The sequence below is a fragment of the Lentzea xinjiangensis genome (assembly GCF_900110955.1).
Classification (GTDB): domain Bacteria; phylum Actinomycetota; class Actinomycetes; order Mycobacteriales; family Pseudonocardiaceae; genus Lentzea; species Lentzea xinjiangensis.
The window spans coordinates 57,672-115,342 of sequence record NZ_FOFR01000023.1 but is presented as its reverse complement, the minus strand read 5'-3'; the positions used below and the strand labels follow the sequence as shown (position 1 = coordinate 115,342).

The window sequence follows — 57,671 nt, the reverse complement described above, 5'->3', positions numbered from 1 at the left end:
GCCAGAGCAGGAAAACCCGGTCACTCATCCGAATCGCTCCGTCAGTTTCGCCCGAAGTACTTCTTGATCGAATTGTATTCGGAGCCGGCCCCGTGCCGGACTTGCCGTCGGCGAACCTACGACGCATCACGCCGTCCGCTTTCTGGGCCGGGGTGTTGCCCGACGCGTTCCGCACGTGCTCGGCGTGTGATCGATGCTCGACCGGTTACGACCGGACGCCCCGGCACCTCGCGGCGCGCCTCGTGGCGGTTCATACTGGATGCTTCCGGGCTGGGCTCATCGAGGCTGGTGGATCACATGCGGATTCCGAGGCGTCGCCCGCGGCGAGGCGCGAACGTGGCACCTGAGCAGGATTCCACTGCCGCGCATCTGATCGCGCTGCGGTCGCTGCTGGAGGTGGCCACCCGTGCCGTCGCTCTCCAGCCCGCCGCCGAGCAGATCATCGGCGCCTGCGCACAGCCTGGCGACGTCCCGGCGCACGTGGCCCGCCGGGGCGGCCGAGTCGCGTCCGACTACTGCCGGCTGCACGGGTGGGCGATGGACCTCATCGGCGACGCCGACCGCGCGTCACTGGAGTTCCGGGTGACCCAGCTGCTGCACTACCACGCCGAGATGATCGACACGTGCCTCAAGCTCGCCTTTCCGAAGTTCCGGAGCCCCAGGCTCGAACAGCGGCGGCTGGCGTTGCGCGGACTCGGCGAGCCGGCACGCACCCTGCAGGACGCGCAGGCGGCCCTCGCCCTGTGGATCTCCGATCTCGAACAGACCGATGGCGTCATGCCGCCACCGTGAACCGCCTGCGCAATGCCCTGCACGGGCCGCGAAATCGACGACCCGATCGAGACGCGCCCAACGCCGCCGAGTTTGAACCGGCCACGCCCGTGGTATCGACCAGGACCATTTCTGTCCCGTTTCGGAGGGTGCTCATGCAGATCCAGGTCAACACCGACCACAACATCCACGGTGGCGAAGGACTGGCCACCTACGTGACCACCGACCTGGAAAGCAGCCTGTCCCGGTTCAGCGGATGGTTGACCCGAGTGGAAGTGCACCTCAGCGAGGACGGGGGCAGCAAGCCGGAGGACAAGAAGTGCGTCATCGAGGCGCGACCGGGAGGCAAACAGCCGGTCGCGGTCACCCACCACGCGACCACGGTGGACGACGCGTACGCCGGGGCGGCGAGCAAGCTGGGGAGGGTGCTGGATTCCCGGTACAGCCGCGCCCACGACCACAAGGGCAGCGACAGCATCCGTCACATGCCTGCTCCGGAAGACCCGGAGCTGGTCGGCGTGATCGAGGACGAGCCTCGGGACTGACCAAGGCGACACGGCGCTGTACGCATCATTGGCCGAACCTCTGGTCGTGTGCGCTGATCGCCAAGTTGTCGTTGCACGGACGCAATCCTCGGCAGGTGCAGCGTTAACCCCCGCCCAACTGCGCAGTGGGCGGGGCTCCGCCGGATCGGTGGAGCCCCGCTCCCGGTTCAGCCCCTGCGGCGCTCAGCCGGGTCGCTCGCGAGAAGGAACTCCCGCAACCCTGCGAGGTCGTCGGTGTTGATGTGGTCGACGCCGGCCGCGAGCAGCTCGCGCCACACCGCGGTCCGCGCCTCACCCGTCACGTCCGGGGTGGCCCAGAACCGCACCCGGTAGCCGGCGGCGTGTGCCTGCGACACGATGCTGTGGAGCTTCTCCCGCTCGGCCGCGGGCATGGTGCCGACTCCCTGCCACGTGAAGTTCTTCGTCCAGTTGTCGCTGACGAGCGGCATGAACGTGGCGGGGGTGCCACTGCCGAGATCGCTCAGCCGCCCGTCGTAGCCGGCTCGCCGGATCCGCTGGGCGAGCATGTCCTCACGCGGCCGGTTCCCGCTGATGACCACCTCGACCGCGCCACGTCGTTCGTGGCCGTTGACCCATTGGGTGAGCATGGGGCGGAACTCGCGCAGCGCCTCGTCCACGGCCTTGTAGGTCGCCGGACCGTCGCTCTTGATGTCGACCAGCAACTGGAAGGAACCGCGCCAGTGCGGGTAGACGCGTCCCCCGTTCGCGCGCACGGCCTGGGCGAGCGGCTGGAGGTAGAGGCTGCGCAGCGTGCGGCCCGGTTGCGTGTCCACCAGGTCGTGCGCCACGCGAAGTTCGCCGTCCACCAGCCACACGTCCGCCTCCACCGAGGTGAACCCGCGGTCGCGGGCGTCGGCCAGCGGGCGGTCGTGCTCGTAGTCGTTGTGCGCGTGGGCCCGTTCGAGCGGCTGCACTCGGCCCGGCGCGGCAACGGCGCCCGGCAACGGGCTCGCCACGACGGTCACGAGCAGAGCCAGCAGGACGGACAACGTCGATCGCTTCATCGAATTCCCTTCTCCGCGTCCACACGCGAACCCGCGCCGGCGCGGGCGGTGGGCACGCCCAGTGTTTAGCCGTCGCTGGTGGAAAGGTCGCTTCTTCCGGGCGAACACCACTCGACGCGGCGGCAACCAGCTCGCGCGCGTCAGAGGTGGAGGCCCGGATCAGCTGGGCGTTCCCGCCTGCGGATCGGTACGGCAGCGTCACGCCTGAACCAAAAAGCAGTCGCGACTGAGATCTCGCCTACAACGCCGCCTCGACCAGGCTCAGAGCCCCGGCGGTGGTCAGGTGTCCGTTCTAGGGTGGACGGATGAAGGTTCTGTCCATCCAGTCGGTCGTCGCCCACGGCCACGTCGGCAACTCCGCCGCCGTGTTCCCGCTGCAACGCCTCGGGGTCGAGGTCGTCCCGATCCCCACGGTGAACTTCTCCAACCACACCGGGTACGGCGCGTGGCGCGGTCCGCTGCTGCCGCCGTCGGACGTGGCCGAGATCCTGCTGGGGGTGGAGGAACGCGGGGTGTTCCCGCAGGTCGACGCCGTGCTGTCCGGCTACCAGGGAGGCACGGGCATCGCCGACGTGATCATCGACGCGGTGCGCAGGGTGAAGGCCGCGAACCCGGCGGCGCTGTATGCGTGCGATCCGGTGATGGGCAACGCCAAGTCCGGGTGCTTCGTCGCGCCCGAGATCCCCGTGCTGCTGCGCGACCGGGTCGTGCCGGTGGCCGACATCATCACCCCGAACCAGTTCGAGCTGGGCTTCCTCACCGGCACCGAGCCGGCGAGCGTCGAGGAGACGCTGGCGTCGGCCGACCTCGCCCGCGCGATGGGCCCGTCGACCGTGCTGGTCACGAGCGTCGAGCGGCCCGACCGGGAGGAGGGCACGATCGAGATGCTCGTCGTGGACACCACCGGGTCGTGGCTCGTGAGCACCCCGCACCTGCCGTTCAAGGCGAACGGGTCCGGCGACGTCACGGCCGCGCTGTTCACCGCCCACTACGTGCGGACGAAGGACGCGGCGCTGGCGCTGGAGCGCACCGCGTCGAGCGTCTTCGACCTGATCGACCTGACCTACCGCTCCGGTGAGCGCGAGCTGCGGCTCGTGCAGGCCCAGGAGTTCTACGCGACGCCGCGGATGCAGTTCAAGGCCGAGCAGGTGCGCTGAGCCCGAGTCACGCAACGTCGTCGTGGCAATCGGACGACTCGCACGTCCCGCGCGGCTACCACCGCGCGGGCCACAACCCAATCTTCTACTTCAGGCGTTCGCGATCATCGCGGACGTGACATCCGCCCACAACTTCTCACTGCTCGGACTCTTCTCCATCATTTCGATCACCGCTCCGCCGACGTCCGGACCGTCGAGGTAGACCCAACGCAGCGGATCTTGCGGCTCGTTCGTGCCCGCGAGTTTCGCCATGCCGAGCTCTGCGAGCCGAGCGGTTTGCTCATCGAGGTCGGACACCAGAAACCCCAGGTGGTGGAGGCCTTCGCCGTGTTCTGCGAGGAACTTCCCATGGGGCGACTGGTCGTCCAGTGGTTCCAAGATCTCCAGCAGCGTTCCGCCGAGCGACACGAAGCCGACGCGGAGGTTCTGCTGACGCTTGCCCCACCGCATGGGCACGTCGGGCGTTTGGAACTCGAACCGAGAGGTGCCGGCGCCGCCGAGCAACGCCGAGTACGTGGACAGGGCGCGATCGACGTCCTTGACGACCAAGCCCACGTGGTGGATGTCGCCGAGTCCTAAACCGCGGATCTCATCAGATTCCGTGTTGTGCATACCAGCCTCCATTTCGACCCGACCCTGCCGACAGTCGCCGTCGAGTCGCGCACTTCATGATCCGTCTTGAGCACAGATCATATGCTCAACAGATGGTCTGTACAGCCAACAGAGCTGTACGCTGGGTCACATGGCCACGCCTACCTGCGCTCACCCGGCCGGTCGTTCCGTGGCGCTCGCCTGGGCGCGGTTGTTCAGCACGGGGTAGAAGACCAACGCCACCAGGACCAGGAAACGCCGGCGGCGATGTACGAGACCCACCAGCCTGCTCGAGGAAAGCACCCCTTCCCAAGAGCTCAGCGGGCACCATCTGCTGACGATGAGTACCCCGACAACACCGTCAACGTCTCAAGCACTCGCGAACCTCGTCGGCACGCGGGTCTCCGGTCTCGTCCAAGATGGACAGTGCTGCCGTCCAGTGGCTTCTGGCCACCTCCGGGCGATGGGTGTGGTCGTAGAGGTTGCCCAGGTACATCAGGGCGTGTGCCTCGCCGTGCCGGTCCGCGGTGTTGCGGCTGAGGTCGAGGGCCTGGGTGAGGTAGTCGAGCGCGTCGTCGTACTGACGCAGTCCCAGGCACGCCTCGCCCAGGTGGAGCAGCGTGGTGCCCTCGCCGTGCCGGTGGCCGATCCGCCGGCACAGCTCCAGCACTCGGAGGAAGTTGTTCCGCGCCTTGTCGTAGCGGCGCAGGCCGAGGTGCGCCTCGCTGAGCGTGCCCAGGGCGATGCCTTCGAGGTACGGGTTGTCCAGCGCCTCGACGAGGGGCAGCGCGAGCTCGGCGTGGCCGAGCGCCTCCTCGTGGCGGCGGTGGCCGAGGCAGGTGTTCGCCAGGTTGACCAGGACAGCGGCCTCGCCCCACCGGTCGCCGCTGTCGCGGAACAGCGGCCGGGCTCGGTGGAAGTGCTCGATCGCGTCGTCGAACCGCCCGGCGTCCGCCAGTGCCCCGGCGAGGCCGTTGAGCATTCTGGCCTGACCGTTGAGATCGCCGGAACGGCGCGCGCACGCCAGACCGATCTCGTGAGCCGTGATGCGGTCCGACCAGTGCTTGCGCAGGTAGTAGAAGCTCCACAGGTTGTTGGCGAGCTGCCAGGCCGCGGTGTCCAGGCCCGCCTCGGCGGCGGCGGCGATGACGGCGACCAGGGTGGCCCTCTCGGTCTCGCACCAGACCAGTGCCTCGTCGAACGTGGTCAGGGCACCGGGGTGGCGCGGCGGTGGCGTCGCGCCGGTCAACGCCCGGTGGCGTCCGGGATGCAGGAGCTGGTCCGCGGCCGCCGCGGTGTGCAGGTAGAAGCCGGTCAACCGGAGAAGAGCCTGGCGCCGTGCTGCCGGAGGCTCCTCGGCCTCGACCCGTTCGCGGGCGTAGGCGCGGAGCAGGTCGTGCGGTGCGAACCGGTCGCGGCCGGTGTGCTCGATCAGATGGGTGTCGGTGAGGCCGTCCAGGAGGCGCCTCGCCTCCGTGGCACCGACATCGGCGAGAGCCGCGACGGCGGCCACGCCGATGTCCGGACCGACGTGCAGACCGAGCAGCCGGAACAGCCGCGCCCCACCGGCGGGCAGCGCGTGGTACGACCAGGAGAAGACCGGCCGGACCGCGGTGTACTCGTCGGTCCCGGTGCTGAGCAGGTGCAGTCGCCGCTCCTCGTCGGCCAGTTCCCCGGCCACGTCGGCGAGCCCGGTGTGCGGGCGGGTGACCGCGCGCTGGCCGGCCACCTGCAACGCCAGCGGCAGCCGGGCGCACAACCGCACCAGCTCCGCGACAGCGGCCGGTTCCCGGCGGGCCCGGTCCGGCCCCACGACCGCGCGCAGCAGGGAGGTGGCCTCCGCGTCCGGGAGACGGTCCAGGTTGATCCGGACCGCGCCGGCGCTGACGGCCAGCCCGGCGAGGTTCACCCGGCTGGTCACCAGCACCATGCAGGAGCCGGACCCGGGCAGCAGCGGCCGCACCTGTTCCGCGTCGCCGGCGTTGTCCAGCACCATGAGCACCCGCCTGCCGTCCACCAGCGAGCGGAACAGGGCCGCCCGCTCGGCGACGGTGGGCGGTAGCTCGGTGATCGGCACGCCCAGCGCTCGGAGGAACCCGTCCAGCACCGCGTCGGCCGTGACCGGCGGGCCCAGGTCGTAGCCGTGCAGGTTGACGTACATCTGGCCGTCCGGGAAGAGCTCGCGCACCTGGTGCGCCCACGCGACGGCCAGCGTGGTCTTGCCGACGCCCGCGGTGCCGTCGATCACGGCGATCGCCACCGCCCCCGGCCGCGTCCCATCCTCGGCCCCGGCGGCCGGGGGCAACAGCGCGGTCAGCCGGCTCAGGTCGCCGGCCCGCCCGGTGAAGTGCCGCGGCACGGCAGGGAGCTGGCGCGGCACGGGAACCGGCGGTGCTCCCGGTTGCCGGTCACGACGCGGCACGAGTGCCTGCAACCGCCGCAGTTCCTCATCGTCGAGCCCGAGTGCCTCCGCGAGCGCACGCACCGTGCTCGGGTACGGGCGGCGACGCTCACCGCGTTCCAAAGCGCTGACAGCGTTGACACTCAGGCCTGCTTTTTCGGCCAGTTGTTCCTGCGTCAGGCGCGCACGCTCACGCAACCGGCGCAACGCCGGTCCGAACAACTCGGAATTCATGGTCCGTCCCCCCGAAACCCACCCGACCCATTCAAGCCCACACACACTGCGACTGTGTAGGTGCGCGTGGGTGGTCTGCGGGGCGGATGGATTAGACGCTTCGGGTGTCCGCTCCGCCGTGGGGCGGCACGAAGAGCCGGGAGAAAAGATGCACCACATCAGGAGGTTCCTCGTCACCGGCGCGTTGACCGCGGGCCTCGCACTCGCGGCTGCTTCCGGCGCGGCGGGGTCCGCGACGGCCGCACCCGCGCAGCCGGACACCACCGGTGTCACCGCGTCGCCGGACGGCGCTCTGGCATGGAGCTGTGGCGCCTGGGGTGAGGTGCTCCCACCCGCGGTGTGGGGGAGGTCCTGCCGCAACTCGGTTCCCACCCAGGGCGCCGGAGAGGCCTTCAACGGCCGGTCGTACGACGTCCGCCTGCGGATCACGGTCAAGAGCCGGGCGCCGTGGGGCGACGTCTACCTCGGTGCCTGCGACCAGTGGGTCGCGCCGGGGACCTACTTCCGGTGCGGCGACTTCACCCTGGGCGCCGTCAGCCAGTACCCGGTCGTCGCCTTCCTGCAGCAACTCCAACCGTGAGCCTCACACACTCGGAGTGTGTAGGTGCCTGTGGGTGGTCCGTCGGGCATATGGATCGCACTCTGTTGTTGCGCACGCGTTGAAGACGGCGCCACAAATCACGGAAAGGCAATGGAATGTCTGCTGTTCTCAAGAAGTCCGCGGCGACGGCGGTGCTCGCCGTCACGATGACCACCGGCTCGGTCCTGGCCGCAGCTCCCGCGCAGGCCCTGCCGGCGCCGGTGACCAGTTGCGGGCCTTCCGTGAAGGCCGGCGCGACCGGGCTGCACCTGCAGACCTGCGTGACCCGTGACGGCATCTCGGTGACCGGGAGAACCAGGGTGACCAACGCGGGGCCGGCCGCCCACTACGTCGCCGAGATGCAGACCAAGATCAACTGGGGTGCCGGCGGGTACTCCGTGTGCCCGGTCAACAGCTGGATCCAGCCGGGCATTAGCGGCTCCTGCACCGATCCCGTCGTCTCCGTCACCAACCAGCCGTCCCACTACATCGGCTGGGCGAGGTACTGGGACGGTGTCGCGTACGTCTGGGTGAACGCCAACTCCCCCAGCATCTGAGCCGTCGGGAGGAAGGCGGCCGCATAGCGGTGGCGGTCGGCCTGCACTCCGCGATCGGGAGTTGCGCCACTCATCGAGCACAGCACGGCCTTCTCGCGGGTGCGCGCGAAGGCCGTGCTTTTTCCGGATCGATCGGGAAGACCTTCGGAGCAGAGACGTTTATTTTCAGTCTACACTGAAGCTATAGGGAATGCCGTCCACTGCTCTGCCGGGCTCATGCGAACCGAGACTGAGTGCCTCACACCTGCAACCCGGCCGGTGTCTTCGTGCGCTCTTCCTGCCGCGTGTCAGCCGAGTAGTGGGCGACGGCGATCGCCCCGGCGATCGCCAGGACGAACCCGGTGGTCGCGGCGGTCACGTAACCATCGCGGACGTGATCGCCGAGGTAGACCAGTCCGACGAACGACGACAGCGCCGTGTTGGTGGTGAACATGATCGCGGTGACCCCGGTCGGACCGCCCTTCTGCAACGCCATCGCGAACAGCACCGCCGCGACGAGTCCGTTGCAGACGATCGACCAGGCCGCCGGTTCCAGGACGAGCCGCCACGCCTCGTCCGGGAGGTGGAGCGTCCGTGCCGAGATGCCGACGACGCCGTAGGCGACACCGGAGCCGAACGCCAGTGCCACCGTCGCCCGGACGTGGTGGTGGCGTCGGGCGTAAACGGCGATCGCCGCCACCGGGATCGCCGAGGCGACGAGGATCCACCGCCACTGCGGTGGCAGGGCCTGTGCGGGACCTGGCTCCGCGGACACGCCCAGCAGCACCAGGCCGGTTGCGCCGACGCCCAGCGCGCCCCACCCCGGTGCACGCAGGTGGGAGCCCATGAGCGCGCTGATCATGGCGGTCACGCCGACGCTGAACGCGAGCATCGACTGGACGAGGAACAGCGGCAGGCGGTGCAGTGCCGCGGAGGCGCAGGCGAACCCCAGCAGGTTCACGCCGAGACCGAGGAAGTACAGCCACTGGCGCCGGAGAGCGATGAGATCGAGAGACCTTCCGCCGTACGCACCCGCACGCCGGACACCCACGGACTCCAGGATCGAACCACTGCCTGACGCCAGGGTCGCCAGCACGGCGAGGAGGTAACCCAGAGCCATTCGTCCATTGTGGCAGCCGGTGGTCGTGGCGCTTTCAACGTCCCCGTCGAGGACGGCTGGTCCGGCACCTGCTGTGACAGGCAGCACTCCCCCACCCAGCGAGGTAGGCGGCGAGGCGCCCCGGGATCGCCCGGGAGGACCGAGCCGCCACGCTCGGCACGGCGTCGACGGGACCTTGCCGGGCACGACGGTCTCCGCTTTGCGACGTGGGTGCGCGGTCGTGCCCGGCCGGGGCGAGAAAATGGCGGCGGTGCGCCGCCGCGTGACCTGCTCCAGAAATACGACCGCCTTCTTCGGCACGCGAAGTCAAGCAGGTGCTGACTGACTGCCGGCTGTAGCGAAACACTGTGTTGTGCGGTGATCACGCGGTGCTGGAGATTTGTCCACGGCACTGAAACCGAGGCACGAAATCCACCAGTCTCCCCTGCTACTGAGCGGCCGAGCGAAGCGACTGCAGCAAGTCACGTGCGAGCTGGGTGTCGAGCGCCATGTGCAGGCGGGCACGAGCGAGATCGCCCACCATGTCCACCATGTCCTCCTGCTCCGGATCCAGGTGGCGGAAGAACTCGTCGACCGTCTGGCAGAAGATCAGGTAGCAGGCCGCTTCGGCGCGCAGTTCCTCGGCGTAGCTGAGCGGTGCCTTGTCGTCCGGCCAGATGCGGTCCGCGATCTCGGTCAGTCGCGAGGGATCGGTGACCGCGGTCTGCAGCTCCTTGACGAGCTTCTGCAACTCGGCCGACTCACCTGTCTCCGCCCGTCGGGTCACACGCGCGGCATGAGCGAACGCGCGGACCTTCAGACCGAGGTCCTGCCGCACCAGTTCGCGCGTGACGTCGGCCAGATGCGGGCAGTCCGCCTGCAGGTCGTGCAGCGCGATCGCGACCCGGCCCAGGTCGCGAGGTAGCCCGCCGGACATCGCGTGGCACAACCAGACGAACGGTTCCGGGATTCCCAGTGCTCGTCGCTTCAGCCAGTCCCTCGACTCCACGAGGGTGAACGGCTGGACGTGGATCATCGTCGTAAAGGAGCTGTCGAACGCGTCGCGAGCAGGGATGCCGCGCCTTTCGAACGCGGTCAGCGCGTCGTCGGACATCGACACGAGGAAGAGGCAGTGCGGTACGCCGAAAACTCCCTTGATCTCGTTGAGGAACCGCTGTGCCTCCTCTGGATCGGAGATCTTGTCCAGCTCGTCGATCGCGATGATGATGCCGCTCAGCCTCTCCGGTCCCTTGCCCAGGACCTCGACCACCAGTTCCATGAAGTCGCGGAAGCGGTCGACGACCTCGGGATGTGTCCACGGTTGCTCGGCACGGGCCAGCGACCGGTTGAGGCCCAGGTCGGAGCCCAGCGGCGCGCTCACCTTGCCGGACCAGCCGGAGGTGCGGGTCTGGAGGAAGCGGATGCGATGCATGTGCTGTTCGGCGACGGCGCGCAGGGCGGCGTGCGCCGGGTCTCGTGGCTCCTGCGACGACAGCCGTTCCGAGAGGCGGTAGGCGGCGACCGGCAGACCCACGAGCAGGCGCAGCACCACGGAGAACACCAGGTCCAGCACGGCTTCCAGGGCGTACAACGCCGCCAGAACCGCCGGGACGATGCGCACGTGCCAGTCGAGCACGAAACCGGGCAGGTCCGACCAGGCTTGCGCGGCGGTGGACACGGCCCCACGCCACAGGACGGCCGGATCACCCGTCCAGCCCCACACGAACTCCGCGTACCCCAGCGCGGCCGCGGCCGAGACCGACGACCCGACCAGGGCGCGGGTCCAGGTGCTCAGGGTGCGGCGAACGACCCAGCGTCCGCGCAGCCTCGTCCACAGCCGCTTGGTCTCGGAACCGGTCGTGCGCTCCGACACCGACAGGAAGTCCAGGACGGCACGACACACGTGCGCGTGGAGGTGCAGAACGAAGTCACGGGCGTCGTAGCGCACCGGAGCGCTTGCCAGCACTCCGAGCATGGGACCTTTCCTGGTGAACTCGCCGGCCACCGCGCGCTCGATGATCGTCGTCTTCCCCGCCCCGCGTGGACCCGCGAGCCCGACGGCGCCGGGCATCGACCGGTTGACCTCTCGTTCGCAGGCCTCGACGGCGGCGGTGTGGACCAGGGGGCCCTGTCCCGCGGGGAGGGTGAGCCCGTCGGCGTCGCGCAACCGGATCTCGAGCTCGAGCGATGGCGTCTCCTTCTCGCTCAGCCACTGCCGGACGCGGTCGGACAGGGCGTCATTGCGCAACTCCCGCTCCCCGACCCACTTCTCGGCGGGGATGATGGCCATCAGCGGCAGCACACCCATGAGCCAGCGGATCCAGACCAGGGTTTCCAACGGCAGCAGCCACCACCCACACGCCGCGGTGGTGACGAGGGCCACGATCGTCAGCATCACGATGACGGTCGAGGACAACGACTGCCCGAACAACAGCACGATCGCGAACCAGAGCGCTGCCGGCAGCGCGACAACCGTCACGGGCAGCAGCTCCCGCAGCGGACGAGCCGACGGCTTCGGCCAGGCCCTCGGGCGGCTCTTCAGCTTGTCGTCGAACTCCCCCAGGAGGTACTCGACGTGCTCGTAGGTCTGCTGGCCCGCGATGTGGACTTCAGGATCGTTCAGCAGTTCCTTCACCGCGTTGGCGGGCGTGATCTTCAGGCGCTTGATCTGCTCGTCGAACTCACCGCGCTTGAGCACCCGTTCCAGGGCCTTCTCCAACACCAGCCGAGAGGGACCGCTGGCGTGCTTGACCATGAAGCCTCCGATGCAAGATCCGCAGCGGGGAGCATTGTGGCGCGGGCCGAACGCCGGATCCCGCCGTTCGGCCGAGCACCACTCGTCTGGCCCATTTCTCGCGGCGGACCTCGTAGCTCGCCACGCGATGGCGTCGACTCAGACCGTTTGATGACCCAGCGCGTCACCGACCTCCCGCGCCGCAGGCGGGGCAGGCGGGTGGCCTCGATGCCGGCGGTGTGAGGCGCACCGCGGACATCACGCCGGGTGGATGAGGCGGCTCTCGTAGGCGAAGATCACGGCCTGGATCCGGTCGCGCAGTTCGAGCTTGTGCAGGATCCGGCCCAGGTGCGACTTCACCGTCGCCTCCGCGAGGTGCAGGGTGGCGGCGATCTCGGCGTTGGACAGGCCGGAGCCCACCTGGACGAGCACCTCGCGCTCGCGGGCGCTGAGCCTGGTCAGCCGCTCGTCGCGGGCGGTGGTGACGGCGTCGGGGAGGTGCGGGCGGAACCTCTCCAGCAGGCGCCGGGTGACGCGCGGGGAGACCACCGCGTTGCCCGCGGCCACGGTGCGGATGGCGGTGAGCAGTTCGTCGGGCCTGGTGTTCTTCAGCAGGAAGCCCGAGGCGCCGGCTTTGAGCCCGGCGAAGGCGTACTCGTCCAGGTCGAACGTGGTGAGGACCAACACCTTGGTGTGGGGGCACTTCCGGACGACCTGCCGGGTCGCCTCGATGCCGTCGGTGCCCGGCATGCGGACGTCCATGAGGACGACGTCGGGGCGCAGGTCGGTGGCGAGGCGGAGGGCGGTGGCGCCGTCCTCGGCTTCGCCGACCGGTGCCAGGTCCGGCTGCGCCTCCAGGATCATGCTGAACGCCATGCGCAGCAGCGCTTCGTCGTCGGCGATCAGGACGCGGATCGTCATGCGGACGCCGCTGGAGCGCCGAAGACGAGGCGGGTGTGCACTCCCCAGCCGCCACCGGGGAGCGGGCCGGCCAGCAGCGTTCCCCCGTAGTCGGCCGAACGCTCGCGCATGCCGGTGATGCCGTGGCCGGAGGTGGTGGCGGAGGCGGTCGGCGGGCCGGTGTCCGTGACGTCCACTGTGACGGTCTCGGCAGCGCACTCGATCCGGACTTCGGCGCGTGTGCCGGTGGGTGTGTGCTTGAGGGTGTTGGTCAAGGCTTCCTGCACCAGGCGGTAGACGGTCAGTTGCGCGGTCGCGGGTACGTGCGCGCAGCCGCCGACGATGTCGAGGCCGGTCGGCAGGCCGGCGGCGCGCATCTGGTCCGCGAGGGCCTCCAGTTGCGCGATGCCGGGCAACGGGTGGCGCGCCGCGTCCGGTTCGTCGGTGCGCAGGACGCCGAGTGAGCGCCGCATGTCGGTCAGGGCCTGCCTGCCCGTTTCGGAGACCTGGAGCATCGCGGCGGTGGCTTTGCCGGGCGAGCGGTGCTGCGCGTGGACGGCCGCGTCGGTGAGCGCGACCATGACGGACAGGTTGTGGGTGACGATGTCGTGCATCTCCCTGGTGATCCTGGCCCGTTCCTCGGCGACGGCCCGTTCCTGCACGGCTTCCAGGTAGGCGCGGCTGGCCCGGGCGTTCACGCCGAGGACGGCCGCGGCGACGACCATCGCGGTGAGCGCGGCGAACGGGGCCAGGAACGCGCCGTCCGTCGCCCAGCGCAGGCAGGCGAGAACGGCCCCGATCTCCACGACGGCGACGGCGCCGAGTGTGACGCGCCTGCCCGAGTTCGCGGCCACCGTGTGGAGAGCCACCAGCAGGGCGATGTCCGCGGGCAGTTGGACGTCCACCAGCCACTGCACGAAGGCCGCGGCCGCCACCGCGCCGAACACCGCGAGCGGGGCCCGGCGCCGCCACACCAGGGGCAGCGCGAGCGCGGCGGTGAGCGCGGCGGCCACCGGCAGCTCCGCGGGCGGCCACATGGTCAGGACGTTCAGCAGGAGCAGTGCCGCCGGCACCGCGTCCCACACCGCCGGCGGCAGCCGGGACGCCCAGCGCCGCTCGGTCATCACAGGGCGATGGTAGGCCGACGGCCCGCCGCGCACATGAGCCCGCCGTCTGACGGCGGCGAGCCGGATTGCGACCGTGGTAGGAGTCCCGGCACCTCCCGTGGTCGTAGCCGGGCCGGTGATCCGGGTGCTCGACTGCCACTGGAGACGGCACTGAGATCGCGCCCTGGGAGCGATGTGGCGGCGTGGGTCCGGCACCGAACATGGCCGGGTGACCGAGATCATCACGGGACTGCACCTGTCCCCGCTGGAAGTCCTGACGGTGCTCAGTGCCGTCGCGCTGGTGGTGGCGCGCTGGCTGCCCGCCGCTGCCCGCCCGCGCGTCACCATCGCGGCGGGGGCGGTGTTCCTGCTGTCCGCGATCTCGCTCTGCGCCACGGGGATCCGCTGGCAACTGCTGCCGGTGCTGGCGGGGGCGGCCGTCGCGGCGACGTTCGCCTTCTCCCCGCTGGTGCGGGGCCGTGCCCGGCGGGTCCGCCGGTGGCTGGCGTTGCCGGGATCGCTGGCCTGCGCAGGCCTGATCACCGCAGGTCCCGTGACGGCGTGGGCCTTTCCCGTCCCCGTCTTCCCTGAGCCCTCCGGCGGCTTCGCGGTCGGCACCCGCGTGCTGGAGTGGACCGACCCGGACCGCCCCGAGACCTTCACCGCCGATCCGCGGGACCGGCGCACGGTCGTGGCGCAGCTCTGGTACCCCGCGCGGAACAGCGCGGCGGACGCACCACGCGCCCAGTACCTCGGACGCACCGAGGACGAAGCGCGCACCGTCTCCGCAGCATTCGCCCGCGGGGTCGGCCTGCCGGGTTTCCTCCTGGACGGTGTTCCGCACGCCCGCTCCCACGCGGTTCCGGATGCCCCGGTGGCCGATGAGGGAGGACGGTTCCCGGTCGTGCTGTTCTCGCCGGGGTCCAGCGGAGTGCGCGGCCAGAACACCGCGTGGGCGGAGCAGCTCGCCGGCCACGGGTACGTGGTGGCGGCGCTCGACCACCCGTACGACTCCGCCGCCGTCGTGCTCGCCGACGGCCGGACGATCACCACCGCGACCGTCTCCACCGGCGACCGGGACGAGGACGACCTGCTCGCCGCCGGCTGGACGGCGATCCGGGCCGCCGACCTCGGCTTCGTGCTGACCCGGCTGGAGGGCCTCGACCGCGGCGACGGCACGGACCCGCTTGCCAGGCGCCTGGACACCGGCCGGGTCGCCGCGACCGGTCACTCCATGGGTGGTGCCGCCGCACTGCAGGCGGCCAGGCAGGACCACCGGTTCGACGCCGTCATCGATCTGGACGGCTACCCCCGCGGTCCCCTGTCGCCCGACCTCGCCCGGCCGACGCTCGCGCTCACCCAGGCCATCACCCCGGCCACCGATCCGCGCTACCTGCCCCGGCTCACCGAGGTGCTCACGCGCGGCACGGCGACGAACTACCGGCTCACCGTCCCCGGCGCCGCGCACCTCACCTTCACCGACGGCCCCCTGTACCTGCCGCCGGTGCCCTCGGTAGTCGGCTCATTGGGCCGCACCGAGAGCCCGCGCGTCGTCGCCGCAGCCACCCTCGCGTTCCTGGATTCCGTCCTGCGCAACGGAACCGGTGATCTGACGGGTGTTCTCCCGGCCTACGGTGAACTCAGCGTGTTCCACCCTCGCAACGGCCGCTGACCGGTTCCTGTTCCAGCGCGGACGTGATGAACGCCGCCGCGGTCGCCCGAGCACCGTCTCACTTCGGCCGCGTGTTCTCAGGGACACCTTTGCCGACCCCGGAAGACATTATTTCGCACCATTTCGGCCCGTAGAGTTTTCCGTTCACAGAGGGGAAACCACGTGCGAAGAATCCTTGCGGGGGCGGTGGCGCTCGCCCTTGTCATCGGGAGCGCGGCGGCACCGGCGATCGCAACGCCGGCCGCCGCATCCGCGCCCGCGCAGCAGAAGCAGAAGCACCGTCCGGACGACCAGCCGCACGAACTGGAGCTGAAACGCCGGGCGCTGAAGCAGCAGGTGCTGACCGGCGAGGTGACCGCGGAGAAGCGCGGCACCTTGAAGGCCCGCTACGACATCGAGGCCGGCTGGGACCACCTCTACGTCGAAGCGTCCAACCTGGACGGGAGCTGGACGAAGCTCGACGGCACCGCGAACGGCGCTGCCTTCCAGCGCGACGCGGAGAACGCTCCGGCGATCAGCTCGTCGTCGAACGACCAGTGGGTCGACGTCACCGTTCCCCCTGGACTCCCACGCCGGCCAGAACACCCAGCTGCGCTTCGCCTACCGGACCGATGGCGCCGCGGCACCGCCGGGCTTCTTCGCCGACTCGATCACGGTCACCGCCGACGGCGCACCTGTGCTGACCGACGGCGCCGAAACCACCTCGCCCTGGACCACCCGTGGGTTCCGCACCACGACGGGCAAGGAAACCCGGACGCACGAACAGTTCTACATCGCGTCCAACCGCACCTACGAGTCGTACGGGAAGTACCTCCAGAGCGGACCGTACTGGTTCAGCTTCCCGGACAAGCCGAACCTGGTGGAGCACTTCCCGTACCAGGACGGCCTGGTGGTGTCCCTGTGGAACACCGCTTTCGCGGACAACAACACCAGCCGGCACCCCGGTGAAGGCCTGATCCTGCCGGTCGACGCCCATCCGGCGCCGCTGCACAACCCGGCAGGCGGGCAGTGGTCGTCCCGCATCAGCGGCTACGACGCACCGTTCTCGTTGCAGAAGCCGGACTCCTTCACCTTGAGCTTCAACGGCACGCCGGCCACGATCCGGGGCGGCGGTCCCCAGCCCGTCTTCGACGACACCGAGAAGTACTGGTACGCCGAACAACCCTCGGCCGGGGTGAAGCTCCCCGCGGTGGGCGTCGGGTTGCGGGTCGTTCGCCAGAGCGGCACGTCGATGACGGTGAAGCTGTTCAAGACCAAGTGATGCGGTAGCAGGTCAAGTCCCGACGTCCCGCACTGCGCGCCCGGCCACCCGCCGGGCGCGCAGTGCTACAGCGCCAACCTCATTGGGAACCCATCAATGCGTGTTCTGTTCACGACCGTGCCCGCTGTCGGGCACCTGTACCCGACTCTGCCACTCGCCCGCGCCCTCCGCGGCCGCGACGACGTGGTCGCCTACGCCGGACCGCCGTCCCTCGGTCAGCTCATGACCGGCGAGGACGTCGAGGTGCTCACCGCCGGCTGCGACATCCCCGAACTGGCCGCGGAGCTGGCCAGGAGAGTCGACCTCCCGTCCGCGCCCGGCGAGATGCCGCCCGCCACCGAGGCGGAGCTGTTCGCCGGGGTCCGGGTCGACCTGGCCTTCGACGACACGCTGGCCGCCGCCCGGCGGTGGCGGCCGGACCTGGTCGTCGGCGACACGTGCGACTACGTCGGACCGATGGTCGCGGCTGCGCTGGGCGTGCCTTACGGCAACGTCACCCTGGGCCAGCAGTTCGAGCCCGCACGCCGCGAAGCACATCGAGCGAGGGCCGCCTCCCAGTACCGGCAACGCGGCCTGTCCCAGCGTGCTCCAGCGTTCTCCGCCGACATCTGCCCGCCGGCGCTGCAGTCCGACGACTGGCAGCAGCCCGAGCGGTGGTTGCCGATGCGACCCGAAGCGCATCGGGTGCCCGGAGCACCGGTGGTACCCGCCACGACCGGCCGGAGCACTCCGGAACGCCCGCGGGTGCTGCTGACCTTCGGCACGCTGTACGGGGCCGTGGAGGTGCTCTCACCGCTGATCGAGGAGATCGTGGCGCTCGACGTCGACCTGCACGTGACCCTCGGGCTCGCGGCCACCGCGGAGGACTTCGGCGTCGACCGGAACCGGGTCACCTTCGAGCCGTTCGCACCGATCGCGGAACTGCTGTCCGGAGTGGACCTCGTCGTCAGCCACGCCGGAGCCGGCACCACCTACGCGGCGTTGGCCGCCGGTATCCCCCTCGTCCTGCTGCCGCAGGGCGCGGACCAGTTCTCCGTCGCCGACCGGGCCGTCACGGCGGGAGCCGCGTTGCGGCTGCTGCCAGGGGAAGCGACGCCGGCCGGAGTCCGGCGGCTGATCACCGCCGCCCTGACCGAGCCCCGGTACCGCGCTGCCGCGGCCGAGGTGGCCCACCAGATCGCGGACATGCCACCGGCCACGTCGGTCGCCGAGAGCATCGCCCTGATCATGCGCTGACGCGATGTCGTCACCGGCTTCGCCGGCCTGCCGACGAAACGGCAGGCCGGCGGGTCCTCGTCGCAGGACGAACCCGCGCGGCCTCAGTTGGCCGTCGTCTCGCGCATCGCTTGCACCTCGGCCCGGAGCATCCGGATCTCGGCGAGGACGTCCATCGTCACTTCCATCTCCTCGCGGTCGCGCTCCGCGCGCTCTTCGCCCACCTGGTTCTCCATCGCGCTCACCGCGACGGCGATGAACAGGTTCAGCACCGTGAAGGACGTGACGACGAGGAACCCGATGAAGAACACCCACGCGTAGGGCTGCTGCTCCATGACCGCCCGCGAGACGTCGGACCAGGCATCACCCGTCATCACCTGGAACAGCGTGAACAGCGAGTCGCCGAGGTCCCCGAAGTGCTTCGGCGCCACGTCGCTGAAGAGCTTCGTGGCGATGATCCCCGACACGTACAGCACCAGCGTGAGCAGCGCGGTGATGGAAGCCATGCCGGGCAACGCGCTCAGCAACGCCGCCACGACGCGCCGCATGCTGGGCACCACGGACACGAGCCGCAGCACCCGGATGACCCTCAGCGCCCGCATCACCGAGAACGCACCCGATCCCGCGGGCACCAGCGTGATGGCGACGACGACGGTGTCGAACCAGTTCCACGGATCGCGGAAGAAGCTCGTGCCGTACGCCCCGAACCGGAGGATCAGCTCCACGACGAACACGACCAGTGCCACCCGGTCGACCGCGTGCAGCACGGGACCGAACGAGGCGACCAGCTCCGGTGACGTCTCCGCTCCCAGCACCAGCGCGTTGATCACGATCAGCGTGGTGATCACCTTGGTGAACCACGGGTCGGTGACCAGGACGCGCAGCCTCGCATTGGGGAACAACTACCAGCTCCTTGCCCGCGGCGACATCTCGTTGTGCCGCTACCACCGATTCGCATTGGCGGGAGCTCAGCGCCACGTCCGGGTGCTCGAACAGCCCCAGGTCGCTCGCTTCCGCCGCCCCGCGACCGAATCCGGAGATCCAGCGCTTGATCATTCTGCCGGGCGGCCGGCCGGTGGCTGACCACGATGTGCGGACGCGCCGTGTTCAGGGCACTTCCCGGCCCTTGCGGGCACCGGGATGTTGACTCCCGGGCCCACGTCGCCCTCGCGGGCAGCACCGGCCGAGCGGATCTCAGAGACCTCCGAGATCCGCTCTCCAGCTTCGACGGGAGCACGTCCGCGCCAGCTCAGGAGGGATTCGGCGAGAGTGGTGTTCAGGATCGCCAGATCGGTGCTCGTCCCGAGGGCCAGTTCGCCTGGATCGAGGGCAGCCGGGTGCTCACCGACGTGACCTACGTCGACAACGCCGTGGAAGGCCTGGTCCTGGGCTGGCTGCACGGCCGGCCCGGCGAGGCGTACTTCATCACCGACCGCGAGCCGGTGGAGCTGAGGTCGTTCCTCGAGGCGCAGTTCCGGCTCTACGGCGTGGAACCGTCGGTACCGGACCTCGGCCTCCCCGCAGCGCTGGCGAACGTGCCGGTGCCGTTGCTCCGGTTCTGCTCGCAGCAGTGCACTTTGGACACGGGCAAAGCGGTGGCGGAGCTGGGATACCAGCCCGTGATCACTCGTGCTCGGGCGCTCGGCGCCACCGCGGCGAGCAGGTGACGCGCTGACCGGCGGCGCCCGCCGTCACGGCGGGCGCCGCCGGTGCCGTTTCCTGGCTCCGGGGTGGGGAGGGAGGACGTCGGTGAGCTCACCGGCCGGGTGGTCGATTACCACCGGCGGCATCGGGAGCTGGTCCGCTGCTGTTGTGGGAGGCCTTGAGCCAGGAGCAGCCGGTGGAAGGGGCCGGTCGCGGTGTGCGCTACCGGGGCAAGGCCGACCAGTACGCCGGAGCGCAACGGCGGGGCGTGCTCTGCTCGTCGCACGCAGTACGGCTGGCTCGCGGCCGCTCACCGTCACCGCAGGGCGATGTCGGTGCAGTCGACCTTGTTGTCCGGCAGCCGGCCGGTGGTCAGGAACGTCACCGTCGCCTCGTCCACGCACGTGGAGCCCTGGCGGTAGACGTAGTGCCCGCCGTTGTCCGCGCCGACGAACGCCGCTCGCTTGCCGAGGACCTCGTGGAGCCCGAGGCCGTCCTCCCACGGTGTGGCGTTGTCCCTGCGGTTCTGCAGGATCAGGGTGTTGCGCGGTCCCTCGTCCGTCACGCGGACGGGCTCTTCGACCGGCTTCGGCCAGAACGCGCACGCCCAGATGTTGGCGGGCATCCCCGCCGAGAGCGGCCAAGCCGCACGGTCCTGGGCGGTGCGGCGGGCGTACTCGTCGACGTCGCCGGACCACTGCGCGTCACCGCAGGTCAGTGCCAGGAACATGGTGGCCTGGTTGTCGGCCGGTACGCCCGGAACCGGTGGCGCAGCGGCGAACACCTGCCGCAGCACCTGCCCGTCGGCCTCGGTGAGCTTGCCGTCGGCCAGCGCGGCGGCGGCCTTCCAGAACTGCGCGAGCACCGGGAGGGACTTGTTGTCGAGCAGGAGGCTGTAGGTGACGGTGCGCAGCATCGACCCCGTCAGGGCCTGCTGGGTGCCGGGGACGGGCGCGGGGGTGCGGTCGAGGCGGTCGGCGAGTGCGAGGTACCCGCGGGTCACCTCGTCGACGGTGCCGCCCAAGCCGAGCGTGGCGTGCTGCGCCGCGGCGACCTTCGCCGCGTCGGGGAAGCGTTCCGACATGGCCTTGCCCCAGTTGTCCTTCGCGTGGGCCCAGACCTTCCTGGGGTCGACGTTGCCTTCGAGGACCACCCGGTCGGCGCGCTCCGGGAACAGTGACCCGTAGACGGTGCCGAGGTAGGTGCCGTAGGACTGGCCCCAGTAGGAGATCTTCTCCTCACCGAGCGCCGCGCGGATGCGGTCCACGTCGCGAGCCGTGTTGGCGGTGGTGAAGTGCTTGAGCTTCTCGCCGGCGTTCGTCGCGCACCGCTCGGCATGGGCGCGGGCCTGCTTGACGTTGGCGGTGATGGAGCCGTCCGCGGCCGGGTACGGGAAGAGACCGGCCAGGGACGGGTCGTCGAGGCGGCAGCTCTGCGGGGTGCTGCGCCCGACCCCACGCGGGTCGAAGCCGATCAGGTCGTAGGCCGCCAGCACCGACGGCGGCAGGGTCGGTGCCACGACACCCGGTGTGTCCAGGCCGGGCAACGCCGGGCCGCCCGGGTTCAGCAGCAGGACACCGCGGCGATCATCAGACTTCGCCGCCGGCAGCTTCGAGACGGCCACCTCGATCTTCTCGCCACCGGGGTTGCGGTGGTCGAGCGGAACCTGCACCGTCGCGCAGGTGAGCCGGGGGTCGCGACTGGCGCCCTCGGCCGACGCCGGGCACGTGCCCCAGATGATGGGCGGCATGGCGGCCGCCTCGGAGGCGGCCGGTGGTGTGTCCTCCCCCAGCGCTTCCTCCGTGGCGTCACAGGCCGCCACCGAGGCGACGGTGAGCGCCACCGCGACCGCCACCCCGGCGAACCTCCCGGGGATACCGGCTCCCGCTGACCGTTGCATCGTCTTCAACGTCCTCGCCCTCCAGGTCTCGGCGTGCCGCGACGCACTGACGGCGTCGCCAGCGAAACCTACGAAGAGACCGCGGGGTCACGAATCCCCTTGGTGTGGACACTCTTCTGTAGTCCTCACGAGGGACAGCGCTTCCGGCGGGCGACTGGACATCGACCGCCATCCCCGCCACCGTCGAAGCCGTACTCACCGCCTACGGGCCGGCTCGTCGAGGGTTCGGGCTGATCCCGCGGTGCGAGCAGGAAGGATTTCCATGGGGGTCTCACTCGACGCCGCCGACGTCCTCCCCCGGGACGCGGCGGACGCCACACTTGTCGCGCGGGTCTTCGACCCGGCTGCCGGCGGTCCTTCGGTCGTGACGATCCGCGGTCAAGAGGTGGTCGACCTGTCGCCGCCGGCGTCGACCGTGTCGGCCCTGCTCGAGCGGCCGGACGCGGTGGAGATCGTCAGGAACCACCCCGGCGGCAGGTCGTGGCCGCTCGCGGAGGTGCTGGCCGCCACGGCGGACCGGGCCGGTGCGGTCCCCCGGTTCCTGGCACCGGTCGACCTGCAGGTGCTCAAGGCCGCCGGCGTGACCTTCGTCCGCAGCATGCTCGAGCGGGTCATCGAAGAGCGCGCCGACGGCGATCCCAGCCGGGCCGAGGAAGTGCGCGCGAAGGTGGGCGCGATCGTCCAGGGCCACATCTCCCACCTGAGGCCGGGATCGGCGGAGGCCGCGGAGGTGAAGAGGGTGCTGCAGGCCGAGGGCCTGTGGTCGCAGTACCTCGAGGTCGGCATCGGCCCGGACCCGGAGATCTTCACCAAGGCTCCGGTGCTCTCGGCGGTGGGGCTGGGCGCCGACGTCGGCGTTCTCGCCCGCTCGGCGTGGAACAACCCCGAGCCCGAGCTCGTCCTGGTGGTGGACTCGCGCGGCAACCCGGTGAGCGCGACGCTCGGCAACGACGTCAACCTGCGCGACTTCGAGGGCCGCAGCGCTCTCCTGCTCACCGAGGCGAAGGACAACAACGCTTCCTGCGCCATCGGACCGTTCCTCCGGCTGTTCGACGACGGGTTCACCCTGGCGGACGCCAAAGCCACCGAGATCGCCCTGGACATCACCGGCCCCGACGGTTTCGAGCTGCACGGCGTGAACCCGGTCTCCGAGATCAGCCGGGAGCTCGAGGACCTCGTGGCCCACGCCTTCGGCGCCCACCACCGCTATCCCGACGGCTTCGCGCTGTTCACCGGCACGATGTTCGCTCCGACCGAGGACCGGGACCTGCCCGGCGAAGGGTTCACCCACAAGGTCGGGGATGTCGTCCGCATCTCCTCGCCGCGATTGGGCGCACTGACGAACGTCGTGAACACGGCCGAGGACGCGGAAGACTGGACGTTCGGCATCAGCGCGTTGATGGAGAACCTCGCGGCCCGCGGCCTGCTGGGAACGCGCCCGTGACCGAGGAGGCCGCCCGCCTTGGCGCGGCCCGGTTCACGCCCCCAGGCGTGGACCGGGCCGCATGCCCAGGATCAGCGCGACCGCGTCCTCCGTGCACACCCCCGGCGTCAGGACCTCCTGCAACAGCAGGCCGCGGATCGCGGCGACGGTGACGGTGGCCCTGGTCAGCGCTTCCCCGGCGGTGAGCCCTTCGCGCTCGGCCAGCGAGGCCAGCATCCCGGTGAGGTCGTCCAGCGACGAGATGAACTCGCCGAAGTCGTCCGGGCGGTACGCGGCCAGCCCCACGACGTGGAAGAACCCTCGGGTGCGCGACATCTGGTCCTGGCTGGTGTAGGCCCGCCAGATCGCCAGGACGAGGTCGGCGAAGGTGCCCTGCCCGGCGTCCCGGAACAGCGCCTCGTTGTCGCGAGCCCGCTGTGCCCCGAGCACGGCCGCCAGGACGCCCGCGAGCGACCCGAAGTGGTACCGCAGGAGCGCGTGGCTGGTCCCGGTCCGCGCCGCGATCTCGCGGAGTGAGGTCTCCGGCGGCGGAAGGCCGTCGTCGAAGACGTCGAGGAGACGCGCCAGGAGGCGCTCGCGGGCATCGCCGTTGCGTGCCGTGCTTGACAGGACCACCCCCGTAGTTTATCCATTGGAAAAGAGATTATCCAGTGGAAAAACGTCGGCCGCGCCCGACGCGTTGCTAAGGATCTTCAATGAGCACCATGTGGCACGGCTGCCTCGCCGACACCGACTACTTCGAGATGCGTTCCAGCGGCGGGCACGACTACGGCGTCTGGGTCACCACGCCGCCCGGCTACGACCCCGCCGTGGCGCAGGCGCCCGCCGTGTACGTGCTCGACGGCAACTGGGCGGTGGGCCTGACGGCCCCGCTCATCGTCACCCAGCAGGAACCCATGCAGAAGATCAAGCCGTACCTCCAGGTCAGCGTGGGCTACGCGGGCGAGGAAGCGGAGCACTGGGCGAGGCTGCGCAACAGGGACCTCGTGCCACCGGGCGAGCCCGTCGCCCAGGAGTTCCTCGACGCCGTGGAGATGGGAGTCGAGACGGGTGCGATGACCCGTGCGCAAGCCGACGCCTATGTCGACGAACTGCGGGACACCCGCGGCGACGCGTTCCTGAGCTTCCTCACCTCGGAGCTGCACCCCCGGATCGAACGCGACTACGGCGCGGCCACGAGCGGTCACGGCCTTTTCGGCTACTCGTACGGCGGACTCTTCAGCCTCTACGCCTGGCTCACCGGCACCACGCTCTTCGAGAGCGTCGGAGCGGGCAGCCCCGGTGTCGCCAGCGAGGGCAGCCGGATCTTCGAACAGCTCGAGGAACTGGGCGACCAGCCGGCCCGACTCCACCTGACGTTCAACGACCGGGAGATCCTGGGGAACATCCCCGTCTACCAGAACCTCACCAAGAACGCGGCCACTGTCCTGCACCGGCTCACGTCTCGCGGCGCGGCCGTCACCAGCGAGGTGCTGCGCGAAACGCACGTGACCGGCCTGCAGGCCTCGTTCCTCAGCTACCTCAGGACCTGCCGCGCCCTGTGACCACCGGACCGGCGGCGGTCACCCCAGCACGGCGACCGTGGCGCAGCACCCCGCCAAGATCAGGCACAACGGCGAGTAGAACCGCCGGTCCAGCCGGGCGAACTCGGTGTCGTGCCTCGACGAGACCACCAGTCCGCCCGCACCGCGCAGCAGCAGGACCGCCGCAACACCGGCGGTGCCGGTGATCGCCAGCCAACCGGGACCGGGCAGCGGCAACAGGCCTACGCGGCTCACGACGAGGTACGCGGCCATCCCGAGCAGCAGCGCCACCCCACCGGTCATCGGCGCGGACGGCAGCTTCTCCACCGGCGCTCCCACCACCCGGCTGGCGAACTCCTCGCGAGTACGCAGTGGCCACGGCGAGCGCATCCACACCACGTGCAGCGCGCCGACCAGGAACAACACCGTCGCCGTGCTCACTGCCAGTGCCGCCATGACGATCTCCTCCACAGTTCCGTACACCCCTGTACGGATGGACCGTACAGTACTGTACGGAACGTGGCTCGGTTGTCGAAGCAGGACTGGCTCACCGCGGCCCTCGCCGCTCTCGCCGAGGGCGGGGTGGGCGCGGTGGCCGTGGTGCCGCTCGCCCAGCGCCTCGGCGTGACACGGGGCAGCTTCTACTGGCACTTCGCCGATCGGCAGGCGCTGCTGCGGGAGGCTCTGGAGTGGTGGGAACAACAGGGCACCCTCGCGGTCATCGACCGCGTCGCGGCCCTGACCGATCCGCGGGCGAAACTGCGGTCGTTGTTCGAGATCGCGATCACCGAGGATCCCGCCGGCGGGCTCGAACCCGCACTGGTGGCGCACGCCGATGATCCGACGGTGGCACCGGTTCTGCGGCGCGTCACCGAACGACGGGTCGCGTTCCTCACCGATCTGTACGCCGGGATCGGGCTGCCCGCCGCCCACGCCCGCCACCAGGCCGCTGTCGCGTACGCGACCTACGTGGGCTGGGTCCAGCTGCGCCGGGCCGTGCCCGGCACCCTGCCGGAAGTCGCCGGCGACGAGGACGCCTTGGCCTACCTGGTGGAAAGCCTCGCCAACCCACGGCTGATCGAGCCGTGACAGGGTTCCAGCCGGCGTCGTGGCGCTACTGGGCGACCATCAGTGCCGGAGTGTTGGTGCTGAGCCAGGACAGCGACTCGTACAACTGCCACGCCCGGTCGGGGACGGCACTTCGGCCTGGTCCCGCGGTCGCTCCTCAGTGGACAGGCGGGAACCGGTCCTGCTTGAGCAGCCGCGCCAGGTGCGCGGCGTTGCTCGCCAGCTTCTTGTTGGTCGAGGCGACCGGATCGGGGGTCTGCTCCAGCTCGATGTAGTCCTTCGGGTTCATCGCCTCGTTGTTCCAGTACGTGCCACCGCTGGCCGGGATGGTGAACCCGACGTCGTTGAGGGCCTGGAAGCAGTCCGCGATGATCTTGTGCGCGCCGTCCTCGTTGCCGACCACCGCGACCACCGCGACCTTGCCGTAGGTCAGCAGGCGGCCCTCGTCGTCGGTTTCGGACAGTTCGGCGTCCAGCCGCTCCATCACCCGCTGGGCCACGCTGGACGGGTGCCCCACCCAGGTGGGCGTGGCCAGCACCAGGATGTCGGCGGCCAGGACCCGCTCCCGGATCATCGGCCACTCGTCGCCCTCGCCCATGTCCTTCTCCACGCCGGGGCGCACGTCGTGGTCCACGACCCGGATCAGCTCGCCCGCCACACCGTGCGCGGCGAGCTCGTCGAGCACCTGGCGGGCGAGCTTGTCGGTGCTCGACGGCGCGGGCGAGGGCTTGAGGGAACAGGTCAGCGCGAGCGCGGTCAACGTCGTGGGAGCCATCCACAGGACCTACCCGCTCACCCCGGCCCGAACCACCGCGGCACCGGGATCCCCGGCGCGCACCCGATCGTGGACCACTTGCCGGTCGGCTCTGTCCGGTTTGAACTTCATGGAGGGTGTCATGTGGCCGTCGGCGAAGAACAGGTGCGGGCCGCCCAGTCCGGCGTTCACCGCCCTCGCCGCAACACCTTCCACAGCAGCAGGACGACCGCCGCCGCGCCGGCCGCGACCACCGCGGGGTGCCGGCGGGCCTGGTGAACACCCTGCTCGACGCGCTGCTGCACGGGCTCGGGCAGCGCCTCGACCGCCTCGATGGCGGTCACGCCGACCTGCGTGGCCACGACGCCCGCCTTCTCGCTCACCTGACCGGCGACCGCGCCGGCCTTCTGGCCGACCTGTTCCGCGATGACGGTCGCCTTCTCGCTCACCTGACCGGCCACCGCGGTCGCCTTCTGGCGAGCCGCACTCGCCTTCTCGGCGACGACACCGGCACCGGCCTCGCCGGCCTTGCCCACGGCGGCGTCCGCGGTGTTGTTCTTGTCGCTCATCGGTGTGCCCTCTCGCGCTCGACAGCTTGGGTGCGGTGGTCACGGTCGGTGGCGACGCAACTGATGGCCGTCTCCGTCCTCGACTCGATCCACCTCTACCCGAAGATCGACTGCTTGAACCCAGGAACCGTCGAGTGACCTGCTGCGGCGCTGACGCCTGGGGCGATGTGGTTCACGATCCCGGGCAGCGGTCCAGAGGTCAGGCGATGCGGTCGTCGGGCAGCTCCAGCAGCTCTTCGATCACGCGGCAGGCGGGACCGGTGCGCTGCCACGAGTACCGCGTCGGCACGAGGACGTTGACCTCGTCCGCGGGCATCCTCGTCGCGATAGCGTCGTTCTCGTCGTGCAGGCGGACGATGTCGATGACGTTGTCATGGGCGCGGACGCCCACGACAGCGGCGAGCTCACCTCTGTGGTCCCGCGGGTAGAGGAACTGGAAACCGCGCAGGATCAGGGCGTTGAGCCGGACGGTGGCGCGGGCCGTGGCGTCATGCGACGAAGTCATCGAACTCACCCTCCTTCGCGCCGGCCAGGAAGGCCGCGATCTCGGCGCTGGTGAGCACCAGCGCGGGGCCGTCGGGGAAACGGGAGTTCCGCACGGCGATGTGACCACCGTCGAGCCGGGCGAGCTCCACGCAGTTGCCGGTCGCGCCGCTGTGCCTGCTCTTGCGCCACGTCGCCGCGGGCAGCAGCGCAGCCGACATCCCACTGTGGATCGCGTCTCTGGTGGTCACGGCGCCTCCCCGGGACAGTGCATCTGCACGTGCATTCGACCGTGCACGCACGGTAGCAGAGGCGCCTCGCACGGGTAAATGCACGTGCAGATGCACACTCGATCGGGTGACGGAGGAACTAGAGCTCCGCGAGACGCTTGATCAACACCTGACGCGTGCGATCCGGGGTGTGGGCGTCGACGGTCAGCCGGTCGAACATCCGGCCGTAGAGCTCGAGCTCCTTGCTGCGGTCCAGGTACAGGGCACCGCCGCCGTGCTCGATGTAGACGATGTCCGGCAGCTCCGGCTCGTCGAACCGCAGCATGGCGAACGAGCCCTCGGCCGCGTAGCCGCTCAGGGAGTACGGCAAGACCTGCAAGGTGATGTGCTTCTGCTTGGTGACGCTGAGCAGGTGTTCGAGCTGACCGCGCAACACCGCCACGCCACCGATCGGCCGGTACAGCACCGATTCGTCGATGACCGCCCACAGGCGAGGAGCGCCGGGCCGGGCCAGGATCTGCTGCCTCCGCATGCGCAGCGTGACGCGCTGCTCGACCGCCTTGTCCGCGACCTCGGGGCGGCCACGGCTCGAGATGGCCCTCGCGTAGTCCTCCGTCTGCAACAGGCCGGGCACGAACTGCAGCTCGTAGGTGAGGATCCTCGACGCGGCTTCTTCCAGACCGACGTAGTCCTGGAACCAGTCCGGCATCAGGTCGCTGTAGCGGTGCCACCAGCCCGGCTGGTTCGAGCGGGCGACCATCTCAAGGAACAGGTCCCGCTCGGCTTGCTCGGTGATCCCGTACATGGTGAGCAGATCGGCGACGTCGCGGTCCTTCAGCCCGACGCGGCCGAGCTCCAGCCTGCTGATCTTCGACTCGGACCCGCGGATCGCGAAGCCCGCCTCAGCGCGCGAGATGTCCGCGGCCTCGCGGAGCCTGCGCAGCTGAGCGCCGAGCACGATGCGCAGCGCCGTCGGGCCACCGGGCCGCACGTTCGCCGAGGAGTGGGAGTCAGCAGTCGCCATCAGGGCTCCTCCTTAGCGTTTCGGCCTCGCGGGCGCCAGTGCGGGCGGGACAATCCACTCGAAGAGCGGTTGCCGGGAAACGGCGGCGCCGAGTTGATCACTGTACGTGGACCACGCCAACATTCACGCGATCGGGCCTTGTCCGCCCGCTGAGCGCCGTGTGATCTGATGCACAGGCGTCGTGCCCCTGTCTACGCATGTGAGGATCGTGATGACCAACACCGATGTGCCCGTCTACATCGACACGACCAAGGCGAGCATCGCCAGGGTTTACGACGCCTTCCTCAACGGCAAGGACAACTACGAGATCGACCGCGAGGTGCTGCGGCGGGTGCAGCAGGTCGCGCCGGAAGCGCAGACCCTCGCGTTCGACAACCGCAACTTCCTGATCCGCGCCACCCGCTTCCTCGCCAGCCAGACGGGCATCACCCAGTACCTCGACTGCGGATCGGGCCTGCCCACGGCGGAGAACACGCATCAGGTGGTGCAACGGCTCCAGCCGGAAGCGCGCGTGGTCTACGTCGACAACGACCCCGTGGTGCTCGCGCACGGCCGGGCGTTGCTCGAGGAGAACGACCAGACGCACTTCTCGGCGGCGAACATCTTCCGCCCCCGGGAGATCCTCGAGGACCCGATCGTGCGCAAGCACATCGACTTCACCGAGCCGATCGCGTTCCTCCAGCTCGGGACGCTGCACCACTACGACGGCGAGATCAGCCCGCAGGAGATCATGCGCGAGTACATCGACGCGCTGCCGTCCGGTTCCTACGTGGCACTCAGCCACTTCCTCGACCCGCAGACCGAGGAGCACAGCGAGCTCGCCCGCCGCATGGAGGACACGTTCCTGCACAGCCCGATGGGCACCGGCCGCTTCCGCACCCGTGACGAGATCCTGGGCATGATGGCCGGGCTCGAGCTGGTCGACCCCGGCCTGACGCTGTGCGCGGACTGGTGGCCGGACGGTCCGCGCATCACGCCTCTTCCGCCCGTGTCGTACTGCATCGCGGGAGCGGTGGGCCGCAAGCCCTGACCCGAACAGCCGGTCCGCACCGCACTGGAACGGACGGCGTACCGCTCGGAGATGTCAGCAGGTGACCTTGACGGTCGCGGCCGCCTGGAACGACACGTGCACGTGATCCATGTGGTTGGCCGTGGGACTGCCCCGGTCCTCCATCATCGACCAGCCGCTGCCGTCGTTGTAGCGCTGGCGCCAGATCACGTAGGTGACGCCGAACGCGCGGCGGTTGGCGAGCACGTACTCGGCCAGCGCGTTGCCGGTGGCGGTGTCGACCATGAAGTCCAGCGCCAGACCGGTGGGGTGGTCACCGGAGCCGCCCCGGCCGGCGGCGCCACCGATGTCCTCGACGCCGAACTTGCCCGCGACGTGATGGCCCACCTGCGCCACGTGCGGCTTGACGCCGTCCAGGGTGGTCGGGCAGGGCGGCGGCGCCGGAGGAGGCGGCGGAGGGGGTGGCGTGGTGGTCTGCGGCGGTGTCGTGGTCACCGGAGGCACCGTCGTGGTCACCGGAGGTTCCGAGGACGGCGGTGCGGTGCTCGACGTCGCGACGGGCTGCGAGCTCGGGCTGACGGAGCTCGACGGCGCGGTCAGGAGGGCGGCCGCTCCGGTCGGGTCGACCTCCTGATCGGACGCGCGGACCACCCAGAAGGTCGCGACGAGGCCCGCGGTGAGGGTGGTGGCGACGGCGATGGGGAGCTTCTTGCTGGCTGTCGGTTTCGTTCTATGTCGGCCCGGCATTCGGGAACACCTTGCGTCGGGGACAGGGGCGTGTTCACACGGCGGGCCATGTTACGAAATGAACACGAGAACGTCACAGACAGGTGTTGATGCTCACATTTCCGCTGCCGCGCGTCCCAGCGGGAGGCGGCGGACCTGCGGGTTTCGAACGACCACGCCGCACTCCCCGTCGAGGCCGCCGGTCCACGACGTCACCGCGGCCGGTCCGATCCGACCGCGGTGACCGGTCGATCAGAGGTTCTTCATGATGTCGTCGATGGCCTTGCCCAGCTTCGCGTACTTCTGCGTGTAGAGCACCGGGAACACGCCGGGCGGGTCGGCCGGGCGGTCGGCGTCGACGTAGTCGGTGCCGAGGTTGCAGAACACGACCACGACGTACCTGCGGTTGTCCTTGCCGCGGAACGACTTCACGATGCCCGCGTCGGAACCGGTGGTGTCGACCCAGCCGGTCTTGTGCGCGAAGGTCACCTCGGCGGCCTCGTTGCACGGGCGCACGTCGCGGTCGTAGACCGCGTCGCCGACCTTGACGGTGCCGTCCGGCTGGATCCAGCGCGCCGGCACCTGCTGCGGGATGCCCTGCACCGGGTAGTCGCGCCCGCACCAGTTCGGCGTGGACAGCATCTCGTTGTGGCCCTGGTCCGCGAGCGCCTGCTGGAAGACCCGCCGCGACGAGGCCGACAGCTCGTTGCGGGTGACCTGCTTGCCGGCGTCCGTCGTCCACAGCACGCCCAGGCCGCCGTTGACCAGCAGCAGGAGCTTCGCGGTGTCGAGACCGCTCATGTTCGAGCCGATCCAGCGCCCGCCGTTGCCGGGGATGGTCCCGGTGACCATCAGGGTCGGCATGCCGAGGTCGGCGAACGACTTGTTCACCGCGTCCCACGAGCCGAGGTCGTGGATCAGCTTGATCAGCGCGCAGGTGGACTCGTTCTGCGACTTCGTGATCATCTCGTCGAAGTGCTGCCGGACCCTCTTCACCGACGGCCCGCCGCACGCCTCGCGCACCGGGTTCGGGTCGTAGGCGTAGTCGGCGTCGAGGTCGATCTTGCCCTGGTCGGCCAGGCGCAGCACGCCGAAGCCGACCATCAGCTTCAGCACCGACGCCGGGTACGGCGAGGAGAAGTCGATCGGCGCGTTCTCCCGGCCCGCCAGCACGTCACGCGTGCCTTTGCCGCCGTTGACGTCCCACTCGGTGTCGTCCCACCAGCGGTAGCGCACCTGGTCCGTGGCGAGGCTCTTGTCCTCGACCGGCACGACCACGCCGTTCGGGTACTGCGGGCTGAGCAGGACGTTCGCGACGGATTCCGGTTGCCCCGCCGGGTTGAGCTCGATGATCGCCGCGTCCATGTTCGGCGTCTGGTGCAGCGGTTTTCCCGCTTGGGCCGCGAGGACGCGCGCCTTGCCCGCCAGCTCCGCCGGGCTCGGGTCGTACTTCTCCCGCTGCCCCGCCGCCCGCGCGGTGCCGCTCTCCGGCGGCGTCAGGTCGATGACGTCCTTGAAGTTCTGCGCCACGATCGCCTCGCGCAGGCGCTCGGCCAGCGGGTGGTGCTCTTCTCCGGCACCGGCCGCCGGTGCCAGCGCGGCACCCGTGATCGTGAGCGCCGTGCACAGCGCGGTGAACCGCTTGAAATCCATCCACTCCCCCAGTGAGTGCGTCCGGCTGCTGCCGGGCACCGATCTTTCCACACCAGGTGGACCAGGCGGTCAACCGTGCGCCTCCTCGAAGTCGTCGATGACCCGAGCCGGGATCCGGCCGCGATCGGCCAGCTCGTACCCGTTCTCGCGCGCCCACTCCCGGATGAGCTGGGTCTGCTTCCTCGTGCGCGGCCCACCGGGGGTGGTGCGGGTGGCGGTGCTCCGGCCGGCCCGGCCACCGGTCCGGCGGGCGTTGGCGATGAAGTCGCGCAGGGCGGTCCGCAGGCTGTCCGCGTTCCGCGCGTTGAGGTCGATGAGGTACGTCACGCCGTCGAGTCCGAACTGGACGGTCTCGACGTCCTCCGCCGCCGTGCCGTCCAGGTCGTCGACGAACTGGACCAGAAATCTCTGTGCCATTCCACCGCCCCCAGTGTTCCGTGAACGATTGACCGGACCGTCGAAGTCACCGGACAGAGGTGTGCGCACACCTATTCCACTCCTTTGTCCCGGGAGAACCGGCGCAGAGTGGGGTTCACGGTGGCGAAGACGGCCAACAACCCGCTGCCCGCGGCGCAGGTGAGGATGGCTTGCGCGGGCGTCAGGAAGTCCACCAGCAGACCGCCGGCGGCGGGGCCGGCTATCGCCGCGATGCCCAGCGCCACGCCCATCACGCTGCTCAGCCTGCCGCGCAGCTCGTCCGGGGTGAGCAGGAGCTGGTAGGTGGTGATGGTGGTGTTCGCGGTGGGGGCCAGGAACGCGGCGGCCGCGAACAGCACGCCGGTGGGGATCCCCGGATCGACGAACAACGCCATCGGGATCAGGGCGGTGATGACCCAGAACACGCCGACGATCGCCCGGTGCGGGCGCAGCGCCCGGTGCAGCCGCGGCGCCACCAGCGCGCCGAGGATGCCGCCCGCGCCGAGCATCGCCCCCATGACCCCGATCTGCCCGGCCGGGACGCCCTCCTGGTGCGCGATGGCGATCATCAGCAGGTAGAAGGCCTGGAAGAACAGGTTGAGGCCGACCGCGCAGAAGGCGACCACCCGCACCACCGGCTGGGTCCACACCCAGCGCAGGCCTTCGCCGACCTCGCGGTGGAAGCGGCTGAACGGCGCCGGTTCCCGCTCCCGCTCGGGCACGCGGATGAACAGCAGCGCGAGGAACGTCGCCGCGTGCGTCACCGCCTCCACCGCGAACGGCAGCCACCGGCCCAGGCCGAACAACAGCCCGCCGAGCGCCGTGCCGGAGAGCTGGCCGACGTAGCCGCGTGCGGCGTTCATCGCGACCGCGTCCGGGAGCTGCCGCTCGGGCACGATGGCGGGCAGCACGGCGTCCTCCGCGGGCTCCGACAGCGCGCGGCAGACACCGAGCACGATGACGGCCAGCACCACGTGCTCCACGCCGACGGCGTGCCACCACAGGCCGACCACCAGGAAGGCCACCGCCAGCGCCTGCACGGCTTCGCAGACCAGCATCACCGTCCGGCGGTTCCAGCGGTCCACCAGCGCCCCCGCGGGCAGCCCGACGACCAGCTGCGCGGCGGCGGCGGCACCCAGCACGAGGCCCGACGTCGCCGCCGAGCCGGTGAGGGTGAGGACCAGCAGGGGCAGCGCGATGAGCGACGCGCTCGCCCCCGCCTCGGACAGGGCCTGCCCGGCCCACAGCAGCCGGTAGTCGCGGTTGCGCGACAGCGACGTGGTCATCGGTCGCTCCGGCAGTCCGCCGCGATCTCGCGCAGGGCGTCGCGGAAGTCCTCCGCGACCCGCCGCACCGTGGCCTCCTCGTGCCGGTCGGGCTGGTAGTGCCAGGTGAAGCGGAGCTCACCGGCCGACACGCCGCCGACGACCTCCAGCAGGTGCGGACCCCGGTCGGCCGGGTCGCCGTCCTGCCCGATGGGGTCGAGGACCCTCCGGAAGAGCCCGCCGTCGGCGTGGTCGGCGGTGCTGCCGGACTGGCCGAGGTAGTTGAACACCACCTGCGGTCCCTGGCCGTGCAGGCGCTCCCGCACGTCCGGCGCGCCCAAGTGCTTCAACGCGCCGAAGCCGAACCCGTTGCCCGGCACCGTGCGCAGCTGCCTGCGCACCGCCTTGACCAGGTCGCGCCACGAGGCCCCGTCGCCGGGCAGCGTCAGCCCGACCGGGTAGAGGGTGGTGAACCAGCCGACCGTGCGGGAGAGGTCCGCGCCGAGAACGTCCTCGCGCCCGTGGCCCTCCATGTCGAGTGCCACCGTCCGCTGCCCGGTGAACCGGGACAGAGCGCAGGCCAGCGCGGCGAGCAGGACGTCGTTGATCCTCGTGCGGTAGGCGGTGGGTGCGTCGTGCAGCAACGCGTCGGTGTCGTCGGCGTCGAGCACCACGTGCACCTCGGCCGCCGGCGTGCCCGGCGCCGGCTCCTCGTGGTCGACGGGCAGCGGAGCCGCGTCGAGCGCCGACTCCCAGTGGTCCAGCTCGTGGTCCAGCGCTCCCCCGGCGACGTGCCGGGCCAGGCCGTCCGCCCAGTCGCGGAACGACGTCGACTTCGCCCCCAGGTCCACCGCCTCGCCACCGGCGGCCTGCCGGTAGGCGGTGTCGAGGTCGTCGAGCAGGATCCGCCAGGACACGCCGTCCACGACGAGGTGGTGCACGGTGAGGAACAGCAGCGGCGACGGCATGTCGTCGGCGTGGAACAGCACGAACCGGTACAACGGACCCGCGGCGAGGTCGAAGCCCGCGTGTGCGTCGTCGGCGACCTTCACCATGTGCGCCTGCCGTTCCGGCTCACCGATCGAGCTGAGGTCGCACCGTTCCAGCACATCGCCCTGCTCCACCGGGGCGTTGTGCTGACGCCACTCCCCGTCGACGTGCTCGAAGCGCATGCGCAGCGCGTCGTGGTGCGCCACCACGGCCGCCAAGCCGCTCTCCAGCGCGGTCCGGTCGAGGTCCGGCGTCAGCTCCAGCAGCATGGACTGGGCGAAGTGGTGGGGCGCGACGGTGTGCGTGTCGAAGAACCAGCGCTGGATCGGCGTCAGCGGAACGTCGCCGACGACCGCGGCGGTGTTCACCGGTTCGGGCTCGACCTCGGTCACGAACGGCGCGAGCGCCTCGATGGTCTGGTTGCGGAACAACGACTTGGTGGTCAGGGCCAGCCCGGCCTTCCTGGCCCGCGACACCACCTGGATCACCAGGATGGAGTCACCGCCCAGCTCGAAGAAGTTGTCCCGCACCCCGACGCGGTCGGTGCCCAGCACGGCCGCCCAGATCTCGGCGAGCGCGTTCTCCACGGGCGTGCGCGGCGGTACGTGCTCGCCCTCGTCTCCGGCGGTCGGTTCCGGAGCGGGCAGCGCCGCCCGGTCGAGCTTGCCGTTGGGCGTCACCGGCAGGACGGACAGCGCGACGAAAGCGGACGGCACCATGTAGGCGGGCAGTCGTTCGGCCAGGAACGCGCGGAGCTCGGCCGTGCCCACCTCGCTGTCGGCGACGAAGTACGCGACCAGGCGAGCATGACCCTGGGCGTTGTCCGCGGCCACCACGGCGGCCTCGGCCACCCGCGGGTGGCGGAGCAGCGCGGACTCGACCTCGCCCGGCTCGACGCGGTGACCGCGGATCTTGACCTGGTCGTCGATGCGGCCCAGGTACTCGACCACCCCGTCGGCACGTCGGCGGACCAGGTCGCCGGAGCGGTACATCCGCTCCCCCGGCTCGCCGAACGGGCACGCCACGAACAGCGCCGCGGTGAGGCCCGGCCGGTTGAGGTAGCCCCGCGCGAGGCCGCCGCCCGCGATGCACAGTTCGCCGGGCACCCCGGCCGGCACCGGCCGCAGCAGGTCGTCCACCACGTAGAGCCTGTGGTTCCAGGCCGGGTGGCCGATCGGCACCGGGCCGGGGGCGAGCGGCGCGCCGGGTTCGACGCGGTGCTCCATGCAGCCCACGGTCGTCTCGGTCGGGCCGTACTCGTTGATCACGACCGCCGACGGGTTCGCCCGCCGCCACTCGTCCACCACCGCGCCCAGCAACTGCTCCCCGCCGACGACGAGGTCGCCGGTCGGTGAGAGCTGCGCCGGGACCGCCCCCAGCAAGGACAGGTGGCTCGGCGTGGCCTTGAGGAACGCCGTCTGCTCCACCGGGGCCGCGTCCTCGTCCAGGTCGCTCACCACGATGCGGCCGCCGGCCAGCAGCGGACCGAACAGCGTCGTGACGGTGAGGTCGAACGAGACCGGCGAGTGCAGGACCGCCGCGCCGCGCAGGCCCTGGTAGACCTCGGTGGCCCAGGCCAGGTAGTTGACCACTGAGCGGTGTTCGACGACGACGCCCTTGGGGCGGCCGGTCGACCCGGACGTGTAGATGACGTACGCCGGGTCGCTGGTCGTCAGCAGCGCGGTCCGGTCGTGGTCGGCGGGGTTGTCGTCGCGGCCGCCGGTGGTGCGCACGAGGTCCGGGTCGTCGAGCACCAGGACCGGCCGGGCGTCGTCGAGGACGAACGCGACCCGGTCGGCGGGCTGGTCCGGCTCGATCGGCACGTACGCGGCGCCCGCCTTGAGCACCGCCAGCACCGCCACCAGCAGGTCCGCGGAGCGCGGCAGGGAGATCGCGACGTACCGGCCGGGGCCGACGCCCCGCGCGATCAGGCTGTGCGCCAGGCGGTTGGCACGGGCGTTGAGCTCGGCGTACGTCCACACCGCACCGCCGTCCACCACCGCGGTGGCGTCCGGCGTCCGTGCCACCTGGGCCTCGACCAGGTGCGTGATGGTCGCGTCGGGCACGGGGTGAGCCGTGTCGTTCCACGCGTGCAGCACATCGCGCTGTTCCTCCTGGTCCATCAGCGGAAGGTCGGCCAGCGACCGGTCGGGGTCGGCGACCACGGCCGTCAGCAGCACGCGCAGGTGTCCGGCCATCCGCTCGACGGTCGAGGCGTCGAACAGGTCGGTGTTGTAGTTGACCGCGGCGTGCAGGGCGTCCTCGTCCTGCTGGAACTCCCACGTGAGGTCGAAGTTGGCCGCCACCACCGGCAGCGGCAGGTCCTCGACGTGCAGGCCCGGCAGGTCCGGAGCGGCGTCGGGGGTGTTCTGCAGGATGACCATCGTCTGGAACAGCGGGGTGCGGCTGGTGTCGCGGTCGGGCCGCAGCTCGTCCACCACGCGCTCGAACGGCACGTCCTGGTGGGCGAACGCGTCCAGCACGGTGCCCCGCACCTCGCCGAGGAACTCGCGGAACGTGGCGCTGCCGTCCACAGTGGACCTGAGCACGAGGGTGTTGACGAAGAACCCGACCAGGTTCTCGAGCTCCGCGCGGTCCCGGCCGGAGGCCACCGTGCCCACGGCGACGTCGTCCTGCCGCGACCAGCGGGCGAACAGCACCTGGCACGCGGCGACCAGGGCCATGAACAGGGTGCCGTCCTGCCGGCGCGCCAGGGCCCTGAGCCCGTCGCCGACTTCGGCGGGCAGGGTGAACATGTGCACCGCGCCGTGGTTGGTGCGGACCGCGGGCCTGGGCCGGTCGGTCGGCAGCTCCAGCGGGGCGACGCCGGCCAGCCTCTCCCGCCAGAAGGAGAGCTGCTCGTCGGCCAGGTGTCCGGTCAGCCGTTGCCGTTGCCACGCCGCGTAGTCCGCGTACTGGATCGGCAGATCGGGCAGCGGGTCCCCGCGGTAGAGCAGGTTCAGCTCGGTGGTCAGCACGCCGTTCGACCAGCCGTCGGTGATGATGTGGTGCGCCAGCAGGAGGAGCACGTGATCGTCCTCGGCGACGCGCAGCAGCAGCGGACGCAGCAATGGCCCGCGGGCGAGGTCGAACGGCCGGGTGCTCTCCCGCGCCAGCACGGCGGCGAGACCGTCCTCGCCGCCGAGGACGTCGAGCACCGGCACCTCGACGCGGTGGGGCGGGTGCACGACCTGCACACCGCGGCCGTCCACGCTGTCGAAGGTGGTGCGCAGCGACTCGTGCCGTGCGACCAGCGCGGTCAGCGCCGCCGTCAGGGCGTCGACGTCGAGGTGGCCGCGCAGCCGCAGGATCGACGGCGAGAGGTAGTCGGTGCTCTCCGGCTCGAACTGGTCGAGGAACCACAACCGCTGCTGCGCGAACGACAACGGCAAGGCGCTGTCGCGCGGCACCCGCGGGATGACGTCGCCGGACGCCCCCGTCCCGGCGCCGATCGCCTCGACCAGCCGGGCGACCGTGGGCGAGCTGAACAGCTCTCGCGGCGACACGGGCGCGTCGAGTTCGGCGCGCAGCCGGGACACGACGCGGATGCTGAGGATGGAGTCGCCGCCCAGCTCGAAGAAGTTGTCGTCGAGCCCGACCTCCGGCACCCCCAGCACGTCGGCCCAGATGCGGCAGACCTGCTCCTCGGCCGGGGTGCGCGGGGCGCGGTAGGCCGAGGCGCCGGCCCGCAGGTCCGGTGCGGGCAGGGCGCGGCGGTCCACCTTGCCGTTGGCGTTGAGCGGGATCGCGTCCAGTTCGACGAACGCCGACGGCACCATGTGTTCAGGCAGCCGTTCGCCCAACCAGGCTCGCAGGTCGGCTTTCCCGGCACCGGTGACGTAGGCGACGAGCCGCTGGTGGCCCTCGTCCTGCCGGGCGATCACCACGGCTTCGCGGACCTCGGGGTGCTGGGTCAGCACCGCCTCGATCTCGCCCGGTTCGATCCGGAATCCACGGATCTTCACCTGGTCGTCGGTCCGGCCCAGGTAGTCCAGGGTGCCGTCGGCCAGCCACCGCACCCGATCACCGGTGCGGTACATCCGCTCACCCGGCCCACCGAACGGATCCGCCACGAAACGATCCGCGGTCAGACCCGGCCGACCGAGGTAACCACGGGCGAGCTGCACACCGGCCAAGTGCAACTCCCCTGGCACACCGACGGGCACCGGCCGCAGGTCCTCGTCCAGCACGTAGGCGCGGGTGTTGAGCAACGGCCGTCCCACCACGACAGGGGCACCCGGTGTGATGCGGCAGGACAGGGCGTCCACTGTGGACTCGGTCGGACCGTAGAAGTTGTAGCTCGCCGTACCGGGAACATCGGCCAAGCGCCGCCACAGGTCCTCACCGATCGCCTCTCCGCCGAGCATCAGCACCTTCGGCCGGTGCTCGCCGTCGAGCAACCCCGCCTCCACGAGCTGCCGCGCGTACGACGGGGTCAGGTCCAGGAAGTCGATCCCCCGATCGACCACGTACCGCACGAGGGCGGGTGGGTCGAGGCGCAGCTCGTCGTCGAACACGTGCAACTCGTGGCCGTCGGCCATCAGCACGAAGCCTTCCAGCGACGTGTCGAACGAGAACACCGCCGACAAGCCCACCCGCAACCGGCCACCGGCCGCGGCGACGAAGTCCTCCCGGTGGTTCACCAGCAGGTTCACCAGGCTGCGGTGCTCGACCACCACGCCCTTGGGGCGCCCGGACGAGCCGGAGGTGTAGATGACGTAGGCGGCGTGGTCGCGGCGCACCGGAGCCAGGTTCCCGGCCTCCTGGTCGTCGGACGGGGGCAGCGATCCGCGCACCACGAGCGCCGGGTTCGCGTCGCGCAGCAGGAAGTCCACCCGCTCGTCGGGCAGGGACGGGTCGACCGGCAGGTACACACCACCGGCCTTCCAGATCGCCAGCAACGCCACCACGAACTCCACCGACCGCGGCAACGACAACGCCACCAACCGCTCCGGACCCACACCCGACGCCACAAAAACCCGAGCCACCCGGTTCGCCCACGCGTTCAACTCCGCGAACGTCAACGAGCGGTCCCCCACCACCAGAGCAACAGCGTCCGGAGTGGTCCGCGCCTGACTCTCGAACAACTCCACGACCGACTTCTCCGGCACCTCACCGGCCGTCGCGTTCCACTCCACCAGCACGCGGTGGCGCTCGTCGTCCGCCATCAGCGGCAACTCGGCGAGCGACCGGTCGGGGCCGGTCGCCATCTCCTCCAGCAGCGCCACGAGGTGCGCGGCGAGGCGCTCGGCGGTGCCGGTGTCGAACAGGCGCGGGTCGTAGTCCAGCTCGAGCCGCAGGCGGTCGCCGAAACCGGCGCTGAGCGCGAGCGGGAAGCTGGTCGTGTCGGCGCCCTGGACGTCGCGGACCCGGACCTCCTGCTCGGCGTCGAGCAGTTCGTCCACCGGGTAGTTCTCGAACACCACGGCGCTGTCGAACAACGACGACCCCGCCGGCACGTCGCTCCACGACCGCAACTGCGCCAGCGACACGAAGTCGAACCGCCGCGACTCGATCTGCGCGGCCTGCACCTCCCGCAGCCACGGCAGCACCGAGGCCCGCGGGTCGACCCGCACCCTGGTGGGGACGGTGTTGATGAACATGCCGACCATCGACCCGATCCCCGGCAGCTCGCCGGGGCGGCCGGACACCGTCGTGCCGAACACGACGTCGGACTCACCGCTGTAGCGGGACAGCAGCAACGCCCACGCGCCCTGCACCACGGTGTTGGCCGTCAGCCCAGCCGCGCGCGCCACCCGGTCCAGGTCGGCCGACCGGTCGGCGTCCAGTGCCACGTGGACGGACGCGCTGGACTCGGCCCGGTGCGCCTGGACCGGCGAGCGGTCCCACGGCAGCGGGGTCGGCGCCTCGACGCCGGCGAGCACCTGCCGCCAGTGCCGCTCGGCCGCCGCGGTGTCCTGGCCGGCGAGCCAGCGCAGGTAGTCGCGGAACGGCCGGCGCGGCGTCAGCTCCGGCTCCCGGCCGCGGACGAGAGCGGTGTACTGCTCGCACACCTCGGCCAGCACCTGCGCGAAGCTCCACCCGTCCAGCAGGACGTGGTGGGCGGTCCAGAAGAGCGTGACCTCGTCGTCGGTGAGCCTCGCGATGGCCAGGCGCAGCAGCGGCGGCCTGGTGAGGTCCAGTTCCCCGCCACCCACGGTGTCGTGCGCGGCCTCCTGCTCGTCGGCGCTCAGGTGGCGCCAGTCGTGGTGGGCGATCGGCACGTCGACCCGGTGGTGCACGACCTGCACCGGTGCCTCGACGCCTTCCCACACCACGCCGCCGCGCAGCACCGGTGTGCGGTCCACGACGCGGCGGCACGCCTCGGCGAGCACGTCCGGGTCGGACACCCCGGACAGCCGCAGCCGGAACCGGTTGGAGTAGGCCGTCGAGGTGTCGTCGACCAGTGTGTGGAACAGCATTCCGGTCTGCAGCGGGGTGAGCGGGTAGATGTCCTCGACCTCGTCGCCGGTCCCGGCCAGCCGGTCCACGGCGGCCTGGTCCAGCCGCGCCAACGGGAAGTCCGACGGCGTGCGGCCACCCGCACCCGGCTCCGCGCAGTGCGCGACGATCTCCGCCAGCCCGCGCACCACCGCCTCCGCGACGCCCCGCACGGTCGACTCGTCGTGCAGGTGCTCGGAGTAGAACCAGGACAGCACCAGTTCGCCGCCCTCCACGCCGCCGACGACGTCGAGCAGGAACGGGCGCGTGCCACTGGCGGCCGCGTCGGCTCCCGGGCTCTCCAGCCGGGTCCGGACCAGGCCCTCCCCGGCCGCTTCCCCGTCCCAGCGGCCGTGGTAGTTGAAGCTGACCGGCGGCAGCGCGGTCCCGGCGAGAGCGGGGGCGGCACCGAGCTGGCGCAGCGCTTCGAACCCGAAGCCCCGGCCGGGAACGGACCGCAGCTGTTCCTTCACCGACTTGAGCACCGCGCCCCAGTCCCCGGCCGGCACGGTGAGCGCCACCGGGTACTGCGTGGTGAACCAGCCGACCGTGCGTGAGATGTCGACGCCGTCGAGCACGTCTTCGCGGCCGTGGCCCTCCATCGTGACCGCGACGCGTTCTCGCCCCGTCCACGCCGACAGGGCGCGGCCGAGCGCGCTGAGCAGCACGTCGTTGACCTGCGTGCGGTAGACGTCGGGCACGTGGTGCAACAGGGCGTCGGTGCGCTCGCGGTCCAGCCGTACGGACACCACGCGCGTCGAGCCCGCGGTGTTGGGCCCGTCGCGGTCCACCGGGACCTCGCCCGCCGCGTCGAGCGCGGCGGTCCAGTGGGACAGCTCGTCGTCGAACGCGCCGGACCGCACGTGCTCCGCGAGCCGGTGGGCCCACTGGGTGAACCGGGTGCCGACCGGGGGCAGGTCGATCCGCTCCCCCGCCACGGCCTGGCGGTAGGCGGTCTCCAGGTCACCGAGCAGGATCCGCCAGGACACGCCGTCCACGACGAGGTGGTGGGCCACGAGGAACAGCCGCCTGCCGGAGAACAGCAGCGCGCGCATCACCGGACCGCGGGTGATGTCCAGCCCGGCCTGGGCGGCCGCGGCGACGGCTTCCTCGTCCTCAGTGGACAGGTGGTCGTGCCGCTCCAGCTCGACCACGTCCTCGGCGACGTCCTGGACCCAGCCGTCGGCGACGCGGGTGAAGCGGGTGCGCAGACCTTCGTGGTGCGCCACGACCGCGGCCAGGGCTCGCGCCAACGCCTCCCGGTCGACGTCCTCGGCCAGTTCCAGGTGCGCCGACATGGTGAAGTGGTGCGGGTCGCCGGGGTGGGCGTCGAGGTACCAGCGCTGGATCGGCGTGAGCGGCGCCGGTCCGGCGATCTGCGGCAGCTCGGCGGCCTCGGGGCCGCGGGTGCGGACGACGGTGGCCAGCTCGGCGATGGTCTGGTGGGTGAACACGTCCTTGGTGGCCAGCTCCAGGCCCGCCTGGCGGGCGCGGGACACGATCTGGATGCTCAGGATCGAGTCGCCGCCCAGGCCGAAGAAGTTGTCGTGCACGCCGACGCGGTCGACGCGCAGTGCCTCGGCCCAGATCCGCGCCAGTTCCCGTTCCACGGCGGTGCGCGGTGCCACGTGGTCCTGCCCCTGCCCGGCACTCGCGTCGGGGGCCGGCAGGGCTCGGCGGTCGACCTTGCCGCTGTCCGTCGTGGGCAGCTCGTCGAGCAGCACGAACAGCGACGGCACCAGGTAGTCCGGCAAGTAGTGCTTCAGCCGCGCTCGCAGGTCGTCCACGTCGGCCTCGCCGACGACGTAGCCGACGAGGCGGTGCGTTCCGGGTTCGACCTCCTGGGCCACCACCACGGCCTCCGCCACGTCGGGCAGGCCGAGCAGGGCGGCCTCGACCTCACCGGGTTCGACGCGGTAGCCGCGGATCTTGACCTGGTCGTCCGCGCGGCCCCGGTACTCCAGCACGCCGTCGGCGGTCCACCGGGCCAGGTCGCCGGTCCGGTACATCCGGCTGCCGGGCGGGCCGAACGGGTCGGCGGTGAACCGGTCCGCGGTCAGACCGGGCCGGTGCAGGTACCCGCGCGTCACCTGGTCACCCGCCAAGTGCAGCTCACCGGGCACACCGACCGGCTGGGGCCGCAGCCCCGCGTCGAGCACGTACGCGCGCAGGCCCCGGCCCGGTGTGCCGATCACCGGCCGGTCCCGGCCGGTGATCTTCGTCCACACCGAGTCCACGGTGCACTCGGTGGGGCCGTAGAGGTTGACCGCGGTGACGCCGTCGGCATCGGCCAGCGCACGCCACAGCGGTTCGCCGACCGCCTCGCCGCCGACCGCCACCAGCAGTGGCCTGCCCTGGGCGAGCAGCCCTTCCGGCAGGAGCTGCTGGAGGTAGGACGGGGTGCAGCTGAGGAAGCCGATCCGGTGCCGTGCGATGTGCTCCACCACGGCCCGCGGGTCGAGCAGCGTGGCGTTGCCGAGCAGGTGCAGCTCGTGGCCCGCGGCCAGCAGCAGCAGGCCCTCCCAGGAGGCGTCGAAGGTGTAGGCGGCGGTGGCGACGCCGCGCAGGCGCGTCCCGTCAGCGGGCAGCAGGCGGGCGTGGTGGTCGGCGACGAGCGCGGCGAGGTTGCGGTGCTCGACCACGACGCCCTTGGGGCGGCCGGTGGACCCGGACGTGTAGATCACGTACGCGGCGTGCTCCGGGCGCAGCGGTGCCGTGCGGTCGTCGTCGACCGGGTCGGTGGCAGGCCGGGCGGCCACGGCGGGGTCGTCCAGCCGCACGTGGGGCAGCTCGCCGAAGACGCGGTCGCCGGCGGCCACCACGAGCACCGGCCGGGCGTCGGCCAGCACGAAGGCGATCCGCTCGGCCGGGTGTTCCGGGTCGAGCGGCAGGTACGCGCCGCCCGCCTTGAGCACGGCCAGCACGGCGAACACCATCTCCGCCGACCGGGGCAGCGCCAGCGCCACCACCGACTCGGGCCCGACTCCCGCGGCGATGAGGTGGTGGGCGATCCGGTTGGCGTGGGCGTTGAGCTCGGCGAAGGTCCACGACCGGTCCCCGTCGACCAGCGCCGTCGCGTCGGGCGTGCGGGCGGCACTGTCCTGGAACACCTCGTGGTACGCCGGTGCCGGACCTCCGGTGCCGGTGTCGTTCCAGTCCCGCAGCACGTGCCGCAGCTCGTCGTCGGTGAGCAGCGGCAGGTCGGCCACGGCGCGGCCGGGGTCGGCGGTCGCGGCGTCGAGCAGCACGCCGACGTGCGCGACCATCCGCTCGGCCGTGGTGGCGTCGAACAGCGCGGTGTCGTAGGTGAGCACCGCCTCCAGGCGGCCGTCGACCTCCTGGAACTGGAACGACACGTCGAAGCCCGCCGCGACCGACGGCGGCGGCAGCTCCTCGACGCGCAGGCCGGGCAGGCGCGGTTCGTCGCCGGTGGTGTTCTGCAGCACGACCATCGCCTGGAACAGCGGGGTGCGGCTGGGGTCGCGCACCGGGTGCACCTCGTCCACGACCCGCTCGAACGGCACGTCCTGGTGGGCGAACGCGTCCAGCACCGTCTCCCGGACCTGGCCGAGCAGGTCCCCGAAGCCCTGCCGCGGGTCGACGTCCGAGCGCAGCACCAGCGTGTTGACGAAGAACCCGACCAGGCCCTCCAGCTCGGTGCGGTCGCGGCCGGAGACGACCGTGCCGACGGCCACGTCCCGCTGGCCGGACCACCGGGCGAAGAGCACCTGGCACGCGGCGAGCAACGCCATGAACAGCGTGCCGTCGTGGTGGCGAGCCAGCGCCTTGAGCCGGTCGGTGACCTCCGCGGGCACCTGGAAGTGCACCAGCGCGCCCTGCTTGCCGCGGGTCGCCGGCCGGGGCCGGTCGGTGGGCAGCTCCAGCGGCCGCACGCCGTCGAGCGCACGGCGCCAGTGGGCCAGGTGCTCCCGCAGCGCCTCCTCGGTCGACGCGGTCCGCTGCCACACCGCGAAGTCGGCGTACTGCACCGGCAGCTCCGGCAGCTTCGCCTCCCTGCCGCACGTCGCGGCCTCGTAGCAGGCGCCCAGCTCGCCGAGCAGCACGCCGTTGGACCAGCCGTCGGTGACGATGTGGTGCAGCACGAGGGAGAGCACGTGGTCGTCCTCGCCCAGGCGCGCCAGCAGCACTCGCATGAGCGGGCCGCGCTGGAGGTCGAACGGCGTGGTCGTCTCGCGGGTGAGGACGTGCGCCAGCTCCTCTTCGGACACGTCGAGCACCGGCACCTCGACCGGGTGCGGCGGGTGCACGACCTGCACGCCACGGCCGTCGACGGTCTCGAAGGTGGTGCGCAGCGACTCGTGCCGTGCGACCAGCGCGGTCAGCGCCGCGCCGAGGGCGTCGACGTCCAACCGGCCGCGCAGCCGCAGGATCGACGGCGTCAGGTACTCGACGCCACCGGGTTCGAACTCGTCGAGGAACCACAGCCGTTGCTGAGCGAACGACAGCGGCAGCCCGCCGTCCCGGGGCACCACCGGGATCTCGGCCAGCGCTGCCTGGGCCGACTGTGCGACCAGTGCGGCGATCCCGGCGACGGTGGGGTGGGCGAACAGGGCGCGTGGCGACATCTCCACGTCGAACGCGGCCCGCAGCCGGGAGATCACCCGGATGCTGAGGATGGAGTCGCCGCCCAGCTCGAAGAAGTTGTCGCGCACGCCGATGCCCGGCACGCCCAGCACCTCGGCCCAGATGTCAGCGACGGTACGTTCCACGTCCGTGCGCGGTGCGACGTGCTCGGCGCGAGCCTCGGTGAAGTCGGGCGCGGGCAGGGCGCGGCGGTCCACCTTGCCGTTGGCGTTGAGCGGAATCGCGTCGAGCTCGACGAACGCCGACGGCACCATGTACTCGGGCAGCCGTTCGGTCAACCAGGCTCGCAGGTCGGCCTTTCCGGCACCGGTGACGTAGGCGACGAGCCGCTGGTGGCCGTCGTCCCGGCGTGCGACCACCACGGCCTCGCGGACGTCGGGGTGCTGGGTCAGCACCGCCTCGATCTCGCCCGGTTCGATCCGGAAACCACGGATCTTCACCTGGTCATCGGTCCGGCCCAGGTAGTCCAGGGTGCCATCGGCCAGCCACCGCACCCGGTCACCGGTGCGGTACATCCGCTCACCCGGCCCGCCGAAGGGATTGGCGATGAACCGGTCAGCGGTCAGACCTGCACGACCGAGGTAGCCGCGCGCGAGCTGTGCACCGGCCAGGTACAGCTCACCCGGTACACCGACGGGCACCGGTCGCAGGTCCTCGTCCAGCACGTAAGCACGCACGTTGCGCAGCGGCCTTCCCACGACCGGCCGCCCGTCACCGGCGATCCGGCACGACAGTGCGTCCACTGTGGACTCGGTCGGGCCGTAGAAGTTGTAGCTCGCCGTGCCGGACACCTCGGCCAGCCGCCGCCACAGGTCCTCACCGATCGCCTCGCCGCCCAGCATCAGCACCTTCGGCCGGTGCTCGCCGTCGAGCAACCCCGCCTCGACGAGTTGCCGCGCGTAGGACGGGGTCAGGTCCAGGAAGTCGATCCGCCGGTCCGCGACGTAGGCCACCAGCGCGGACGGGTCGAGCCGCACCTCGTCGTCCAGCACGTGCAATTCATGGCCGTCGGCCATCAGCACGATGCCTTCCAGCGACGTGTCGAACGAGAACACCGCCGACAACGCCACCCGCAACCGGTCGCCCCGGACGAAACCCTCGCGGTGGGCCATCACCAGGTTCACCAGGCTGCGGTGCTCGACCACGACGCCCTTGGGCCGGCCGGTCGAGCCGGACGTGTAGATCACGTAGGCCGCGTCGTCCGCGGCGACCGGCTTCAAGTCCGCCGAGCCGCAGCCGTCGGCCTCTGGCAGTGCGTCCCGCACCACCAGCACCGGGTTCGCGTCGCGCAGCAGGAAGTCCACCCGCTCGTCGGGCAGGGACGGGTCGACCGGCAGGTACACACCACCGGCCTTCCAGATCGCCAGCAACGCCACCACGAACTCCACCGACCGCGGCAACGACAACGCCACCAACCGCTCCGGACCCACACCCGACGCCACAAAAACCCGAGCCACCCGGTTCGCCCACGCGTTCAACTCCGCGAAGGACAACGAGCGGTCCCCTACCACCAACGCGGTGGCCTCCGGCATCGACCGCGCCCGAGCCTCGAACAACTCCACGACCGACTTCTCCGGCACCTCACCGGCCGTCGCGTTCCACTCCACCAGCACCCGGTGGCGCTCGTCGTCCGCCATCAGCGGCAGCTCCGACACCGGTCGCGCGCAGTCGGCGGCGATGGCGTCGACGAGCAGGAGCAGGCGGTCGGCGAGGCGGCGGGCGGTGTCGGCGTCGAACAGGTGGGGGTCGTAGGCGAGGTCGAGGTGCAGCCGGTCGTCGAGTACGGCGCTGAGGGTCAGCGCGAAGTTCGTCGTGTCCCGCGCCCGCACGTCGGTCGCCCGGATGCCGCCGACCTCGGCGACGTCGTTGAGCGGGTAGTTCTCGAACACCACGGCGCTGTCGAACAACGACGACCCCGCCGGCACGTCACTCCACGACCGCAGCTCCGCCAGCGACACGAAGTCGAACCGCCGCGACTCGGTCTGCGCGGCCTGCACCTCGGCCAGCCAGGTCGCGGTGCCGGCGTCGGCGCGCACGGCGACCCTGGCCGGCACGGTGTTGATGAACAGGCCGACCATCTGCTCCACGCCCGGCAGCTCGCCGGGGCGGCCGGACACCGTCGTGCCGAACACGACGTCGGACTCGCCGCTGTAGCGGGACAGCAGCAACGCCCACGCGCCCTGCACCACGGTGTTCACCGTGAGGCCGTGGCTGCGGGCGGTGCGGCGCAACCGGTCGGTCTGCTCGCCGGTGAGGGCCACGGGGACCGCCGTGGAGGACTCGGTGGCGTGGCCGCGCGCGGGCGTGCGGTCGTAGGGCAGCGCGGTGGGCGCGGAGAAGCCCGCCAGCACCTCGCGCCAGTGCCGTTCGGCCTCCGAGCGGTCCTGTTCGTCCAGCCAGCGCAGGTAGTCGCGGAACGGTCGCCGGGTGACCACCTCCGGCGCGCGGCCGTCGGTGATCGCCCGGTACTGCTCGCAGACCTCGGTGAACACCTGCGCGAGGCTCCACCCGTCCAGCAGCACGTGGTGGAACGTCCAGACGAGCAGCACCTCCTCGTCGGACAGCCGGACCAGGTCGATCCGCATCAGCGGCGCCCGGCGCAGGTCGAGACCCTGTGCCGCCAGCGCCACCACCTCGCGCTCGCGGTCCTCTTCGGACAGTTCGCGCCAGTCGTGGAACGAACAGGGCAGGTCCACGTGGGAGCGGACGACCTGCACCGGTCGCTCGACGCCTTCCCAGACCAGCGCGCCGCGCAGCACCGGGGTGCGGTCGACGACGCGCTGCCACGCGGTGGCGAGGGCCCGTTCGTCGTCGACGCCGGTCAACCGCAGTCGCACCTGGTCGAAGTAGGCCGTGGACGACGGGTCGGCCAGGCCGTGGAACAGCATCCCCTCCTGCAACGGCGTCAGCGGGTAGATGTCCTCGACCTCGTCACCGGTCCCGGCCAGCCGGTCCACGGCGGCCTGGTCCAGCCGCGCCAACGGGAAGTCCGACGGCGTGCGGCCACCCGCACCCGGCTCCGCGCAGTGCGCCACGATCTCCGCCAGCCCGCGCACCACCGCCTCCGCCACGCCCCGCACGGTCGACTCGTCGTGCACCTGCCCGGAGTACAGCCAGGTGAGTTCGAGCCGGCCGTTCTCCACCAGGCCGACGACGTCGATCAGGTATGCGCGGGCGTTGCCCGCGGCGATGTCGCGGCCGAGCGGCGCGCACCGGGCACGGACAAGTCCGTCGTCGTTGGACGCGACGTCCCACTGGCCGTGGTAGTTGAAGCTGATCAGCGGGTGCGGGTCGTCCCGCAGGGCGGCCGCCGGGGAGTCCGGGGCGGACAGGTGGCGCAGCGCCGCGTAGCTCTGACCGCGGCGCGGCAGCGCGCGCACCTGTTCCTTGACCGACTTCAGCACACCGCCCCACTCCCCCGCGGGCACGCGCAGGGCGAGGGGGAACTGGCTGGTGAACCAGCCGACCGTGCGGGAGACGTCGAGGTCGTCGGGCACGTCCTCGCGGCCGTGGCCCTCCAGGCCGACGAGCACCCGGTCGCGGCCGGTCCACTCGGCCAGCGCCCGGCCGAGCGCGCTCAGCAGCACGTCGTTGACCTGCGTGCGGTAGACGCCCGGCACCTGGTGCAGCAGCGCGTCGGTCTCGGCGCGGCCGAGCCGCACGGTGACCGCGCGGACGTCCTCGGCCGGGTCGCCGCCCTCGTGGTCGACGGGCAGGCCGGCGGGAGCGGACGCGGCGAAACCGGTCCAGTGGTCCAGGTCGGCGTCCAGCTCGCCCGCGCGCACGCGGTCGGCCAGACGGCGGGCCCACGTGGCGAACGCGGTGGCCACCGGTTCCAGCACGACCGGTTCACCGCGCACCGCCTGGTGATAGGCGATGCCGAGGTCGTCGAGCAGCACCCGCCAGGACACACCGTCCACGACGAGGTGGTGCACCGCCAGGAACAGCCGGGAGCGGCCGTCGTCGAGGCGGAACAGCAGCGCCCGCACGAGCGGGCCCGCCTCGATGTCGAGGCTCGACTGGGCGCCGAGCGCGGCGGCCTGCGCGGCCTCCTCCTGTGCCCGCTCGCCGAGCCCGGACAGGTCGCGCACCCGCAGCACACCGGTCGGCGGCGTGGGTGCGACGTCCTGCACCCACCGGTCGCCGTCGCGGGTGAAGCGGGCGCGCAGCGCGTCGTGGTGCGCCACGACGGCGTCCACGGCGGTGGCCAGCGCCCGCTCGTCGAGGCCGGGAGCCAGCTCCACGTGGGTGGACATGGTGAAGTGGTGCGGGCTCACCGGAGCGGTGTCGAAGAACCACTCCTGGATCGGAGTCAGCGGCGCGGGCCCCGCGGCGGGGGCGTCCGGCGCGCAGTCGGTCACGGCCGTGGCGGTGGCGGCCAGTTCGGCGACCGTGGGGTGCAGGAAAACGTCCTTGGACGACAGCCGCAGACCGGCCCGGCGGGCGCGGGCGACGACCTGGATGCTGAGGATGGAGTCGCCGCCCAGCTCGAAGAAGTTGTCCTCGACCCCCACGCGGTCGACGCGCAGCACCTCGGCCCAGATGTCGGCGACGGCACGTTCCACGTCCGTGCGCGGTGCCACGTGCTCGGCGCGAGCCTCGGCGAAGTCGGGAGCGGGCAGGGCGCGGCGGTCGACCTTCCCGTTGCCACTCAACGGGAGTGCGTCGAGCGCCACGAACGCCGACGGCACCATGTAGTCGGGCAGTTCGCGGGTGAGCCACGTGCGCAGCTCGGCGTGCGCCGGCATCGTGCCCGCCGCGAGCACGAGGTAGGCGACGAGCTGCTTGCGGCCGTCGTCGGCGCGCGCGACGGTGATCGACTGGGCGATGCCGGGGTGGCGCACGAGCAGGGCGTCGATCTCACCGGTCTCGACGCGGAAGCCGCGGATCTTGACCTGGTCGTCGGTGCGGCCGATGAACTCCACCACCCCGTGCGCGCGCCAGCGGGCGACGTCACCGGTGCGGTACATGCGGGAACCGGGCGGACCGAAGGGGTCGGGCAGGAAGCGCTCGGCGGTCAGACCGGGCCGGCCGAGGTAGCCGCGGCCCACGCCCGCGCCCGCGATGAACAGCTCTCCCGGCACGCCCACGGGCACGGGCCGCAGTCCCTCGTCCAGCACGTAGACGGCCATGCCGTCCAACGGGCGGCCGATGGGGATCACGTCGGGCACGTCGTCCGTCATCGGGAACGAGGTGGCGAACGTCGTCGTCTCGGTCGGGCCGTAGCCGTCGACCACGGTCAGCCCGGGGCACGCGTCGAGCACGCCGCGCACGGCCGCGGCGGGCACCACGTCACCGCCCGTCCACACCTCGCGCAGCCCGGCGAACGCCTCCGGCGCCTCGTGGGCGACGAGCCGGAAGAGGCCCGCGGTCAACCAGACCGCGGTGACGCCGTGCGTGGCGACGGCGTGCCGGATCGCGTCGGCGTCCACGTCGCCCGGCCGCGCGACGACGACCTGGCCGCCGCGCAGCAGCGGCACCCACAGCTCGTAGGTGGAGGCGTCGAACGCCGACGGCGAGTGCAGCAGCACGCGGTCATGCGCACCGCTGGCGAAGCGGGAGTCCAGCGCCAGCGCCACCACGTCGCGGTGCCGCACGGCCACGCCCTTGGGCACACCGGTGGACCCCGAGGTGTGCATGACGTAGGCGAGCTGGTCCGGGTGCACCGCCACCACCACGGGGTCGGCGGCACCGGAGCGGTCGCCGTCGAGCAGCAAGACATGTCCGGAATGGACGGACCCGGTCGTTCTCCCACCGGCGGGATCGGTGATCACGACCGCGACCCCGGCCTCGGCGAGCACGCGCCGCACCCGCTCGGCCGGTGCGCGACCGTCGATCGGCACGTACGCGGCGCCCGCCTTGACCACGGCCAGCTCGGCGACGACCAGGTCGGTGGACCGCTCCACGAGCAGTCCCACCGGGTCCTCCGGCCGCACGCCGAGGCCGATCAGCCGATGGGCGAGGTGGTTGGCCCGCGCGTCCAGCTCGGCGTAGGTGAGGACCACGTCGCCGGAGAGGACAGCGGGCGCGTCCGGCGTCCGGCGCACCTGCTCGGCGAACAGGCCGGGGATCGTGCCCTCGGCCGGTGCCCGGCCGGCGTCGTTCCAGCCCATCAGGACCTGGTCGCGCTCGACGTCCGACAGCCACGGCAGCTCGCCCAGCGACCGGCTCGGATCGGTGGCCACGCCGCCGAGCAGCCGTACGAGGTGCTCGGCGAAACGGCCGATCGTGGCGGCGTCGAACAGGTCGGTGTTGTACTCCACCAGGCCTTCCAGGAGGCCGTCCCGCTCCTGGAACTCGATGGTCAGGTCGAAGATGGCGTCACGCCGGGACAGCCCGACCCGTTCGACGTCCAGGCCCGGCAGCCGCGGCGGGGTGCGCTCGGCGTTCTGCAGCAGCACCATCACGTCGAACAACGGGTTGCGGCTGACGTCGCGGTCCTTGCGCACGGCGTCGACCAGGTGCTCCAGCGGCACCTCGTCGTGCGCGAACGCCTCCTTGACGTTCTCCTTGACCTGGTCGAGGAACTCGGTGAAGGCGACCGTGTTGTCCACTGTGGATCTCAGCACGACGGTGTTGACGAAGAACCCGACCAGCCGTTCCAAGCCGGGCCGGCCGCGGCCGGTGGTCACGGTGCCCACGGCCACGTCGTCCTGCCCGGCGTAGCGGGCCAGCAACGCCTGGCACCCGGCCACCAGCACGGAGAACAGGATCGTGCCGCGCTCGTGGGCCAGCTCGCGCAGCGCCGCCGTGGTCGAGGCGGGGACGGTGAACGGGAGCGCCGCGCCGTTGGTGGTGCGCACCGGCGGCCGGGGCCGGTCGGTGGGCAGCTCCAGCGGGGTGGTGCCGGTCAGCCGCCGCGTCCAGTGGTCGAGCTGGCCGGCCAGCGCGTCACCGGACAGCCGTTCCCGTTGCCAGGCCGCGAAGTCGGCGTACTGGACCGGCAGGGCGGGCAGTGCCGCCTCGCGCCCCTCCACCGCCGCGCCGTACAGCTCCCCCAGCTCCTCGGTCAGCACACCCATCGACCAGCCGTCGGTGACGACGTGGTGGGCCGTGACCAGCAGGACGTGCTCGTCCTGGGCGAGCCGCACCAGCAGCACCCGCACGAGCGGGCCGCGCCGCAGGTCGAACGGGCGGGAGTACTCCTCCGTCAGCAGCTCGTCCAGCTCATCGGGGCCGGGTGAGCCGACCACGGGCACGGCGAGGTCGAACGGCGGGTGCACGACCTGCACGCCGACCCCCTCGACCTCGTCGAGCGTCGTGCGCAGCGATTCGTGGCGTGCCACCAGACCGTTCAGCGCCGTGGTCAGCGCGGTCACGTCCAGCCGCCCGGTCAGGCGCAGGGCCAGTGCGCTGTTGTAGCCGGAGCCGCCGGGCTGGAAGCTGTCGAGGAACCACAGGCGCTGCTGGGGGAACGACAACGGCAACGGGCGGGACCGGTCGGCCGGCCGGATGGCGTCGGCCTGGCCGGAACGGCCGGAGAGGCGGCGGCGCATCTGCTCCCGCAGGTGCGGGGGCAGCGCGGCGATGCGGTCCTCGATCGACGACGACATGGTGTGGTGTCTCCTCACAGGTTCGGGGTGGCGCCGTCATCGAGGGCGACTCGTTCGAGCTCGAGCAGGATCTTCTCCTCGACCAGCCGTGCCAGGTCGGCGACCGTGCGGGCGGTGAGGACGTCGTGCGGGGTCAGCGGCACGTCGAAGGCGGCGCGGCAGCGGGACGTGACGAGCAGGCTGCGCATGGAGTCGCCGCCGAGGGCGGTGAAGTCGTCCTCGGCGCCGACGCGGTCCACGCCCAGCACCTCCTCCCAGATCCCGGCCATCACCTGTTCGGTGTCGGTCCTGGGCGCCACGTACCGCGCGGCGGGCACCGGGGTGGAGGGTGCGGGCAGCGCGGCCCGGTCGACCTTCCCGTTGGCGCTCAACGGCAGCGCGTCGAGCATTACGAACGCCGAGGGCACCATGTAGTCGGGCAGGGTCCGTCCCGTGAACGCCGCCAGGTCCGCCGGGTCCGGCTCCCGGCCGGGCCCGGCGGGCACCAGGTAGGCCACGAGCTGCTTGCCGCCGAGCGCGTCCTCGCGGACCACCACGACCAGCCCGCCCACGTCGGGGTGGCGGCCCAGGACCGCTTCGACCTCGCCGAGCTCGATGCGGAACCCGCGCAGCTTCACCTGGTCGTCGGCGCGGCCGGCGAACTCCAGCACGCCGTCCGGCAGCCACCGCACGACGTCGCCGGTGCGGTACATCCGCTCCCCCGGCACGCCGAACGGGCAGGCGACGAACCGGGACGCGGTCAGGCCGGGCCGGTCGAGGTAGCCGCGGGCCAGGCCGGCACCCGCGAGGTACAGCTCGCCCGGCACTCCCACCGGCACCGGTCGCAGCCGGTCGTCCAGCACGTAGGCGGACATGCCGTCCAGCGGGGTGCCGATGGGCACTGTGTCGGGCACGTGCTCGGTCATCCGGTGCGCCGTCGCGAAGGTCGTGGTCTCGGTCGGCCCGTACCCGTCGACCACCACCAAGCCGGGACAGGCCGCCATCACCTGGCGGACCGCCGGCGCGGGCACGACGTCGCCGCCGGTCCACACCTCCGCCACGCCCGCCAGGCAGCCGGGCGAGTCCTGGGCCAGCACCCGGAACAGGCCCGCCGTCAGCCACAACGCCGTCACGCCGTGGGCGGTGATCAGGTCGCGCAGCGCCGCCGCGTCGAGGTCCTCCGGCGGTGCGACGACCACTCGCCCACCGCGCAGCAACGGCACCCACAGCTCGTAGGTGGACGCGTCGAACGCCAACGGGGAGTGCATGAGCACCGTGCGGTGGGCCGGGCCGTCGAACCGCGGGTCCAGCGCCAGCGCGACCACGTCCCGGTGCCGCACGGCCACGCCCTTCGGCGTGCCGGTGGAGCCGGAGGTGAACTCCACGTAGGCGAGGCCGTCCGGGTGCGCGGCCACCCTGGGCCGGTCGGCCGACTCCTCACCGTCGGGGACCAGGACGTGCCCGTCGAACGGGACGACGTCGGCGTCGGTGATCAGCACCCGGCTCCCGGCCTGTTCCAGCACCAGCCGTTGGCGTTCCTCCGGCGCCCTGCTGTCCAGCGGCAGGTACGCGGCGCCCGCCTTGAGCACGGCGAGCACCGCGACCACCACGTCGGCGGATCGGCGCAGCAGCAAGCCGACGCGTTCCTCCTGTCGCACGCCGAGCGAGATCAGCCGCTGCGCCAACCGGTTCGCGCGGGCGTCCAGTTCGGCGTAGCTGAGCGACGTGCCACCGGCGACCACGGCCGTCGCGCCGGGAGTGAGGTCCGCCTGAGCGGCGAACAGCTCGGCGACGGTCGTGTCCGGGCCACCGGTCTCGACGCGCTCCGGCAGGACGAGCCGCCGCTCGGCGTCACCGAGGACGTCGACCTCGCCCACCGCCCTGCCGGGGTCGGCGGTCAGGCCGAGCAGCGCCGCGGCCAGGTGGCCGGCGACGCGCTCGACCGTGGCGAGGTCGAACAGCGCCGGGTCGTAGCTCAGCCGGAACTCCAGGTCCGCGCCGGGGCGGACGCCCAGGCTGAGCGGGTAGTTGGTCGTCTCCACGGCGTCCAGGTCCCGCACGGTGACGCCGTGGGTCGCGGCCTCGTCGATCGGGTAGTTCTCGAAGACCAGGATGCTCGTGAACAGCTCCGTGCCGGTCCACGCCTGCAGGTCCGCGAGCGACACGTGCTCGAACCGCCTGGCCTCGGCCTGGTCGGCCTGCAACCGCCGCAGCCACGCCGCGACCGGCTCGTCGTCCACGACCGACGTCCGCACGGGCAAGGTGTTGATGAACATGCCGGTGATGGCGTCGGCGCCGGACAGGCCGGCCGGGCGGCCGGACACGGTGGAGCCGAAGCACACGTCGGTCTGCCCGCTGTAGCGCGACAGCAGCAACGCCCACGCGCCCTGCACGACGGCGTTGAGCGTCAACCCGTTGCGCTGCGCGAAGTCGCGCAGTTCGTCGCCGGGCAGCGTCATCGTGGTCCACGCGGCCGAGCGGGTGGCGTGGCCCGGTTCGGCCAGCCGGTCGAGCGGCAGCGGTGTGGGAGCGTCGAGCCCGCCCAGCACCTGGCGCCAGTGGGTTTCCGCCGCCTTCAGGTCCTGAGTGGACAGCCAGCGCAGGTAGTCGCCGAACGGGCGGCGGGCCGGGAGCTCGGGTTCCTGCCCGGCGGTGAAGGCCGCGTAGCAGGCCAGCACGTCGCCGAGCACCTGGAACGTGCTCCACCCGTCGAGCAGCACGTGGTGGAACGTCCACCCGACCCGGACGGCCGTGCCGGACTCGCGCGTCAGCACCAGCCGCATCAGCGGCGCGGTGCCGAGGTCCAGCTCCTCGTCGTCCGGCGTGGCGGAGATGGGCAGGTCGACCTCGCGGCACACCACCTGCACCGGCCGGTCGACGCCCTCCCACACGACGCGGCTGCGCAGGACCGGGGTCCGCGCGACCACCTCCCGCCACGCGCGGGCCAGCGCCTCGACGTCGGTGACACCGTCCAGCACGAACGAGATCCGCTCGGTGTAGAGGCCCTCGTGGCCGTGGGACAGGCTGTGGAAGACCATGCCCGCCTGCATCGGCGTGAGCGGGTAGATGTCCTCGACGTCGCGGCCGTCCCCGGCGATCCGGTCCACCGCGGCCTGGTCCAGGCCCGCCAGCGGGAAGTCCGACGGTGTGCGGCCACCCGCGCCGGGCTGGGCGCAGTGCGCCACGATCTCCCGCAGCGCCACCGCCATCGCCTCGGCCAGGGCCCGCACGGTCGACTCGTCGTGCACCTCGTCGCTGTAGTACCAGGTGAGCCGGAGCCGCTTGTCCTCGACGGCGCCGACGACGTCGAGCAGGTGGTGCCGCGGTGTGTCGGGTGCGGCATCGGCGGTCAGGCCACCGACCGTGCGGAACGCCGTGCCGCCCGCCGCGCCGTCGAACTGCCCGAGGTAGTTGAACGCGACCGAGGGTTGCACGCCGCCGTACCGGGCACCGTGGCCGATGCCGCGCCGGGGCACCGCGCGCAGCCGCTCCTTGGTCGCCTTCAGCACCTCGCCCCAGTGCCCCGCCGGCACGTCGAGCGCCACCGGGAACACCGAGGTGAACCAGCCGACCGTGCGGGACAGGTCGACGCCGTCGAGGAAGTCGCCGTCCCGGCCGTGGCCCTCGAGGTCCACCAGGACCCGGTCCCGGCCCGTCCACCCGGACAGCACCCGTCCCAGCGCACTGAGCAGCACGTCGTTGACCTGCGTGCGGTACACGGCGGGCACGTCCTGCAGCAGTGCCCGCGTCACGTCGGCGTCCAGCTCGGCGGTGACACCGCGCGCGGAACCGGTGGTGCCGGTGCCGTGGCGGTCCACGGGTACGCCGGGGTCGCCGGTGACACCCGCCCAGTGGTCGGCCTCGTCGTCGAACCCGCCGCCCGCGGTGTACTCGGCCAGCCGGTGCGCCCAGTCGCGGAACGACGTGGTCTTCGCCCTGAGCACGACCTGTTCGCCGCGCACGGCTTGCAGGTAGGCGGTCTCCAGGTCCTCCAGCAGGACCCGCCAGGACACGCCGTCGACGACCAGGTGGTGCGCGGTGAACCGGACCTCGCGAGACGTGAGCGGTGTCGCCCGCAGCAACGGCCCGCGGCTCAGGTCGAACCCGCCGTCCACTTCGGACAGCACGTCGACGGGTTCGACCGGCGGGTTGTGCTGCCGCCAGCCGGAGCCGGTGCGGTCGAACCGCATCCGCAGCGCGTCGTGGTGCTCCACCAGGCCCGCCAACGCCGTCCGCAACGCCACGAGGTCGACGTCGTCAGCGAACTCGACCCGGACGGACTGGTCGAAGTGCTCGGGGTGCGGCGGTTCCGCGTCGAGGAACCAGCGCTGGATCGGTGTCAGCGGGACCTCGCCGACGACCGGCCCCTGCGGCACGCCCTCCTGCGCGGCGACCGCGGGCACGGCCGCGGCGAGCGCGGCGACCGTCGGGCTGCGGAACAGGTCGCGCGGCGCCAGGCCGTACCCGGCCTGGCGGGCCCGCGACACGACCTGGATGCTGATGATCGAGTCGCCGCCCAGCTCGAAGAAGTCGTCCTCGACTCCGACCCGGTCGAGCCCCAGCACCT

At 71.5% G+C, this 57,671-nt stretch carries 37 protein-coding genes and 1 pseudogene (2 of these 38 cut by a window edge); 14 read left to right on the top strand and 24 right to left on the bottom strand.

What is annotated here, in order from left to right; translation table 11 throughout:
- A protein-coding gene (locus BMW88_RS41330) for a hypothetical protein (protein WP_143116406.1) crosses the window boundary here: on the bottom strand, nucleotides 1–175 show its 5' portion. 143 nt of this gene lie to the left of the window's left edge; the window shows 175 of its 318 coding nt (coding positions 1–175); the start codon lies at nucleotides 173–175; its stop codon lies beyond the left edge, outside the window.
- A gap of 161 nt (nucleotides 176–336) precedes the next feature.
- Here BMW88_RS41330 and BMW88_RS34535 point away from each other — a divergent pair, with 161 nt between their 5' ends.
- Both BMW88_RS34535 and BMW88_RS34530 read left to right on the top strand, forming a co-directional pair.
- The gene (locus BMW88_RS34535; protein WP_089959271.1) at nucleotides 337–792 is read left to right on the top strand and encodes a hypothetical protein; all 456 of its coding nucleotides are present in this window, start codon (nucleotides 337–339) and stop codon (nucleotides 790–792) included.
- Nucleotides 789–1,316 (top strand): HPF/RaiA family ribosome-associated protein, encoded by a 528-nt coding sequence (locus tag BMW88_RS34530; RefSeq protein ID WP_245778253.1) that lies wholly within the window; start codon nucleotides 789–791, stop codon nucleotides 1,314–1,316. The genes BMW88_RS34535 and BMW88_RS34530 overlap by 4 nt, the downstream gene beginning before the upstream one ends.
- 167 nt (nucleotides 1,317–1,483) lie before the next feature.
- Here the strand turns inward: BMW88_RS34530 and BMW88_RS34525 are convergent, their stop codons facing one another.
- Nucleotides 1,484–2,341 carry a phosphatidylinositol-specific phospholipase C/glycerophosphodiester phosphodiesterase family protein gene (locus BMW88_RS34525; protein ID WP_089959268.1) on the bottom strand — a complete coding sequence of 286 codons (858 nt, stop codon included), beginning with the start codon at nucleotides 2,339–2,341 and terminating at the stop codon, nucleotides 1,484–1,486.
- Nucleotides 2,342–2,646: 305 nt separating this feature from the next.
- Here BMW88_RS34525 and pdxY point away from each other — a divergent pair, with 305 nt between their 5' ends.
- The gene (gene pdxY, locus BMW88_RS34520) at nucleotides 2,647–3,498 is read left to right on the top strand and encodes a pyridoxal kinase PdxY (protein ID WP_089959264.1); all 852 of its coding nucleotides are present in this window, start codon (nucleotides 2,647–2,649) and stop codon (nucleotides 3,496–3,498) included.
- 90 nt (nucleotides 3,499–3,588) lie between these two features.
- Here pdxY and BMW88_RS34515 read toward each other — a convergent pair whose 3' ends face one another.
- Together BMW88_RS34515 and BMW88_RS34510 are read right to left on the bottom strand one after the other, a co-directional pair.
- Nucleotides 3,589–4,110: a VOC family protein gene (locus BMW88_RS34515; RefSeq protein WP_177221558.1), complete on the bottom strand. Its 522-nt coding sequence runs from the start codon at nucleotides 4,108–4,110 to the stop codon at nucleotides 3,589–3,591.
- 340 nt (nucleotides 4,111–4,450) lie between these two features.
- The gene (locus tag BMW88_RS34510; protein WP_089959258.1) at nucleotides 4,451–6,724 is read right to left on the bottom strand and encodes an ATP-binding protein; all 2,274 of its coding nucleotides are present in this window, start codon (nucleotides 6,722–6,724) and stop codon (nucleotides 4,451–4,453) included.
- 148 nt (nucleotides 6,725–6,872) lie between these two features.
- Between BMW88_RS34510 and BMW88_RS34505 the strand changes: the two genes are divergently transcribed.
- Entirely contained in the window at nucleotides 6,873–7,304 is a 432-nt protein-coding gene (locus BMW88_RS34505; protein ID WP_089959256.1) for a hypothetical protein, read from the top strand.
- Nucleotides 7,305–7,420: 116 nt separating this feature from the next.
- Nucleotides 7,421–7,861 carry a hypothetical protein gene (locus BMW88_RS34500; RefSeq protein ID WP_089959253.1) on the top strand — a complete coding sequence of 147 codons (441 nt, stop codon included), beginning with the start codon at nucleotides 7,421–7,423 and terminating at the stop codon, nucleotides 7,859–7,861.
- A 238-nt stretch (nucleotides 7,862–8,099) separates the two neighbouring features.
- On the opposite strand, the gene BMW88_RS34495 is transcribed toward BMW88_RS34500, so the two are convergent.
- The 4 genes from BMW88_RS34495 to BMW88_RS34480 form a co-directional block, all read right to left on the bottom strand.
- On the bottom strand, nucleotides 8,100–8,960 hold the full coding sequence (locus BMW88_RS34495) for a hypothetical protein (RefSeq protein WP_089959250.1): 861 nt from the start codon (nucleotides 8,958–8,960) through the stop codon (nucleotides 8,100–8,102).
- Between the two features lie 427 nt (nucleotides 8,961–9,387).
- Nucleotides 9,388–11,694 (bottom strand): hypothetical protein, encoded by a 2,307-nt coding sequence (locus BMW88_RS34490; RefSeq protein ID WP_089959248.1) that lies wholly within the window; start codon nucleotides 11,692–11,694, stop codon nucleotides 9,388–9,390.
- A gap of 237 nt (nucleotides 11,695–11,931) precedes the next feature.
- A complete protein-coding gene (locus BMW88_RS34485; RefSeq protein WP_089959245.1) occupies nucleotides 11,932–12,594 on the bottom strand; it encodes a response regulator transcription factor in 663 nt (220 codons plus the stop codon).
- The gene (locus BMW88_RS34480) at nucleotides 12,591–13,697 is read right to left on the bottom strand and encodes a sensor histidine kinase (protein WP_089959243.1); all 1,107 of its coding nucleotides are present in this window, start codon (nucleotides 13,695–13,697) and stop codon (nucleotides 12,591–12,593) included. Before BMW88_RS34480 ends, BMW88_RS34485 begins: the two co-directional genes overlap by 4 nt.
- A 211-nt stretch (nucleotides 13,698–13,908) precedes the next feature.
- On the opposite strand from BMW88_RS34480, the gene BMW88_RS34475 reads away from it, so the two are divergent.
- Entirely contained in the window at nucleotides 13,909–15,351 is a 1,443-nt protein-coding gene (locus tag BMW88_RS34475; RefSeq protein ID WP_245778252.1) for an alpha/beta hydrolase family protein, read from the top strand.
- 416 nt (nucleotides 15,352–15,767) lie between these two features.
- Here the strand turns inward: BMW88_RS34475 and BMW88_RS44165 are convergent, their stop codons facing one another.
- Nucleotides 15,768–15,902: a hypothetical protein gene (locus BMW88_RS44165; protein ID WP_281249492.1), complete on the bottom strand. Its 135-nt coding sequence runs from the start codon at nucleotides 15,900–15,902 to the stop codon at nucleotides 15,768–15,770.
- An 8-nt stretch (nucleotides 15,903–15,910) separates the two neighbouring features.
- On the opposite strand from BMW88_RS44165, the pseudogene BMW88_RS44375 reads away from it, so the two are divergent.
- From BMW88_RS44375 to BMW88_RS34465, 3 genes and pseudogenes are all read left to right on the top strand, one after another.
- A pseudogene (locus tag BMW88_RS44375) lies at nucleotides 15,911–16,027 on the top strand (hypothetical protein); the annotation flags it as partial.
- On the top strand, nucleotides 16,028–16,612 hold the full coding sequence (locus tag BMW88_RS34470) for a M6 family metallopeptidase (protein ID WP_342715304.1): 585 nt from the start codon (nucleotides 16,028–16,030) through the stop codon (nucleotides 16,610–16,612). It abuts the pseudogene before it with no gap.
- Nucleotides 16,613–16,708: 96 nt separating this feature from the next.
- Nucleotides 16,709–17,848, top strand: a complete 1,140-nt coding sequence (locus tag BMW88_RS34465) for a glycosyltransferase (RefSeq protein WP_089959236.1) — start codon at nucleotides 16,709–16,711, stop codon at nucleotides 17,846–17,848.
- Between the two features lie 83 nt (nucleotides 17,849–17,931).
- Here BMW88_RS34465 and BMW88_RS34460 read toward each other — a convergent pair whose 3' ends face one another.
- Nucleotides 17,932–18,729: an ion transporter gene (locus BMW88_RS34460; protein ID WP_089959234.1), complete on the bottom strand. Its 798-nt coding sequence runs from the start codon at nucleotides 18,727–18,729 to the stop codon at nucleotides 17,932–17,934.
- A gap of 435 nt (nucleotides 18,730–19,164) precedes the next feature.
- Between BMW88_RS34460 and BMW88_RS34455 the strand changes: the two genes are divergently transcribed.
- Nucleotides 19,165–19,494 (top strand): NAD-dependent epimerase/dehydratase family protein, encoded by a 330-nt coding sequence (locus BMW88_RS34455; RefSeq protein ID WP_089959232.1) that lies wholly within the window; start codon nucleotides 19,165–19,167, stop codon nucleotides 19,492–19,494.
- A gap of 293 nt (nucleotides 19,495–19,787) precedes the next feature.
- Here BMW88_RS34455 and BMW88_RS34450 read toward each other — a convergent pair whose 3' ends face one another.
- Entirely contained in the window at nucleotides 19,788–21,371 is a 1,584-nt protein-coding gene (locus tag BMW88_RS34450) for an alpha/beta hydrolase (protein ID WP_089959229.1), read from the bottom strand.
- Between the two features lie 262 nt (nucleotides 21,372–21,633).
- Between BMW88_RS34450 and BMW88_RS34445 the strand changes: the two genes are divergently transcribed.
- A complete protein-coding gene (locus tag BMW88_RS34445) occupies nucleotides 21,634–22,815 on the top strand; it encodes a fumarylacetoacetate hydrolase family protein (RefSeq protein ID WP_089959226.1) in 1,182 nt (393 codons plus the stop codon).
- 33 nt (nucleotides 22,816–22,848) lie between these two features.
- On the opposite strand, the gene BMW88_RS34440 is transcribed toward BMW88_RS34445, so the two are convergent.
- A complete protein-coding gene (locus BMW88_RS34440) occupies nucleotides 22,849–23,430 on the bottom strand; it encodes a TetR/AcrR family transcriptional regulator (RefSeq protein ID WP_089959223.1) in 582 nt (193 codons plus the stop codon).
- Nucleotides 23,431–23,510: 80 nt separating this feature from the next.
- On the opposite strand from BMW88_RS34440, the gene BMW88_RS34435 reads away from it, so the two are divergent.
- On the top strand, nucleotides 23,511–24,359 hold the full coding sequence (locus BMW88_RS34435) for an alpha/beta hydrolase (RefSeq protein WP_089959220.1): 849 nt from the start codon (nucleotides 23,511–23,513) through the stop codon (nucleotides 24,357–24,359).
- 18 nt (nucleotides 24,360–24,377) lie between these two features.
- On the opposite strand, the gene BMW88_RS34430 is transcribed toward BMW88_RS34435, so the two are convergent.
- Nucleotides 24,378–24,794 (bottom strand): DUF3995 domain-containing protein, encoded by a 417-nt coding sequence (locus BMW88_RS34430; protein ID WP_143116405.1) that lies wholly within the window; start codon nucleotides 24,792–24,794, stop codon nucleotides 24,378–24,380.
- Nucleotides 24,795–24,857: 63 nt separating this feature from the next.
- Between BMW88_RS34430 and BMW88_RS34425 the strand changes: the two genes are divergently transcribed.
- The gene (locus BMW88_RS34425; protein WP_089959216.1) at nucleotides 24,858–25,427 is read left to right on the top strand and encodes a TetR/AcrR family transcriptional regulator; all 570 of its coding nucleotides are present in this window, start codon (nucleotides 24,858–24,860) and stop codon (nucleotides 25,425–25,427) included.
- A gap of 136 nt (nucleotides 25,428–25,563) precedes the next feature.
- Here the strand turns inward: BMW88_RS34425 and BMW88_RS34420 are convergent, their stop codons facing one another.
- The 5 genes from BMW88_RS34420 to BMW88_RS34400 form a co-directional block, all read right to left on the bottom strand.
- Nucleotides 25,564–26,181, bottom strand: a complete 618-nt coding sequence (locus BMW88_RS34420; RefSeq protein ID WP_089959213.1) for a flavodoxin family protein — start codon at nucleotides 26,179–26,181, stop codon at nucleotides 25,564–25,566.
- 167 nt (nucleotides 26,182–26,348) lie between these two features.
- Nucleotides 26,349–26,729: a hypothetical protein gene (locus tag BMW88_RS34415; RefSeq protein ID WP_089959210.1), complete on the bottom strand. Its 381-nt coding sequence runs from the start codon at nucleotides 26,727–26,729 to the stop codon at nucleotides 26,349–26,351.
- A gap of 199 nt (nucleotides 26,730–26,928) precedes the next feature.
- Nucleotides 26,929–27,234, bottom strand: coding sequence for a hypothetical protein (locus tag BMW88_RS34410; protein ID WP_089959208.1), 306 nt, complete (start codon nucleotides 27,232–27,234; stop codon nucleotides 26,929–26,931).
- Nucleotides 27,218–27,433, bottom strand: coding sequence for a DUF397 domain-containing protein (locus tag BMW88_RS34405; protein WP_089959205.1), 216 nt, complete (start codon nucleotides 27,431–27,433; stop codon nucleotides 27,218–27,220). The genes BMW88_RS34410 and BMW88_RS34405 overlap by 17 nt, the downstream gene beginning before the upstream one ends.
- A 148-nt stretch (nucleotides 27,434–27,581) precedes the next feature.
- A complete protein-coding gene (locus BMW88_RS34400; protein ID WP_089959203.1) occupies nucleotides 27,582–28,466 on the bottom strand; it encodes a helix-turn-helix domain-containing protein in 885 nt (294 codons plus the stop codon).
- A gap of 211 nt (nucleotides 28,467–28,677) precedes the next feature.
- Between BMW88_RS34400 and BMW88_RS34395 the strand changes: the two genes are divergently transcribed.
- On the top strand, nucleotides 28,678–29,496 hold the full coding sequence (locus BMW88_RS34395) for an SAM-dependent methyltransferase (protein ID WP_089959200.1): 819 nt from the start codon (nucleotides 28,678–28,680) through the stop codon (nucleotides 29,494–29,496).
- 54 nt (nucleotides 29,497–29,550) lie between these two features.
- On the opposite strand, the gene BMW88_RS34390 is transcribed toward BMW88_RS34395, so the two are convergent.
- The 6 genes from BMW88_RS34390 to BMW88_RS34365 form a co-directional block, all read right to left on the bottom strand.
- Nucleotides 29,551–30,222 (bottom strand): VldE C-terminal domain-containing protein, encoded by a 672-nt coding sequence (locus BMW88_RS34390; protein ID WP_089959198.1) that lies wholly within the window; start codon nucleotides 30,220–30,222, stop codon nucleotides 29,551–29,553.
- A gap of 231 nt (nucleotides 30,223–30,453) precedes the next feature.
- On the bottom strand, nucleotides 30,454–31,854 hold the full coding sequence (locus tag BMW88_RS34385; protein ID WP_089959195.1) for a serine hydrolase: 1,401 nt from the start codon (nucleotides 31,852–31,854) through the stop codon (nucleotides 30,454–30,456).
- Nucleotides 31,855–31,923: 69 nt separating this feature from the next.
- A complete protein-coding gene (locus BMW88_RS34380; protein WP_089959193.1) occupies nucleotides 31,924–32,271 on the bottom strand; it encodes a histone-like nucleoid-structuring protein Lsr2 in 348 nt (115 codons plus the stop codon).
- A 71-nt stretch (nucleotides 32,272–32,342) separates the two neighbouring features.
- On the bottom strand, nucleotides 32,343–33,557 hold the full coding sequence (locus BMW88_RS34375) for an MFS transporter (RefSeq protein ID WP_089959190.1): 1,215 nt from the start codon (nucleotides 33,555–33,557) through the stop codon (nucleotides 32,343–32,345).
- Entirely contained in the window at nucleotides 33,554–53,125 is a 19,572-nt protein-coding gene (locus tag BMW88_RS34370; RefSeq protein WP_089959188.1) for a non-ribosomal peptide synthetase, read from the bottom strand. Before BMW88_RS34370 ends, BMW88_RS34375 begins: the two co-directional genes overlap by 4 nt.
- Nucleotides 53,126–53,139: 14 nt before the next feature.
- Nucleotides 53,140–57,671 carry the end of a non-ribosomal peptide synthetase gene (locus BMW88_RS34365; RefSeq protein ID WP_089959185.1) on the bottom strand. It continues 9,139 nt past the right edge of the window, so only the last 4,532 of its 13,671 coding nucleotides appear in the window; its start codon lies off the right edge, out of view; the stop codon is at nucleotides 53,140–53,142.

Bases quoted from the DNA above. Each gene is read 5' to 3' on its own strand.
- BMW88_RS34525 (WP_089959268.1), bottom strand. From the start codon at position 2,341: ATGAAGCGATCGACGTTGTCCGTCCTGCTGGCTCTGCTCGTGACCGTC.
- pdxY (WP_089959264.1), top strand. From the start codon at position 2,647: ATGAAGGTTCTGTCCATCCAGTCGGTCGTCGCCCACGGCCACGTCGGC.
- BMW88_RS34515 (WP_177221558.1), bottom strand. From the start codon at position 4,110: ATGCACAACACGGAATCTGATGAGATCCGCGGTTTAGGACTCGGCGAC.
- BMW88_RS34510 (WP_089959258.1), bottom strand. From the start codon at position 6,724: ATGAATTCCGAGTTGTTCGGACCGGCGTTGCGCCGGTTGCGTGAGCGT.
- BMW88_RS34505 (WP_089959256.1), top strand. From the start codon at position 6,873: ATGCACCACATCAGGAGGTTCCTCGTCACCGGCGCGTTGACCGCGGGC.
- BMW88_RS34500 (WP_089959253.1), top strand. From the start codon at position 7,421: ATGTCTGCTGTTCTCAAGAAGTCCGCGGCGACGGCGGTGCTCGCCGTC.
- BMW88_RS34495 (WP_089959250.1), bottom strand. From the start codon at position 8,960: ATGGCTCTGGGTTACCTCCTCGCCGTGCTGGCGACCCTGGCGTCAGGC.
- BMW88_RS34490 (WP_089959248.1), bottom strand. From the start codon at position 11,694: ATGGTCAAGCACGCCAGCGGTCCCTCTCGGCTGGTGTTGGAGAAGGCC.
- BMW88_RS34485 (WP_089959245.1), bottom strand. From the start codon at position 12,594: ATGACGATCCGCGTCCTGATCGCCGACGACGAAGCGCTGCTGCGCATG.
- BMW88_RS34480 (WP_089959243.1), bottom strand. From the start codon at position 13,697: ATGACCGAGCGGCGCTGGGCGTCCCGGCTGCCGCCGGCGGTGTGGGAC.
- BMW88_RS34465 (WP_089959236.1), top strand. From the start codon at position 16,709: ATGCGTGTTCTGTTCACGACCGTGCCCGCTGTCGGGCACCTGTACCCG.
- BMW88_RS34450 (WP_089959229.1), bottom strand. From the start codon at position 21,371: ATGCAACGGTCAGCGGGAGCCGGTATCCCCGGGAGGTTCGCCGGGGTG.
- BMW88_RS34445 (WP_089959226.1), top strand. From the start codon at position 21,634: ATGGGGGTCTCACTCGACGCCGCCGACGTCCTCCCCCGGGACGCGGCG.
- BMW88_RS34435 (WP_089959220.1), top strand. From the start codon at position 23,511: ATGAGCACCATGTGGCACGGCTGCCTCGCCGACACCGACTACTTCGAG.
- BMW88_RS34430 (WP_143116405.1), bottom strand. From the start codon at position 24,794: ATGGCGGCACTGGCAGTGAGCACGGCGACGGTGTTGTTCCTGGTCGGC.
- BMW88_RS34420 (WP_089959213.1), bottom strand. From the start codon at position 26,181: ATGGCTCCCACGACGTTGACCGCGCTCGCGCTGACCTGTTCCCTCAAG.
- BMW88_RS34415 (WP_089959210.1), bottom strand. From the start codon at position 26,729: ATGAGCGACAAGAACAACACCGCGGACGCCGCCGTGGGCAAGGCCGGC.
- BMW88_RS34410 (WP_089959208.1), bottom strand. From the start codon at position 27,234: ATGACTTCGTCGCATGACGCCACGGCCCGCGCCACCGTCCGGCTCAAC.
- BMW88_RS34405 (WP_089959205.1), bottom strand. From the start codon at position 27,433: ATGTCGGCTGCGCTGCTGCCCGCGGCGACGTGGCGCAAGAGCAGGCAC.
- BMW88_RS34400 (WP_089959203.1), bottom strand. From the start codon at position 28,466: ATGGCGACTGCTGACTCCCACTCCTCGGCGAACGTGCGGCCCGGTGGC.
- BMW88_RS34395 (WP_089959200.1), top strand. From the start codon at position 28,678: ATGACCAACACCGATGTGCCCGTCTACATCGACACGACCAAGGCGAGC.
- BMW88_RS34390 (WP_089959198.1), bottom strand. From the start codon at position 30,222: ATGCCGGGCCGACATAGAACGAAACCGACAGCCAGCAAGAAGCTCCCC.
- BMW88_RS34385 (WP_089959195.1), bottom strand. From the start codon at position 31,854: ATGGATTTCAAGCGGTTCACCGCGCTGTGCACGGCGCTCACGATCACG.
- BMW88_RS34380 (WP_089959193.1), bottom strand. From the start codon at position 32,271: ATGGCACAGAGATTTCTGGTCCAGTTCGTCGACGACCTGGACGGCACG.
- BMW88_RS34375 (WP_089959190.1), bottom strand. From the start codon at position 33,557: ATGACCACGTCGCTGTCGCGCAACCGCGACTACCGGCTGCTGTGGGCC.
- BMW88_RS34370 (WP_089959188.1), bottom strand. From the start codon at position 53,125: ATGTCGTCGTCGATCGAGGACCGCATCGCCGCGCTGCCCCCGCACCTG.